Origin of the sequence: Kineococcus gurbantunggutensis (assembly GCF_050871925.1) — a bacterium.
Taxonomy (GTDB): domain Bacteria; phylum Actinomycetota; class Actinomycetes; order Actinomycetales; family Kineococcaceae; genus Kineococcus.
The window spans coordinates 1-46,487 of record NZ_JBJLSG010000029.1; the positions used below are offsets into that span (position 1 = coordinate 1).

At 76.6% G+C, this 46,487-nt stretch carries 46 protein-coding genes and 1 tRNA gene; 23 read left to right on the top strand and 24 right to left on the bottom strand.

The window, feature by feature from the left end; all coding sequences use genetic code 11:
• Nucleotides 1–48 precede the first annotated feature (48 nt).
• Both ACRYR7_RS07865 and ACRYR7_RS07870 read left to right on the top strand, forming a co-directional pair.
• The gene (locus ACRYR7_RS07865; RefSeq protein WP_432571524.1) at nucleotides 49–276 is read left to right on the top strand and encodes a hypothetical protein; all 228 of its coding nucleotides are present in this window, start codon (nucleotides 49–51) and stop codon (nucleotides 274–276) included.
• 81 nt (nucleotides 277–357) lie between these two features.
• On the top strand, nucleotides 358–1,263 hold the full coding sequence (locus ACRYR7_RS07870) for an NADP-dependent oxidoreductase (RefSeq protein WP_432571525.1): 906 nt from the start codon (nucleotides 358–360) through the stop codon (nucleotides 1,261–1,263).
• A 57-nt stretch (nucleotides 1,264–1,320) separates the two neighbouring features.
• Here the strand turns inward: ACRYR7_RS07870 and ACRYR7_RS07875 are convergent, their stop codons facing one another.
• From ACRYR7_RS07875 to ACRYR7_RS07900, 6 genes are all read right to left on the bottom strand, one after another.
• Nucleotides 1,321–2,172: a DivIVA domain-containing protein gene (locus ACRYR7_RS07875; RefSeq protein ID WP_432571526.1), complete on the bottom strand. Its 852-nt coding sequence runs from the start codon at nucleotides 2,170–2,172 to the stop codon at nucleotides 1,321–1,323.
• A complete protein-coding gene (locus ACRYR7_RS07880) occupies nucleotides 2,169–3,314 on the bottom strand; it encodes a globin domain-containing protein (protein ID WP_432571527.1) in 1,146 nt (381 codons plus the stop codon). Before ACRYR7_RS07880 ends, ACRYR7_RS07875 begins: the two co-directional genes overlap by 4 nt.
• 14 nt (nucleotides 3,315–3,328) lie before the next feature.
• Nucleotides 3,329–3,691 (bottom strand): hypothetical protein, encoded by a 363-nt coding sequence (locus ACRYR7_RS07885; RefSeq protein WP_432571528.1) that lies wholly within the window; start codon nucleotides 3,689–3,691, stop codon nucleotides 3,329–3,331.
• A gap of 217 nt (nucleotides 3,692–3,908) precedes the next feature.
• Entirely contained in the window at nucleotides 3,909–6,200 is a 2,292-nt protein-coding gene (locus ACRYR7_RS07890; protein WP_432571529.1) for an endo-1,4-beta-xylanase, read from the bottom strand.
• A 184-nt stretch (nucleotides 6,201–6,384) separates the two neighbouring features.
• Nucleotides 6,385–7,608 (bottom strand): hypothetical protein, encoded by a 1,224-nt coding sequence (locus tag ACRYR7_RS07895; RefSeq protein ID WP_432571530.1) that lies wholly within the window; start codon nucleotides 7,606–7,608, stop codon nucleotides 6,385–6,387.
• Between the two features lie 60 nt (nucleotides 7,609–7,668).
• Complete coding sequence (locus tag ACRYR7_RS07900) at nucleotides 7,669–7,965, bottom strand: hypothetical protein (RefSeq protein WP_432571531.1); 297 nt, start codon at nucleotides 7,963–7,965, stop codon at nucleotides 7,669–7,671.
• A gap of 202 nt (nucleotides 7,966–8,167) precedes the next feature.
• Between ACRYR7_RS07900 and ACRYR7_RS07905 the strand changes: the two genes are divergently transcribed.
• The gene (locus tag ACRYR7_RS07905) at nucleotides 8,168–8,674 is read left to right on the top strand and encodes a MarR family winged helix-turn-helix transcriptional regulator (protein WP_432571532.1); all 507 of its coding nucleotides are present in this window, start codon (nucleotides 8,168–8,170) and stop codon (nucleotides 8,672–8,674) included.
• Nucleotides 8,675–8,715: 41 nt separating this feature from the next.
• On the opposite strand, the gene ACRYR7_RS07910 is transcribed toward ACRYR7_RS07905, so the two are convergent.
• Together ACRYR7_RS07910 and ACRYR7_RS07915 are read right to left on the bottom strand one after the other, a co-directional pair.
• A tRNA-Thr gene (locus ACRYR7_RS07910) sits at nucleotides 8,716–8,788 on the bottom strand.
• Nucleotides 8,789–8,894: 106 nt separating this feature from the next.
• On the bottom strand, nucleotides 8,895–9,701 hold the full coding sequence (locus ACRYR7_RS07915) for a formate/nitrite transporter family protein (protein ID WP_432571533.1): 807 nt from the start codon (nucleotides 9,699–9,701) through the stop codon (nucleotides 8,895–8,897).
• 227 nt (nucleotides 9,702–9,928) lie between these two features.
• Between ACRYR7_RS07915 and ACRYR7_RS07920 the strand changes: the two genes are divergently transcribed.
• Together ACRYR7_RS07920 and ACRYR7_RS07925 are read left to right on the top strand one after the other, a co-directional pair.
• Complete coding sequence (locus ACRYR7_RS07920; protein ID WP_432571534.1) at nucleotides 9,929–11,455, top strand: mannitol dehydrogenase family protein; 1,527 nt, start codon at nucleotides 9,929–9,931, stop codon at nucleotides 11,453–11,455.
• A complete protein-coding gene (locus ACRYR7_RS07925) occupies nucleotides 11,452–12,195 on the top strand; it encodes an HAD family hydrolase (RefSeq protein ID WP_432571535.1) in 744 nt (247 codons plus the stop codon). The genes ACRYR7_RS07920 and ACRYR7_RS07925 overlap by 4 nt, the downstream gene beginning before the upstream one ends.
• Nucleotides 12,196–12,234: 39 nt before the next feature.
• Here ACRYR7_RS07925 and ACRYR7_RS07930 read toward each other — a convergent pair whose 3' ends face one another.
• Entirely contained in the window at nucleotides 12,235–13,779 is a 1,545-nt protein-coding gene (locus ACRYR7_RS07930) for an alpha-N-arabinofuranosidase (RefSeq protein ID WP_432571536.1), read from the bottom strand.
• Between the two features lie 89 nt (nucleotides 13,780–13,868).
• Here ACRYR7_RS07930 and ACRYR7_RS07935 point away from each other — a divergent pair, with 89 nt between their 5' ends.
• The 4 genes from ACRYR7_RS07935 to ACRYR7_RS07950 all read left to right on the top strand — a co-directional run bounded on the left by ACRYR7_RS07935 (nucleotide 13,869) and on the right by ACRYR7_RS07950 (nucleotide 17,655).
• Nucleotides 13,869–14,198, top strand: coding sequence for a GNAT family N-acetyltransferase (locus ACRYR7_RS07935; RefSeq protein ID WP_432571537.1), 330 nt, complete (start codon nucleotides 13,869–13,871; stop codon nucleotides 14,196–14,198).
• A 107-nt stretch (nucleotides 14,199–14,305) separates the two neighbouring features.
• Entirely contained in the window at nucleotides 14,306–15,394 is a 1,089-nt protein-coding gene (locus ACRYR7_RS07940) for a LacI family DNA-binding transcriptional regulator (RefSeq protein WP_432571538.1), read from the top strand.
• 102 nt (nucleotides 15,395–15,496) lie between these two features.
• Nucleotides 15,497–16,666: a Gfo/Idh/MocA family protein gene (locus ACRYR7_RS07945; RefSeq protein ID WP_432571539.1), complete on the top strand. Its 1,170-nt coding sequence runs from the start codon at nucleotides 15,497–15,499 to the stop codon at nucleotides 16,664–16,666.
• A complete protein-coding gene (locus tag ACRYR7_RS07950; protein WP_432571540.1) occupies nucleotides 16,663–17,655 on the top strand; it encodes a DUF6807 domain-containing protein in 993 nt (330 codons plus the stop codon). The genes ACRYR7_RS07945 and ACRYR7_RS07950 overlap by 4 nt, the downstream gene beginning before the upstream one ends.
• Here ACRYR7_RS07950 and ACRYR7_RS07955 read toward each other — a convergent pair.
• On the bottom strand, nucleotides 17,652–19,706 hold the full coding sequence (locus ACRYR7_RS07955; protein ID WP_432571541.1) for a protein kinase domain-containing protein: 2,055 nt from the start codon (nucleotides 19,704–19,706) through the stop codon (nucleotides 17,652–17,654). The genes ACRYR7_RS07950 and ACRYR7_RS07955 overlap by 4 nt on opposite strands.
• Nucleotides 19,707–19,945: 239 nt before the next feature.
• Here ACRYR7_RS07955 and ACRYR7_RS07960 point away from each other — a divergent pair, with 239 nt between their 5' ends.
• Together ACRYR7_RS07960 and otsB are read left to right on the top strand one after the other, a co-directional pair.
• The gene (locus tag ACRYR7_RS07960; protein ID WP_432571542.1) at nucleotides 19,946–21,403 is read left to right on the top strand and encodes an alpha,alpha-trehalose-phosphate synthase (UDP-forming); all 1,458 of its coding nucleotides are present in this window, start codon (nucleotides 19,946–19,948) and stop codon (nucleotides 21,401–21,403) included.
• A complete protein-coding gene (otsB, locus tag ACRYR7_RS07965) occupies nucleotides 21,400–22,260 on the top strand; it encodes a trehalose-phosphatase (RefSeq protein ID WP_432571543.1) in 861 nt (286 codons plus the stop codon). Before ACRYR7_RS07960 ends, otsB begins: the two co-directional genes overlap by 4 nt.
• 6 nt (nucleotides 22,261–22,266) lie before the next feature.
• Here the strand turns inward: otsB and ACRYR7_RS07970 are convergent, their stop codons facing one another.
• Complete coding sequence (locus ACRYR7_RS07970) at nucleotides 22,267–23,454, bottom strand: cation:proton antiporter (protein WP_432571544.1); 1,188 nt, start codon at nucleotides 23,452–23,454, stop codon at nucleotides 22,267–22,269.
• A gap of 83 nt (nucleotides 23,455–23,537) precedes the next feature.
• Nucleotides 23,538–24,020 (bottom strand): cation:proton antiporter regulatory subunit, encoded by a 483-nt coding sequence (locus tag ACRYR7_RS07975; RefSeq protein WP_432571545.1) that lies wholly within the window; start codon nucleotides 24,018–24,020, stop codon nucleotides 23,538–23,540.
• Between the two features lie 395 nt (nucleotides 24,021–24,415).
• On the opposite strand from ACRYR7_RS07975, the gene ACRYR7_RS07980 reads away from it, so the two are divergent.
• From ACRYR7_RS07980 to ACRYR7_RS07990, 3 genes are all read left to right on the top strand, one after another.
• Nucleotides 24,416–25,492, top strand: coding sequence for an ABC transporter ATP-binding protein (locus tag ACRYR7_RS07980; protein WP_432571546.1), 1,077 nt, complete (start codon nucleotides 24,416–24,418; stop codon nucleotides 25,490–25,492).
• A 103-nt stretch (nucleotides 25,493–25,595) separates the two neighbouring features.
• Nucleotides 25,596–26,858 carry a DUF4032 domain-containing protein gene (locus ACRYR7_RS07985; protein WP_432571547.1) on the top strand — a complete coding sequence of 421 codons (1,263 nt, stop codon included), beginning with the start codon at nucleotides 25,596–25,598 and terminating at the stop codon, nucleotides 26,856–26,858.
• Nucleotides 26,859–26,876: 18 nt separating this feature from the next.
• On the top strand, nucleotides 26,877–27,764 hold the full coding sequence (locus ACRYR7_RS07990; protein ID WP_432571548.1) for an NAD-dependent epimerase/dehydratase family protein: 888 nt from the start codon (nucleotides 26,877–26,879) through the stop codon (nucleotides 27,762–27,764).
• A gap of 51 nt (nucleotides 27,765–27,815) precedes the next feature.
• Here ACRYR7_RS07990 and ACRYR7_RS07995 read toward each other — a convergent pair whose 3' ends face one another.
• The 3 genes from ACRYR7_RS07995 to cysS form a co-directional block, all read right to left on the bottom strand.
• A complete protein-coding gene (locus tag ACRYR7_RS07995; protein ID WP_432571549.1) occupies nucleotides 27,816–28,712 on the bottom strand; it encodes a phosphatidylinositol-specific phospholipase C/glycerophosphodiester phosphodiesterase family protein in 897 nt (298 codons plus the stop codon).
• A 142-nt stretch (nucleotides 28,713–28,854) separates the two neighbouring features.
• Nucleotides 28,855–29,826 (bottom strand): 23S rRNA (guanosine(2251)-2'-O)-methyltransferase RlmB, encoded by a 972-nt coding sequence (gene rlmB / locus ACRYR7_RS08000; RefSeq protein ID WP_432571550.1) that lies wholly within the window; start codon nucleotides 29,824–29,826, stop codon nucleotides 28,855–28,857.
• The gene (gene cysS, locus ACRYR7_RS08005; RefSeq protein WP_432571551.1) at nucleotides 29,826–31,244 is read right to left on the bottom strand and encodes a cysteine--tRNA ligase; all 1,419 of its coding nucleotides are present in this window, start codon (nucleotides 31,242–31,244) and stop codon (nucleotides 29,826–29,828) included. Before cysS ends, rlmB begins: the two co-directional genes overlap by 1 nt.
• Before the next feature lie 81 nt (nucleotides 31,245–31,325).
• Here cysS and ACRYR7_RS08010 point away from each other — a divergent pair, with 81 nt between their 5' ends.
• The 3 genes from ACRYR7_RS08010 to ACRYR7_RS08020 all read left to right on the top strand — a co-directional run bounded on the left by ACRYR7_RS08010 (nucleotide 31,326) and on the right by ACRYR7_RS08020 (nucleotide 34,462).
• Complete coding sequence (locus ACRYR7_RS08010) at nucleotides 31,326–32,450, top strand: S-(hydroxymethyl)mycothiol dehydrogenase (protein ID WP_432571552.1); 1,125 nt, start codon at nucleotides 31,326–31,328, stop codon at nucleotides 32,448–32,450.
• Nucleotides 32,447–33,088 carry an MBL fold metallo-hydrolase gene (locus ACRYR7_RS08015; protein ID WP_432571553.1) on the top strand — a complete coding sequence of 214 codons (642 nt, stop codon included), beginning with the start codon at nucleotides 32,447–32,449 and terminating at the stop codon, nucleotides 33,086–33,088. The genes ACRYR7_RS08010 and ACRYR7_RS08015 overlap by 4 nt, the downstream gene beginning before the upstream one ends.
• A gap of 117 nt (nucleotides 33,089–33,205) precedes the next feature.
• A complete protein-coding gene (locus tag ACRYR7_RS08020) occupies nucleotides 33,206–34,462 on the top strand; it encodes an AI-2E family transporter (RefSeq protein WP_432571554.1) in 1,257 nt (418 codons plus the stop codon).
• Nucleotides 34,463–34,544: 82 nt separating this feature from the next.
• Here the strand turns inward: ACRYR7_RS08020 and ispF are convergent, their stop codons facing one another.
• The 3 genes from ispF to ACRYR7_RS08035 are packed head-to-tail and all read right to left on the bottom strand — an operon-like array spanning nucleotide 34,545 to nucleotide 36,216.
• Nucleotides 34,545–35,054 carry a 2-C-methyl-D-erythritol 2,4-cyclodiphosphate synthase gene (ispF, locus tag ACRYR7_RS08025; RefSeq protein WP_432571555.1) on the bottom strand — a complete coding sequence of 170 codons (510 nt, stop codon included), beginning with the start codon at nucleotides 35,052–35,054 and terminating at the stop codon, nucleotides 34,545–34,547.
• On the bottom strand, nucleotides 35,051–35,737 hold the full coding sequence (gene ispD / locus ACRYR7_RS08030; protein ID WP_432571569.1) for a 2-C-methyl-D-erythritol 4-phosphate cytidylyltransferase: 687 nt from the start codon (nucleotides 35,735–35,737) through the stop codon (nucleotides 35,051–35,053). Before ispD ends, ispF begins: the two co-directional genes overlap by 4 nt.
• Nucleotides 35,734–36,216, bottom strand: coding sequence for a CarD family transcriptional regulator (locus ACRYR7_RS08035; protein WP_432571556.1), 483 nt, complete (start codon nucleotides 36,214–36,216; stop codon nucleotides 35,734–35,736). The genes ispD and ACRYR7_RS08035 overlap by 4 nt, the downstream gene beginning before the upstream one ends.
• 294 nt (nucleotides 36,217–36,510) lie before the next feature.
• On the opposite strand from ACRYR7_RS08035, the gene ACRYR7_RS08040 reads away from it, so the two are divergent.
• Nucleotides 36,511–37,266, top strand: a complete 756-nt coding sequence (locus ACRYR7_RS08040; RefSeq protein ID WP_432571557.1) for a hypothetical protein — start codon at nucleotides 36,511–36,513, stop codon at nucleotides 37,264–37,266.
• Between the two features lie 49 nt (nucleotides 37,267–37,315).
• Here the strand turns inward: ACRYR7_RS08040 and ACRYR7_RS08045 are convergent, their stop codons facing one another.
• On the bottom strand, nucleotides 37,316–37,996 hold the full coding sequence (locus tag ACRYR7_RS08045) for a winged helix-turn-helix domain-containing protein (protein ID WP_432571558.1): 681 nt from the start codon (nucleotides 37,994–37,996) through the stop codon (nucleotides 37,316–37,318).
• Nucleotides 37,993–39,288: a sensor histidine kinase gene (locus ACRYR7_RS08050; protein ID WP_432571559.1), complete on the bottom strand. Its 1,296-nt coding sequence runs from the start codon at nucleotides 39,286–39,288 to the stop codon at nucleotides 37,993–37,995. The genes ACRYR7_RS08045 and ACRYR7_RS08050 overlap by 4 nt, the downstream gene beginning before the upstream one ends.
• Before the next feature lie 184 nt (nucleotides 39,289–39,472).
• Between ACRYR7_RS08050 and phoU the strand changes: the two genes are divergently transcribed.
• Nucleotides 39,473–40,147 (top strand): phosphate signaling complex protein PhoU, encoded by a 675-nt coding sequence (phoU, locus tag ACRYR7_RS08055; protein ID WP_432571560.1) that lies wholly within the window; start codon nucleotides 39,473–39,475, stop codon nucleotides 40,145–40,147.
• Between the two features lie 43 nt (nucleotides 40,148–40,190).
• Entirely contained in the window at nucleotides 40,191–40,907 is a 717-nt protein-coding gene (locus tag ACRYR7_RS08060; RefSeq protein WP_432571561.1) for a hypothetical protein, read from the top strand.
• A gap of 12 nt (nucleotides 40,908–40,919) precedes the next feature.
• On the opposite strand, the gene ACRYR7_RS08065 is transcribed toward ACRYR7_RS08060, so the two are convergent.
• Complete coding sequence (locus ACRYR7_RS08065; protein WP_432571562.1) at nucleotides 40,920–41,672, bottom strand: phosphoglyceromutase; 753 nt, start codon at nucleotides 41,670–41,672, stop codon at nucleotides 40,920–40,922.
• Nucleotides 41,673–41,714: 42 nt separating this feature from the next.
• On the bottom strand, nucleotides 41,715–42,992 hold the full coding sequence (gene mshA / locus ACRYR7_RS08070) for a D-inositol-3-phosphate glycosyltransferase (RefSeq protein ID WP_432571563.1): 1,278 nt from the start codon (nucleotides 42,990–42,992) through the stop codon (nucleotides 41,715–41,717).
• 155 nt (nucleotides 42,993–43,147) lie between these two features.
• Between mshA and ACRYR7_RS08075 the strand changes: the two genes are divergently transcribed.
• Together ACRYR7_RS08075 and ACRYR7_RS08080 are read left to right on the top strand one after the other, a co-directional pair.
• Nucleotides 43,148–43,975 carry a class I SAM-dependent methyltransferase gene (locus ACRYR7_RS08075; protein ID WP_432571564.1) on the top strand — a complete coding sequence of 276 codons (828 nt, stop codon included), beginning with the start codon at nucleotides 43,148–43,150 and terminating at the stop codon, nucleotides 43,973–43,975.
• A 32-nt stretch (nucleotides 43,976–44,007) separates the two neighbouring features.
• Nucleotides 44,008–45,093, top strand: a complete 1,086-nt coding sequence (locus ACRYR7_RS08080) for a LacI family DNA-binding transcriptional regulator (protein WP_432571565.1) — start codon at nucleotides 44,008–44,010, stop codon at nucleotides 45,091–45,093.
• Here ACRYR7_RS08080 and dtd read toward each other — a convergent pair.
• The gene (gene dtd / locus ACRYR7_RS08085) at nucleotides 45,056–45,481 is read right to left on the bottom strand and encodes a D-aminoacyl-tRNA deacylase (RefSeq protein ID WP_432571566.1); all 426 of its coding nucleotides are present in this window, start codon (nucleotides 45,479–45,481) and stop codon (nucleotides 45,056–45,058) included. The genes ACRYR7_RS08080 and dtd overlap by 38 nt on opposite strands.
• A gap of 116 nt (nucleotides 45,482–45,597) precedes the next feature.
• On the opposite strand from dtd, the gene ACRYR7_RS08090 reads away from it, so the two are divergent.
• On the top strand, nucleotides 45,598–45,930 hold the full coding sequence (locus ACRYR7_RS08090) for a hypothetical protein (protein ID WP_432571567.1): 333 nt from the start codon (nucleotides 45,598–45,600) through the stop codon (nucleotides 45,928–45,930).
• Here ACRYR7_RS08090 and ACRYR7_RS08095 read toward each other — a convergent pair.
• Nucleotides 45,915–46,271, bottom strand: coding sequence for a DUF2516 family protein (locus ACRYR7_RS08095; protein ID WP_432571568.1), 357 nt, complete (start codon nucleotides 46,269–46,271; stop codon nucleotides 45,915–45,917). The two genes, ACRYR7_RS08090 and ACRYR7_RS08095, sit on opposite strands and share 16 nt — an antisense overlap.
• Between the last annotated feature and the right edge of the window lie 216 nt (nucleotides 46,272–46,487).

Sequence of the window (46,487 nt, forward strand, 5' to 3'; positions counted from 1 at the left end):
GCCCGCCGCGCACCTGCGCGGCGGGCGCCGGCGGTCCACACTGGCCGGGTGGACGACTTCCGCGCCTGGCAGCGCCTCGCACCGACCGGTCTGCTCCTCGTCGGCGCCGGGGTGTGCGTCGTGACCGACGCCGCCGCCCGCCGGGCCCGCGGCAGCGCGACGGGCGCGTGGGTGGCGGAGGGCACCGCGGGCCTGCTGGGCTTGAACGCGGGGCTGTCCCTGTTCGGCGAGGCCGTCAAGCGCCGGGCCCTGCACGACGTGGCCGCGCGCGGCTGAACCGCTCCCCCGCCGCCCCGCCGCCCCGCTCCCCGGGTGCGCCCGGCCGCCGGAGCGCGTAGGAACGGGGACGTGCGCGTCGTGGAGGTCAGTGAGCCCGGTGGTCCCGAGGTCCTGCGGGTGGTGGAGCGCCCCGAGCCCGACGTCGGCCCGGAGGAGGTGCTCGTCGAGGTCGAGGCCGCCGGGGTGAACCCCACCGACCTGGCCGCCCGCGAGGGCCACACCGTCGGCGACTCCGCCCGCCCGCCGTACGTGCCGGGCTGGGACTTCGCCGGCACGGTGCGCGCCGCGGGCGGGGACGTGCAGGACCTGCCCGTCGGCTCGGCGGTCGTCGGGATGGTGCCCTGGTACGCCGAGCACGGCCGCGTCGGCGCCTACGCCGAGCGCATCGCCGTCCCGCGGGCGTGGGTGCTGCCCCGCCCGCAGGGCCTGAGCGCCGTGGACGCGGCCACGATCCCCCTCAACGCCCTCACCGCCGCGCAGCTGCTGGAGCTGCTGGAGCTGCGGCCGGGCTCCGAGGTGCTGGTCACCGGCGCCGGCGGCGCCGTGGGCGGGTACGCCGTGCAGCTCGCCGCGCGGGCCGGGCACCGCGTCACCGCGGTCGCCGGCACCGGCGACGAGGAGTGGGTGCGCGCCCTGGGGGCCGCGGTCGTGCTGCCCCGGGACACCTCCTACGACGCGGTGGGCACCTTCCCCGCCGTCGTCGACGCCGTCCCCGTGGGCGAGGCGCTGTTCCCCGCGGTCGCGCGCGGGGGGAGGGTCGTCAGCACCCGGCCGGTGCCGGACGCGCCCGCGGGCGCGGGCATCGAGCAGCAGGTGATGCTCGTGGAGCTGGACCCGCCGCTGCTGGAGCGCCTGGTCGCCGACGTCGCCGCCGGCCGGCTGCGCACCCGGGTGTCCGCGACGTTCCCGCTGGAGCGGGCCGCCGACGCCCACCGCGCGGCCGAGGAGCGCGGCCGGCGCGGCAAGGTCGTCCTGACGCCCTGACCCCCGGCGCCCGCCGTTCGGGGTCCCGCCCCCCGGGTCCCGGGGGACCCGGCGCCCTCAGCGGTGCGCCGGGACCGTCCCGTCGCTGCCGGTGAGGTCGACCACGGCGCGGTGCCCGTCGACGGCGCCCGGCGCCGGCAGCGGGGAGTCCAGCGGGGTGCCACCCGGCGCGGGCCGCTGCCCGGCCGCGGTCGCGGCGGGCAGCGCCGACGGGTCCGCGCGGCCCCACTGCGCCTCCACGTCGGCGAGCAGCCCCTCGAGGTAGGTGCGCAGCTGGGTGCGGCAGGCCCGCCCGAACGCCTGCAGGTAGGCGACCTGCTCGCGCACCTCCTCGGCGGTGGGGCCCTGCGCCGGCCCGGCCTGAGCCGGGACCGCCGCCGGGGCCGGTGCCGGTGCCGGGGTGGCCGCGGCGTCCGCGGCCGCGCCGGCGGAGGCCCGCGCGGCCCGCAGCACCTCGTCGGCCTCCTCGCGGGCGCGCTGCAGCAGGTTCTCGTACTGCTCGCGCGCCTGGCCCGCGAGCATGCGGCTGAAGCCCTCCGCGTCGGCGACGTACTGGTCGGCCGTCTGCTGCGCCGCCGAGAGGATCCCCACCGCCTGCTCGGTGGGGTCCACGGGCTGCGCGGCAGGCGCCTGCTCGCGCAGGGCGCTGACCTCCTCGCGCAGCTGGGCGGTCTCGGCCTCCAGGCGCTCGCGCTCGGCCTGCGCCCGCACCAGCTCGGCGCGCACCCGGTCCAGGAAGTCGTCGACCTGGCTCACGTCGTAGCCGCGCTGCAGCACGCCCGAGGTGCTGAAGCGGACGGCCTCGACGTCCGCGGGGCCCACCCGGTCCTCCGGGCGCTCGCCCACCCCCGTGGCCACCGCCCCGTCCACCTGCGCGCTCGCCGCTCGCGCACCGCCGTCGTCGCTCACCGCGCCACCTCCCCTCCCACGTCGGGCCCCGGCCTGCTCGGGGCCTGGACCTCCGCGCGCACCCGCTCCGGCGGGACGCCGTGCGCGGTGAGCGCCTCCACCGTGCGCTCCACCGTGCGCTGGTCGCCGGCGACGTGGACGTCGCGGGCGGTCCAGGGCCCGTGGCGCAGGACGACCTCGGGCAGGTCGCCGCGCTCGTGCGGGGAGCGGGCGGTGCGGCCCTCGCCGGTCAGGACGGGCGTCACGGTCAGCCAGGGGTGCTCGGCCTCCAGGCGGCGCAGGTCGGGCAGGTCGTAGAGCCCCGCCTCGTCGCGGGCCCCGGCGAACAGGTGCACCCGGCGCCCCGGCGAGGTGGCGGCGACCTCCCCGACCATGGCCTTCAGGGGCGCCAGGCCGGTGCCGGAGGCGACCATGAGCAGGTCCCGCCCGGACTCCAGCAGCGTGGCGGTGCCCTGCGCCGGGCCCAGCCGCAGCACGTCGCCCACGCCGAGGTGGCGCACGAGCGCGGAGCTGACCGGTCCCCCGTCGTGGGCCTGCACGTGCAGCTCCAGCAGCCCGTCCGGGCGCTGCGGGCCGGCCGGCCAGTAGTACCGCCACAGCCGCGGCCGCAGCTCGGTCTCCACGGAGACGGCCTGGCCGGCGCGGTAGCCCAGCGGCACCTGCGTCTGCAGGCGCAGCACGGCCACGTCCATCGAGCGCACCTCGTGGGTGACGACCTTCGCGTCCCACCAGGCGGGTTCCTGCGCGGCGGCCTCGGCGGCCTCCACCATGACCTTCGCCACGAGCTCGTAGGCGGCGCCCCAGTCGCGCGCCAGGTCCTCGTCCCACGCGTCGTCGAAGTGCTGCAGCGTGGCCAGCAGGCTGGCGCCGACGGCCGGGTAGTGCGCGGCCAGGGTGCCGAACTTGCGGTGGTCGCGGCCCAGCTGCTGCAGGACCGGCACGAGCGAGTCCAGGTCGTCGACGAGGTCGACCACCTGGCCCAGCGCCCGGAAGAGCCGGTCCCGCTGGTGCACCATCGACACCGGGAACATCGGCCGCACCTCGGGGTGGCGCAGGAACAGGTGCGAGTAGAAGTACAGCGGGGCGTCGTCGCCGGCGGCGGCCGCCTTGGCGAAGCTGGCCCGCATCGCGGGGATGTCCACGGGGTGCCCGCCCGTCAGCCGGCCCGGGTGCTGCCCGGCGCACCGGGCTCGCACCGCTCGGCCAGCGCCAGCAGGTCCCCGGCCAGCGCGCGGGCCTGCGCCTGCGCGGCCCGCTGGGCCTCCTGCAGGGCGACGAGCGCCTCCTGCGCCTGCGCCTGCTGCTCCTGGCTGCGCACGTGGGCGGCCAGCACCGCCTCGCGGGCGGCCTCCTCGCGGGCGACGGCGCGCTCCTCGGCGTCGGCGACGATGCGCTCGGCGCGCTGCCGGGCCTCGTCCACCAGCGCGTCCGCGCTGCGCTGCGCCAGTTCCAGCAGCCGCGCGGCGCGCACGGCCACGTCCGGGCTGCCGCTGCCGGCGTTGTCGACGGTGGTGGCCATGGTCCCTCCGGTGGGCGCTGGGCGGCCTGGGTCGCGCCGCGACCCGGTGGAGCGGTCCCGACGGGTGAGTTCTAGCAGTGCGCCACCGGCGGTGTCCCCGCTGCCGGAGCTGGCTGTCGCAGCCCTGTCAGGTCCGCGCGAAACCTCGCGCCGCACGCGGTCGGTGCGGTAAAGGGCCGTCCCCGCAGCGCGCGCGGCGCTGCGGGGACGGCGGACGTCACTTCCGGACGTCGATCGTGACGCGGGTCGTGGCGCTGACGGGAGCGCCGAACGCGTCGGTCATCGACACGGTGCAGTCGAACGTCGCCGTGCCGGTCGCGGTGGGCCGCGCCCGCAGGGTGAGGTTCGCGTTCTGCCCCGCGCCGTAGTCGCGGTTGCCGACCTGCTGCGCCGAGCCGGGAGCGAGCTCCAGGGCGAACGGCGCGGTGCCGACCGGGGTGCAGCGGTAGGAGAAGGAGCTGCCCAGCAGCTTGCCGGTGCCCCTGTTGCCGAGCTGCACGACCACCTGGACGGTCTGGTGCGCGTTGGCGCGCACCACCGGGCCGTTGTTGACCTGCTGGTACAGCTTCGTCGTGGTGGGCGGCGGGGTGACGACCACGTCGAAGGAGACCGGGGTGGCCGCGTTGCCCGCGCGGTCGGACACCGAGCAGGTCACCGTCGTGGTGCCGATGGCGAACTGCGCGCCCGGGGCCGGGGCGCAGTTCGGCGTCAGCACGCCGTCGCGGGTGTCGCCGGCGACCGGCGGGACGTAGTGCACCTTCGCGCCGGCGGGGCTGGTGGAGAGCACCCGCACCGGGTCCTTGGCGGCGATGCGCGGGGCGAGGAAGTCCGCCGGGCGCGGCGGCAGCTTCGAGGGGTCGACGATGCCCCAGTAGGCCGGGGTGACCTGCAGGTCGTCGTCGAAGGGCAGCGGCTGCTCCCACGGGCGGGCGATCGGCCAGGTCCGCAGCCAGGTGCGGGCGTTGCTGATGCCCCAGAACGTCACCGACTCGATGGAGCGCGAGTGCTTCTCCAGGACGTCGAACAGGTCGCGGTAGTAGTACCCGTTCTCCGCCGCGGCGGCCGCGTCGTCCTCGGTGGCGCGCGCGGGGCGCCCGCCGCCGCCGACGTCGGCGGACACGACCTCCTTGGAGGTGCTGACGTCCAGCTCGGTGATGACCTGCAGCAGCGGCTTGCCCTTCTGGGCGCTGAGCTTCTCGACCGCCGTGAGGGAGTCGTCCAGCCACTGCACCGGGCGGCCGAAGTCGACGTGCACCTGGTGGCCCACGCCGTCGATCGGCACGCCGCGGTCCAGCAGGGCGCCGACGAGCTCGACGTAGTCGGCGCGCTTCTCCGGCATCTCGGAGTTGTAGTCGTTGATGAACAGCTTCTGCTGCGGGAAGTACTCGTCCGCGAAGCGGAAGGCGTCGTCGACGAAGTGCTCGCCGAGCACCTGGAACCAGCGGCTGTCGCGCATGTCGTGCGGGTTGGCGTTGTCGCCGTCGTTGACGACCTCGTTGACGACGTCCCAGGCCCAGATCGGGTAGTTCCCGTCCGGGTAGCGCGCCTTGAGGTGGTCGGCGATGCCCTTGATGTGGGCCTCCATGCGACCGCGCAGGAGCGCCTGGTCCGCCGGGGAGTTCGTCAGCGGGGTGCCGTCGGCGCGCTGGAAGAACCAGGCCGGGGTCTGCGAGTGCCAGACGAACACGTGCCCGTACACCCTCGTGCCGGTGCGGTCAGCGTAGTCGAGCAGCGCGTCCAGGCGGGAGAAGTTGAAGCGGCCCTCGGTGGGCTGGACGACCTCGGGCTTGCCGTCGTTCTCGGGGGTGAACGCGTTGAAGTGCTTCTGCACGAGCTGCGAGGCGCGCCCGACGGTCTCGCGCGAGTCGATGGCCACGCCCACGTGCTCGAAGCCCTGCGCGCCCAGCACGTCCTTCAGGCCCGGCACGTCCTGGATCGGCGTCTCGGCGAAGGGGGCCACGCGCACGTCGTCGAGCAGGAAGCTGACGCCCGCGGCGCCCTCGACGTACAGCTGCGCGCGGGTGGCGGCGGTGCCGAGGGTGTAGGTGCCGCGCAGCTGCGTCCAGGTGTCGGCGTTGACGGTGGCGCTGGCGCCGGCGACGCCCTGGTAGGCGTCCGACCCGTTCGCGGTGAGCTGCACGGTCGCGTTCAGCGAGGTCGGGGCCTGACCGGGGGTCAGCTTCGCCCAGAACGAGACGGCGACCGTCTGGCCGACGGCCAGGTTCGACGTGACGTCGATCGTGGCCCCGTGCCAGTTCTGCAGGCGGTTCGTGACGCGCAGCGCGCCGCTGCCGTTCCGGCCGGCGCCGGCGACCTGCTCGACCTTCGCGTCGCCGCGCCCGGCCCAGCCGTCCAGGCCGGTGTCGAACGTGGAGGTCAGGGTGGAGGCGGCCGCGGCCGCCTGGGTGGTGCCGGCCGTGGCCGCGGAGGCGGGCGGGACGGCCAGGACGCCGATGCCGGCCAGCAGGCCGGACGCGACGGCGGCGGTGCGCAGGGTGCGCTGCTTCATCGTGCGGTTCCCCTCGGGGTGGATCGTGCGGGCGACGGTGCTCTTGATCCCTTCCGGAAGAGTTCCGGAATGGTGGAAGTGCACCACCGCGCCCGCCGTCCGGTCAAGCGGGGGCGCGCGCGACGACGGCCCGGTCCCCCGCGGGGGACCGGGCCGTCGTGGTGCCGGCGTGGTGGGAGCGGGGTCAGCGGCCGCCGAGGATGTCGCGGATCTGCTGCTTCTGGGCGTCGCCCAGGCCCAGGGTGTCGGCGACCGAGTCGAACCACAGCGGTTCCCCGTCGCCGCCGAGCAGCCCGCCGGGGCCCTCCTCGGCCTGCTCGGAGATGCCCGCGGAGACCGCCGGCCAGAACCCGCGCTGCACGGTCCACGGCGCGGCGGGGCTGACCAGGCCGACCGCGGCCAGCTCGTCGATGCGCTCGCGGACCTCGTCGACGGCGGCGGACGCGGCCGGGCCGAGGTCACCGGCCTCCTCCACGAGGTCGGCCAGGTCCGTCTCGTCGATCGGCTCGCCCAGCACCGCGGAGGCCAGGACCGTCGGCAGCAGCGCCTCGGCGACGGAGAACCCGCCGTCCAGCGTGGCGGGGTCGTCCAGCAGGAACCGCCCCACCAGGTCGCGGCGCAGCTCGCGGGCGTCCTCGTCGTCGTCGAGCCAGGTGGCGGCCTCCACGCCGGGGGCGAGCCGCTCGTCGTCCTCGCCGTCCAGCAGCTCCAGGTCGATCATCGCCAGCACCACCTGGCGCAGCCACGGCACGTCCTCCAGCCGCGGCGGCGCGCCCTCCTCGACCGGCGCGAGGGGCGGGGCGTGATCGCCCAGGGCGGCCAGGACCGCGGCGACGTCGTCGGCGGCCAGCTCCTCGTCGTCGGGCACGGCGGTGCCCGCGCCGACGTGCGCCAGCACGGCGCTCGCCACCCGCACCGGGAACGAGGTCAGGACGGCGGCGTCCTCCTCGCGCGCGCCCACCTGCTCCGCGGCGGCGGCCAGCAGCTCCGCGGGGTCCACCTCACCGGGCCCGAGCAGCGCCAGGCAGGTCTCCAGGTGCCCGGCGGTGCCGCTCCAGCGCCCGGTCTCGCCCAGGAAGGCGAGGAACTGGTACCAGACGGCGCGCAGGTCCTCCTGGACCTCCTCGGCGTCGTCGGAGTCCTCGACCAGGGCGGGCAGCACGCGGGCGGTGAGCACCTCCACCTCCTCGGGGGTGGTGCGCGTGGCGGGGGCGGAGGAGGGCCGCAGCGCGCGCAGCCCGCCCAGCGAGACGGCGAGCGCGTCGGCGACGCCCTCCACGCCCACCTCCTCGTCGACGACGGCGCTGCGGCGCAGCCAGTCCACGAACGGCCCGCGCAGCTCCCGCAGGGCGCGGTCGCCGGTCTCGCGCAGGTCCTCGACGGCGGGCAGGTCATCAGAACGGGGCACGCGAGCACCTTGCCACCCCGCGCGGGCGCGGGACCAGCGAGGGCGGCGGGCGACGGGGTCTCAGTCGGACGGTTCGGACACCGGAGCGCCGTCGCCGCCCTCGCGCAGCGTGGGGTCCGCCGGTTCGGCGCCGTCCCCGCCGGTGGCGCTGGGCACGACGTCGCCGGTGGGCGTGGCGGGCACGTCCTCACCGTCCTGCGCGGCGCCCTCGTCCTCGCCGGGTGCGCGCCCGGCGGCGCGGCGCTCCTCGGCGGCCACCCGCTCCTCGATCCCGTCGACGACGGCGGACAGGTCCTCAGCGCCGGGCGGCGGCGGGGCGTCGCGGGGCACGGGGGCGTCCTCGGGCTCGCTGCTCATCGGGCGACCTCTCCGTCGGGGCGGGTGCCCGTCCACCGTAGCCAGTGCGCCACCCGGCGGCCGCCCGGGACGGCCGCCGGCCGCGTCGGCGCCGGCGGAGGGGGCTGTGGCGGCGGAGGGGGGCGGTGGCGGCGGTCGGGGAGATGGAGGAGGTCCGCGCAGGGGGCGGACCGCGGGCCCCGCGATCTGTACGCTCCGGGCGATGAGCATCGATGCGGTCGCCCGGCTCGAGCGAGAGCTCGGAGTGCTCCTGCGCCGCTCCCGCGCCCTGTCCCGCGCGACCGCGCACGCGGTCCACCCCGACCTGAACTTCGAGGCCTACAGCATCCTCGTGCGCCTGGACGACACCGGGCGGGCGCGGCCGAGCGAGCTGGCGCGCTACTTCCGCATCGGCAAGCCCACCCTCAGCCGCCAGGTGCAGCTCCTGGAGCAGCTCCAGCTCGTCGAGCGCACCCCGGACCCCGTCGACGCGCGCGCGGTGCTGCTGACGCTGTCCGAGACCGGCCGCGCGAAGGTCCACGCCGCCCGGCAGGCCCGCCGCGACGAGCTCATCGAGCGGGTGGGCCCGTGGGGCGAGGACACCCTGCGGCGCTTCGCGGCCCTGACCGAGCGGCTGAACGCCTCCCTGGACGCCGACGGCGGCACGGACGCCGTCAGCGGCCCGGAGCGCGACGAGGCCGCCGTCGCCGAGCGCTTCTTCAAGGGCTGAGGGGGCGGGCGGCGCTCGCGCGCCGCCCGGTGACCACCGCGAGCCGACACTCGGACTCGAACCGAGAACCGCCCGATTACAAGTCGGGTGCGCTACCAGTTGCGCCATGCCGGCGTGCCGGGCCACGAGCACCCCGGCACGCCGATGGTAGCCGCCGACCGCCGCGCCGGTCGGCGCACCGCCGCGGCCGCCCGCGCCCCAGCCGTCCCCGCGGCGCGCCTCAGCCGTCCTCGCGGCGCGCCTCCGCCACCCGGTGCGGCACCCGCAGCAGCCGCACCGCGGTCACCAGGACCAGCCCGCCGGTCAGGTTGCCCAGCGCGGACCAGCCCAGGCGCGGCAGCCAGTCGCCGTAGCCGACGTCGGCGCCGGAGTGGATCGCGGCGAAGACCAGCAGCGAGTCCAGCACCGAGTGGAAGAGCTGCCCGCCGGCCAGCAGGGCGCCGAAGAGCACCGCGGGCACGATGCGCACCCCGGTGCTCTCCGTGCCGTGCTGCATGCGCGTCATCAGGGTGATCACCACGCCGGCGAGCACCGCCAGGCAGAAGGACTCCAGGCCGATCGGGAGCGTGGCGTAGTGCGTGCCGGACTCGACGGCCGTCGCGCGCAGCCCGGGCAGGCCCTGCACCACCAGCCACATCAGCACCCACCCGCTGGCGAGGTTGGCGACCAGCGTGACCACCCACAGCCGCAGCAGGGCGGCGACGGTGCCGTCCCGGGCCACGACGGCCATGACGGGCACGAGGAAGTTCTCGGTGAACAGCTCGCTGCGGGCCAGCAGCAGCGCCACGAACCCGATCGAGAACGCCAGGCCCGCGACCAGGTGGCTGCCGGTGGCGCCGAGCACCAGCAGCTGCGCCAGGACGCCGGTGCTGACGTCGATGCCGCCGAGGAGCCCGACGCTCAGCAGCGGCAGGAAGGGGCGGGCGAGGCGGTCGCGGCCCTCGCTGACGAGGCGGTCGAAGGCGTCCTCGGACTCCTTCTCGGGCCGGGCCGGTGGTGCGGCGGGGGACGGGGCGCTCTGGCTCACGGTGCTCCTCGGGGGTGCGGCGGGCGGCCGGCGGCGCCCCTGCCCCCGTCCTACCCGCCCGCGGGTGCGGCCAAGCCCCCGGCAGGGCGGCGCGTCCCGGCGGGCCGGGCACCCCGGTCCGGCCGCGCGGGTTTGAGCGGGGCGCGGGCGGGTACGAGCCGAGTGCTCCAACCGGTGGGCAGCACAGCCACCGCTCCCGCACCGCGGGACCGCAGGGAGGAGCGACGTTGACCGACGCGCCCGCAGCAGGACACCACCGGCCCGTGCCCCTCGGCGAGAAGACGCTGCACGAGCTGCCCGGGGACGTCTCGGTCCCCGACTACGACCGCGGGGCGCTGGTGCCCTCCGTCGTCCACATCGGCGTCGGCGGCTTCCACCGCGCCCACCAGGCCGTGTACTTCGACGAGCTCGCCCGGCGCGGCCACCGCGACTGGGGCCTGGTCGGGGTGGGGGTGCACAGCCCGCAGATCGGGGAGGTCCTCGAGGCGCAGGACCGCCTGTACGCGGTCGTCGAGCGCGGCGCCGAGGACGAGCGCGTGCGCGTGGTGGGGGTGCTGACCCGCTACCTGCTGGCCGCGGAGGGCCCCGGCGCGGTGCTGGACGTGCTCACCGACGAGCGCACCCGCCTGGTGACGATGACGATCACGGGCACGAGCTACCGGATCGACCCGCACACCGGCGAGTTCGACGCCGACGACGACGGCGTGCGCGCGGACCTGGAGCACCCCGAGCGCCCCCGCACGGTGTTCGGCCTGCTCACCGAGGCCCTGGCGCGCCGGCGCGAGGCGGGCACCGCGCCGTTCACGGTGCTCTCCTGCGACAACATGCAGCACAACGGGCGGGCGGCCCGCACCGCCGTGGTCTCCTTCGCCCGGCTGCGCGACGAGCGCCTGGGCCAGGACCTCGCCGGCTGGGTCGAGCAGCGCGTGGCGTTCCCCAGCTCGATGGTCGACCGCATCACGCCCACCACCACCCCGCAGGAGCGCGACGCGATCGCGGCCTCCACCGGCGTGGACGACCGCTGGCCGGTGATCACCGAGCCGTTCTCCCAGTGGGTCGTGGAGGACTCCTTCGGCGACGGGCGCCCCCCGCTGGACGAGGTCGGGGTGCAGTTCGTCGACGACGTCACCCCCTACGAGACGATGAAGACCCGCCTGCTCAACGCCAGCCACTGCGCGCTGGGCTACCTCGGCCACCTCGCCGGGTACCGCACGATCGACGAGCTCATGGCCGACGAGGTCTTCCGCGACTACCTCGTCCACCTCATGCGCGAGGAGATCGTCCCGCTGCTGCCGCCGGTGCCGGGGATCGACCTGGAGGAGTACCAGCGCGGCCTCGTGGAGCGCCTGTCGAACCCGCGCATGGGCGACCAGCTCCTGCGGCTGTGCCGGCGCGGCTCGACGAAGATGCCGAACTACGTCCTGCCCTCCGTGCGCGCCGCGCTGGAGCAGCAGCGGCCCCACCAGCTCCTCGTCCTGGCGGTGGCGGGCTGGATGCGCTTCCTGCGCGGGTACGACTACGCCGGCGAGGAGATCGTCGTGGAGGGCCCGCTGTCGGACGAGCTGGTCGAGCTGGCCCAGGAGGGGCACGTGGACCCCGAGGCGCTGCTCAGCCAGGAGAAGGTCTTCGACAGCCTCTCCGACGACGAGCACTTCGCCGCCTCCCTCGAGGTGGCGCTGCGGGCCCTGGAGGAGCAGGGTCCGCGGGAAGTGATCCGGCTGTACCTGACGCTCGACCAGGAGGGCGCCGCGTGACGAACCGCTCCGAGGACCTCGACCCCGCCGGGGTCACGACGCTGCTGTGCGACGCGGACGGGACGCTGTTCCCGTCCGAGGAACCGGCCTACGCCGCCTCCGCGGACGTGACGAACCGGTTCCTGGCCGAGCTGGGCGCCGAGCGCCCCTACTCCCCCGCCGAGCTGCAGTCGATGACCAACGGCAAGAACTTCCGCGCCGCCGCGCAGGAGCTGGCCCGCGGGTACGGGCGGGACCTGGCGGCCGGCGACCTGGAGCAGTGGGTCGCGCAGGAGAAGGACGTCGTCACCGCCCACCTGCGCACGGTGCTGCGCGAGGACCCGGCGGTGCACGGGCCGCTGGTGCGCCTGGCGGAGCGGTTCGCGCTGGCCGCGGTGACCTCCAGCGCCGCCTCGCGCCTGGACGCCTGCCTGGAGGTCACCGGCCTGGCCGGGTTCTTCGGGCTCGGGCGCCGCTACAGCGCCGAGGACTCCCTGCCCGAGCCCACCAGCAAGCCCGACCCGGCGGTGTACGTGCACGCCCTGAAGGACCTGGGCCTCTCGCCGGACGAGGCGGTCGCGGTCGAGGACTCGATCAACGGCGCCCTGTCCGCGGTCGCCGCGGGGGTGCGCACGGTCGGCACGGTGCAGTTCGTGCCCGAGCACGAGCGCGCCGCGCGCGCCGCCGCGCTGCGCGAGGCCGGCGCCGTCGCGGTGGTCTCCTCCTGGGACGAGGTCGCCGCGCTGCTGGGCGTGCGCTGAGCGCGGGGCCGGGGGCCGAGCGGCCCCCGGCCCGCGCGCTCAGCCGAGCAGCGGCAGCCGCACCGTGGCGAAGGAGTGCGGCGGCAGCTCGACGGTGAGGGTGGAACCCTCCAGGCGGGCGCCGTCGAAGGCGCGCGGCGCGACGGCGCCCGCGCCGCCGGGCACGTTGTGCGCGGACAGCTCCGCCGCGGTGAGCAGCTCGCCGGCGGGCTCGCCGACGGCGCGGCCGCGCAGGTCCACCACGAGGGTGACGGGCTGCTCGGCGTCCAGGTTCGTCAGCGACAGCAGGGCCGCGTCGTCGCGCACCGAGGCGGAGGCGGAGAACGTGCGCAGCTCCTGCCCGTCGACCTCGCGGGCGGGGGTGTCGCTGAGCACGTGCACCGCCAGCGACGCCGCGCCCTGGTGGTGGCGGTTCATCCGGAACACGTGGTAGGTCGGGGTGAGCACCATCTCGGGGCCGTCGGTGAGGACCATCGCCTGCAGCACGTTGACGGTCTGGGCGATGTTCGCCATCACCAGGCGGTCGGCGAAGCGGTGGAACACGTCGAAGTGCAGGCTCGCCACGAGCGCGTCGCGCAGGGTGTTCTGCTGGTACAGGAAACCGGGGTTCGTGCCCGGCTCGACGTCGAACCAGGTGCCCCACTCGTCGCAGACCAGGCCGATGCGCTTGTCCGGGTCGTAGGCGTCCATGACGCGCGCGTGCCCGCCCAGCACGCGCTCCATGCCCTGCGCCTTGAGCATCGTGCGGTAGTAGTCCTCGGCGGTGAAGTCCGTCGCCGAGCCCTTCTGCTCCCACGTGGGCCCGGTGACCGTGTAGTAGTGGAAGGAGACGGCCTGGATGGGCGCGTGCCCGTGGCGGTCGTCGGCGCCCCTGCCCCCCAGGCCGCTGACGGTCCTCATCAGCGCCTCGGTCCAGGGGTAGTCGTCGTCGGAGGCGCCGGCGGCGATGCGGTACAGGCGGTTGTCGCCCTGGTCGCGGCAGTAGGTGGCGAACGTGCGCGCCTGGGCGGCGAACTCCTCGGCGGTCATGTTGCCGCCGCAGCCCCACGCCTCGTTGCCGATGCCCCAGAAGCGCACCTTCCACGGCTCCTCGCGGCCGTTCTCGCGGCGCAGGCGCGCCATCGGGGAGTCGCCGCGGCGGGTGAGGTACTCCACCCACTCGCTCATCTCGCGCACGGTGCCCGAGCCGACGTTGCCCGACACGTACGGCTCGGTGCCCAGCAGCTCGCACAGCGCCATGAACTCGTGGGTGCCGAAGTGGTTGTTCTCCTCCACGTCGCCCCAGTGGGTGTTCACCATGCGCGGCCGGTCCTCCTTGGGGCCGATGCCGTTCATCCAGTGGTACTCGTCGGCGAAGCAGCCGCCGGGCCAGCGCAGGTTGGGGATGTCCAGCGCGCGCAGGGCCTCCACGACGTCCAGGCGCACGCCGCCCTCGTGGGGGACCTCGGAGTCCTCCCCGACGTAGAAGCCGTCGTAGATGCAGCGGCCGAGGTGCTCGGCGAAGTGCCCGTACACGTGGGGCGAGATGGTGGGGCCCGTGACGTCCAGGTCGACGACGGCGTTCACGGGGGCGGGTGCGGGCACTGATTCCTCCAACGTTGTAAGGATCCGTCCGTCCTCGACGCTACCCCCGCCCGGGGAAGCGCGTCAGCCCCCGGGGCGTTCCCGACGGCGTGAGCACCCCCGAGCACGCCCCCACCCCTCCCCCCGCCGAGCGGCTCGTCGTCGCGCACGACGAGGACGCCCACCGCTACGAGGGCCGCCTGGACGGCGAGCTCGTGGCGATCGCCGACTACGTGCCCCGGGACACCGGGGAGGGGACGGTGCTGGCGTTCGTGCACACCGAGGTCGTGCCCGAGCACCAGGACGAGGGCCTGGCCGGCGCCCTGGTGGACGCCGCGCTGGAGGACGTGCGCGCCCGCGGCGCCAGGGTGCTGCCGGCGTGCTCCTTCGTGCGCCTGCACGTGCGGCGGCACCCGGAGCGCTACGCCGACCTGCTCTGAGGCCCGCCGGCCTGCTCTCAGGCCCGCCGGCCTCCCCCGGGGGCCCGCCGGGACCCGGCAGGGCGCACCGGCCCTGCGGGCCCCTCCGGCACGGCAGGATGAGGCGCGTGTCGGAGGAGCCGCGGGCAGAGCAGGGCGTCAGGCGACGGGCGCGGCGGGCGCCGGCCTCGGGGCCGGTGACCCTGCACGACGTCGCCCGCGAGGCGGGCGTGTCGCTGGCGACCGCCTCGCGCGTGCTCAACGGCAGCACCCGGGTGGTCGGCGAGGCGCTGCGCGAGAAGGTGCTGGCCGCCGCGGCCCACCTGGACTACTCCCCCAACGCCCAGGCGCAGGCCATGGCGCGCGGGCGCTCGAACGTCGTGGGCCTGGTGGTCCACGACATCGCCGACCCGTACTTCTCCACCATCGCCTCCGGCGTCATGGAGCGCGCCGCCGCGGCCGGCGTCATCGTCACGCTGGCCGTCACCGGGGCGGACCCGGTCACCGAGGTCGCGCACGTGGCGGCGCTGCGCCGGCAGCGGGTGCGCGCCGTGGTGCTGGCCGGCAGCCGCTGGCAGGACGGCTCCTCCACGGCGACGCTGCGCGCGGAGCTGGAGGCGTTCCGCGCCTCCGGCGGGCAGGTGGCCGCGGTGACGCAGGACGTGCTCGGCGTGGACACGGTCCTCATCGACAACCGCGAGGACGCCGCCGCGCTGGCCGACGCGCTGGTGGGCGCCGGCTACCGCGAGTTCGTGCTGCTGCCCGGCCCGCCGGAGGTGTCCACCGCCGTGGACCGCAGCGCCGGGGTGCGCGAGGCGCTGGCCGCGCGCGGGTGCCCGCCGGTGCTGGACCTGCCGGGCCCGTTCACCCGCGACGGCGCGCACGCCGCGCTGAGCGCGGTGCTGCCGGACGGTCTGCCGCGCCGGGGCGGGCGCCCGCCGTGCGTGGTGGCCGCCAACGACGTCATGGCGGTCGGGGCGATGGCCGCGCTGCGCGAGGCGGGCCTGCGGGTGCCGCGCGACGCGGCCGTGGCGGGCTTCGACGACATCCCCACGCTGCGCGACGTCACCCCGGCGCTGACGACCGTGCGGCTGCCGCTGGCGGAGATCGGCGCGCGCGCCTTCGACCTGGTGGACTCCCCCGGCGGCGAGCGGCGCGTGGAGCACGTGCGCGGGACGGTGCTGCTGCGCGACAGCACCCCGCCGCTGGGCCGGTAGCGGGCACCGCCGCGGCGCGGGGGGTTCCGGGGCCGGGGCCGCCTTGCTACGGTTACCCCCGGTAAACGCTATCCAGTCGGTCGACGAGGACCAGGAGGAACCGTGGAGCACGTACGGGCCACGCTGACCGCCCCCGCGGGCGCACCCGCCCCGGAGAGCGCGCGCCCCGCCCGCACCGCGGTCGTGGTCGGCACCGGCGGCATCGCGCACGCCCACGCCGCCGCGCTGCGCGCCGCCGGCGACCGGGTGCGCCTGGTGGCCGCCGTCGACGTCGACGAGGCCAAGGCGCGCGGGTTCGCCGAGCGCTGGGACGTGCCCGGCACCGCCGGGCGCCTGGAGGACGCCCTGGCCGCGCACCCGGTGGACCTGGTCTGCCTGTGCACGCCGCCGGCCACCCACGTGCCGCTGGCCGAGACGGCCCTGGCCGCCGGGGCGAACGTCGTGGTGGAGAAGCCCGTGGCGCTCTCCCTGGCCGAGGCCGACCGCCTGCTGGCCGCCGAGGCGGCCTCGACGGGCTCGGTGGCCGTCGTCTCCCAGCACCGCTTCGGCTCCGGCGTGCGGCGCCTGGCCTCCATCGTGGCCGAGGGCTCGCTGGGCCGGCCCCTCGTGGCGAACTGCCTGACGCAGTGGTACCGGCCCGACGCCTACTTCCAGGTGCCCTGGCGCGGCACCTTCGAGGCCGAGGGCGGCGGGCCCACGATGGGCCACGGCATCCACCAGGTCGACGTCATGCTCGCCGTGCTCGGCGAGTGGACCGAGGTCAGCGCGATGGCCGCGCGCGGCGCGCGCCCCACCCGCACCGAGGAGGTCTCCGTCGCCACCGTCCGCTTCGCCTCCGGGGCGCTGGCGGCCGTGGTGAACTCCGTGGTCTCCCCGCGCGAGACGTCCGTGCTGCGCTTCGACCTCGAGCGCGCCACCGTGGAGCTGACCCACCTGTACGGCTACGACGACGAGGACTTCACCGTCACCGCCGCCCCCGGCCACGAGGAGGAGGTCGCCCGCACCTGGGCGGCCGGCCCCGCCGGGGTGCCCAGCAGCCACGAGGCGCAGTTCGCCGCCGTCCTGGACGCCCTCGACGCGGGCACCACCCCGCCGGTGGCGCTGCGCACCGCCCGCGACACCCTGGAGCTGGTCGCGGCGGTGTACCGCTCGGCGTTCACCGGCACGCTCGTGCGCCGCGGCGACATCGGCCCCGAGGACCCCTTCGCGCTGCGCATGGACGGCACCGGCGCCCCCTGGGAGCGCGACGGCGCCGCGGGGACGGCCCGGTGAGCGCACCGGGTGCGGCGGGCGCGCTGCGCGCCGAGCACGACGCGCCCGGCGGCGCCTTCGCCGTCCACCTGGCCGGCGCCGGCGGGGAGGTCGCGGTCGCCCGCTACCTCTACCGCAGCGACGCGGCGCAGCTGGAGTCCCCGCGCCCCCACCTGCACCCGCTGCGCACCCCCGCCGGGCACGAGGTGACCCTGTACCGCCCGCACGACCACGTGTGGCACCGGGGGATCGCCTGGTCGCTGCCCCACGTGGGCCCGCACAACTTCTGGGGCGGGCCCACGCACGTGCGCGGGCGCGGCTACGTGCAGCTCGACAACGACGGCTCCATGGACACCGTCGAGGTGCTCGCCGCCGGGGAGGACGGCGGCGGGGGCGCGCGGTTCGCGCACCAGCTGGCCTGGCACGCGCAGTCCGGCGAGGAGGTCGTGCGCGAGCGGCGCGAGCTGGTGTTCACCGCCCCCGCCGCCGACGCCTGGGTCCTCACCGCGGACCTGGCGATGCGCAACGTCTCCGGCGGCGACCTGCCCCTGGGCAGCCCCACCACCAACGGCCGCGAGAACGCCGGCTACGGCGGGCTGTTCTGGCGCGGGCCGCGCAGCTTCACCGGCGGGCGCCTGGTCACCGAGCGGACCGCCGGCGGCGACGAGCTGCGCGGGCAGCGGGCCGAGTGGATGGCCTTCAGCGGCCGGCACGACGGGGTGGACGCCGCCTCGACCGTGCTGCTGCTCGACGACCGGGACAACCCGCAGCACCCGCCGCAGTGGTTCGCGCGCAGCGAGCAGTTCGCCGCGCTGTGCCCGGCGCCGTTCTTCTCGCAGGAGGTGCCCTTCGGCGACGGCGAGGAGCTGCGCTTCCGCTGCGCGGTCGTCGTCGCCGACGGCGCCAGCGGGCCGGAGCGGGGGCGGGAGCTGGCCGCGCTGGGCCGCGCGGCGCTCGCGGCCGGGCGCACCGGCGCGGCGCGCGGCACCGCGGGGGCCTGGAGCAGCTAGAGCAGGCGGTCGAACGGCGACTGCGCCAGCGGCCGCCAGTCCGGGGTGTCGCCCTGCAGCACCATGACGGCGGCCGCGAACGCCACGAGCAGCAGGACGCCGATCGCGGTGCCGGTGGCCCGCTCCCCGGCCAGGGCGGTGCGCACCGCGGTGCGCGTGCCGCGCTGCAGCGAGCGGCTGCCGGGGCCGAACCAGGCCACCAGCACCCCGGCCAGGCCCCCCAGCGCCAGCAGCTCCGGCGAGCCGGGGGACGCGCCCGCGACGGTGCCGCCGATGAAGGCGACGCTGATCCCCACCAGCAGCGGCACGACCGAGGCGAGCAGCGTGGACAGGGCCGCGCGCAGCACGTGCCAGGGGGCCGCGGCCGTCAGCGCCAGCGCGTCCGTCGAGCGCGGGCCGGCCTCCCAGCGGCGGCGGAACAGGGCCGCCGAGCAGCGGTCCACGGTGCGGGCCAGCACCCCGCCGGCGAGCGCGAGGACCACGCCCGCGGTGGGGGCCACGGCCAGCACGCCGACCAGGGCGAGCAGGCCCGCCAGCAGGGTCCAGCTGCGCTGCGGGCGCGCCGGCTGCCCGTTGGTGCCCAGCCGCGGCGCCGGCCCGTCCTGCCCGGCGGGCCGGCCGGGCTGGGGCTGACCCGGGTGGGGCTGACCCGGGTGGAGCTGACCGGGGTGGGGCTGGCCGGGCCACGGCTGCTCCGCCCGCGGGGGCGCGAAGGGCTGCGCCGGCCCGGGGCGCTGCGCCGGGCCGGGGCGCTGCGCCGGGCCGGGGCCGGGGCCGGGCGCGCGCGGGATCCAGCCCGGCGGGGCCTGGCGGGCACCGGCCGGCGGGGCCGGCTGCGGCACCGGCGCGGTCGGCGGCGCCACCGGCGGCAGCACCGTGGTGCGCTCGGCGGCGCTCTCCGGCACGGGCCCGGGGGCGCCGGCGGCCGGGTCCACGGCGGGCAGCACGGAGGTCTCCGGCCCGATGAGCGAGGCGAAGCGCGAGGCGGACCCGCCCCCCGGCGCGGCGGGCGCGGGCGGCGCCGCGGTGGGCACCGCCGCGGTCCCGGTCGCGTCGGCGGCCCGCTGCGGGCCGGTCGTGGCGCCGTCCAGGGCGCGCAGCAGCTGCTCGGGGTGCGGGCGGTGCGCGGGGTTGACCGCGAGCGCGGCCAGCAGCGGCGCGCGCAGGTCCGCCGGCACCCCGGTGAGGTCGACGTCGGCGCGGCGCACCCGGTCCAGGACGACCTCCATGGGACCGCCGCCGAAGGGCGGGCGGCCGCTGGCGGCGTAGGCCACGGTGGCGGCCCAGCCCCACCAGTCGGTCGCGGTGGACACCCGCCCGCCGGCGACGACCTCCGGGGACAGGTAGCCGGGGGTGCCCATCACCAGGCCGGTGGAGGTCAGGCGCACGTCGTCGGCGACGTGCGCGATGCCGAAGTCGATGACGACGGGGTCGCCGTCCAGCAGCAGCACGTTGCTGGGCTTGAGGTCGCGGTGCACCACGCCGGCGGCGTGGATGGCCTGCAGGGCCTGGGCCAGGCCGTGGCCCAGGGCGCGCAGGCGCCCGCCGCTCAGCGGCCCGCGGGAGGAGACCACGGACTCCAGGGAGGGCCCGGGCACGTAGCGGGTCACCAGGTGCGGCCACGGGGAGTCCACGTCGGCGCTGAGGACCTCGGCCACGCGCGGGGAGCGCACCCGCTCCAGGGTGGCGACCTCGCGGGCCAGGCGGGCGCGCGCGTGCGGGTCGGCGGCGATGTGGGGCTTGAGGACCTTCAGCGCCACGGCGCGGTGCTCCTCGTCCAGCGCCAGCCACACCACGCCCATGCCGCCCTCGCCGACGACGCGGTCCAGGCGGTAGCCGCCCACCCGGTCGCCCGGGGACGGGGTGTGCGGGGCCGGGCGCCACCCGGTGGAGGGGGTGCGCGGGTCCGCCGCGGGGGCGCCGCCGGCGGGGGCCCAGGGGTCGTCGCGGTGGTCGCGGCCCGCGCGGTGGTCCCGGTCGTGGCGGTCGTCGCGGGCGCCGCCCGGACGCGGCGGCGCCTCGCCGGGGGTGCGCGGGAAGGGGGTGACCACGACCCCACGGTACGGCAGGAGGGGCCGCGCGCCGAGGGTGCGACGGGCCCGCCGCCGGGGCGGTGGCGGGGTGTGCACACCGCGTCCACGCCCCGCGCACGAGGCGCGCACGAGCCGCGGGCGCGGGCGGCGCGCGGGGGGCGCGCGGGCGGGGTGCGCCGGGGCCGCTCGCTGGACGGGTCGGTCCGTGACCTTGCCGGTAGGGTCGGCCGCACCGACTCCCGAGGAGGACCATCTCGATGCCCGGCGACTACGACCTGGTGGTGGTGGCCAACCGGCTCCCCGTGGACCGGGTGGAGGAAGCGGACGGGTCGTCGTCCTGGCGGCGCAGCCCCGGCGGCCTGGTGACGGCCCTGGAACCCGTGATGAAGCGCGAGGACGGCGCGTGGGTCGGCTGGGCCGGCAGCGCCGGCGAGGCCCCCGAGCCCTTCGACGCCGAGGGGGTGCGCTGCGTGCCGATCCCCCTGTCCGAGCAGGAGGTCGAGGAGTACTACGAGGGCTTCTCCAACGGCACGCTGTGGCCGCTGTACCACGACGTCATCGTCGCGCCCGGCTACCACCGCAGCTGGTGGGACGCCTACGTGCGCGTCAACGAGCGGTTCGCGGAGGCGGCCGCCGAGCAGGCCGCGCAGGGCGCCACGGTGTGGGTGCAGGACTACCAGCTGCAGCTCGTGCCGCGGATGCTGCGCCGGCGCCGGCCGGACCTGCAGATCGGGTTCTTCAACCACATCCCCTTCCCGCCGTTCGAGATCTTCGCGCAGCTGCCCTGGCGCAAGGCGATCATCGACGGGCTGCTGGGCGCGGACCTGGTGGGCTTCCAGCGCCCGGCGGACGCCAGCAACTTCGCCCGCGCCTGCCGCCGGGCCAGCAACCTGCCGGCGCGCTCGGGGCGCATCCGCCTGGACGCCGAGGGCGGCCGGGAGGTGCGCGCGGCGTCGTTCCCGATCTCCATCGACTTCCGCGCGCTGGACGAGCTGGCCCAGCGCGAGGACGTCAAGGCGCGCGCGGCGGAGATCCGCCGCGACCTCGGCGACCCCGAGCACCTGCTGCTGGGCATCGACCGCCTCGACTACACCAAGGGGATCCTGCACCGCCTGAAGGCGTTCGAGGAGCTCCTGGACGACGGGCGCATCAGCGCCGGCGAGGCGGCGCTGGTGCAGGTGGCCACGCCCAGCCGCGAGCGCGTGGAGCAGTACGTGCAGCTGCGCCAGGACGTGGAGGTGACCGTCGGGCGGGTCAACGGCACCCACTCGACGATCGCGCACACCGCGGTGCACTACCTGCACCACTCCTACGGGCGCGAGGAGATGGCGGCGCTGTACCTGGCCGCCGACGTCATGCTCGTCACCGCCCTGCGCGACGGCATGAACCTCGTCGCCAAGGAGTACGTGGCCTCCCGGCACGACGAGCGCGGGGTGCTGGTGCTCAGCGAGTTCACCGGCGCCGCCGACGAGCTGGGCGGGCAGGCGCTGATGGTCAACCCGCACGACATCGACGGGCTGAAGGAGGCGGTGCTGCGCGCGCTGCGGATGCCGCCGCGCGAGGCCGGCCGGCGGATGCGGGCGCTGCGCCGCCGCGTGGGCGACCACGACGTGCAGCGCTGGGCGGCCTCGTTCCTGGAGGCGCTGGCCGAGCACGCCCCGGACCCGCGGGGCACCGCGGCCGAGGTGGCGGCGAGCGCGGAGCGCTCGGCGTGAGCGGGCCCACCGGCGCGGGGCCGGGCGCGGGGCCGGGGTCGGACGCGGAGCCGGGCGCGGGGCCGCCGGCGGAGCTGGTCGCCGAGCTGGAGCGGTTCGCCGCGCGCGGGCGGGTGCTCGTGGCGCTGGACTTCGACGGCGTGCTGGCCCCCATCGTCGACGAGCCCTCCGCGGCGCGCGCCCTGCCGGCCTCCGCGGCGGCGCTGGAGCGCCTGGTGGCCACCACGGACGTGGCGCTGGTGTCCGGCCGCGCGCTGGACGACCTGCGCGCGTGCGCTCAGCCGCCCGCGGGCGTGGTCCTCGTCGGCGGGCACGGCACCCAGTCCTCCCTGGACGAGGGCGTCGACGGCGCGGACGGCGCCGGTGGCGCGGCGCTGAGCGCGGAGCAGGCGGCGCTGCTGGAGCGCCTGGGCGCGGAGCTGGACGCGGTGGCCACCGGGCGCGAGGGGGTGCACGTGGAGCGCAAGCCGATGTCGGCGGTGCTGCACACGCGCCGCGCCGCGCGCGAGGTGGCCGCGGAGGCGACCGCGCTGGCGCTGGCGGGGCCGGGCGCGCTGCCGGGCGTGCACGCCCTGCGGGGCAAGGAGGTCGTGGAGCTGGGCGCGGTGCAGCTCGGCAAGGGCGGCGGGGTGCGCCGGCTGCGCGAGGCGCTGTCGGCGGCGGGCGGGCCGGTGGGGGCGGTGCTCTTCGCCGGCGACGACGTCACCGACGAGGACGCCTTCGCGGCGCTGTCCCCCGACGCCGGCGACGTGACCGTCAAGGTCGGCGGGGGCCCCACCGCCGCGCGGCACCGGGTGGGCTCGCCGCGGGACGTGGCGGCGCTGCTGGCGCTGCTGGCCGACCTGCGCGGGCGCTGAGCGCGCTCAGCGGACGGTGACGGCCGCGGCGCGCTCGCGCCGGCGGCGCACCCACCAGCGCCCGAAGGGGTCGGCGTAGCGGGCCAGCACCGGGCCGAGCACCGCCATCGAGAGCACGTACGCCGCCGCCAGCGCCGCCAGCTGCGGGTCCAGCCCGGCGGCGGTCGCCAGGCCGGCGATGACGATGGAGAACTCCCCGCGGGGCACGAGCGCGGCGCCGGCGCGGATGCGGCCGGGCACGGCGATGCCCGCGCGGCGCGCGGCGACCCAGCCGGTGACGAGCTTGGTGGCGATGCCCAGCACGACCAGGGCCAGCGCGGGCAGCAGCACCGGCGGCAGCGTCGAGGGGTCGGTGGACAGGCCGAAGGAGACGAAGAAGACCGCGGCGAACAGGTCGCGCAGCGGTTCCAGGGAGCGGTGCGCCTCCTCCTCCAGGTCGCTGGAGAGGCTGATGCCCAGCAGGAACGCGCCGACGGCGGCGGACACGTGCAGGGCCTCGGCGACGCCGGCGACCAGCAGGGCCAGGCCCAGCACGCGCAGCAGGGTCACCTCGGCGCTGCCGCCGGAGACGAACCGGGAGATGTGCGAGCCCCAGCGCAGCGCCACGAACAGCGCCACGCCCAGGCAGGCCAGGGCGATGAGGACCGAGCCGGTGGCCTGCCACACGCCCGAGGCGGCGAGCACGGCGGTGAGGACCGGCAGGTACACGGCCATGCCGAGGTCCTCCAGCACGAGGATCCCCAGCACGCTGGGGGTCTCGCGGTTGCCCAGGCGGCCGGTGTCGGCCAGGACCTTGGCGACGATGCCGGAGGAGCTGACGGCGGTGATGCCGAACATCGCCAGCGCCCCGACGGGCCCGTAGCCGAGCAGCAGGCCGATCGCGGCGCCGGGCAGGCCGTTGAGGACCAGGTCGAGCAGGCCCACCGGCGCCTGGCGGCGCAGGTTGCCCAGCAGGTCGCCGGCGGAGTACTCCAGCCCCAGCAGGAGCAGCAGCATCACCACGCCGATCTGCGAGGCGGCCTCGAGGAACTCCTCGGGGGCGTTCAGCGGCAGGACCCCGCCGGCGCCGAAGGCGAGGCCGGCCAGCAGGTACAGGGGCACCGGGGAGATGCCCAGCCGCCCGGCCAGGCGGCCGACGAGGCCCAGGCCGACGATGATCGCACCGAGCTCGATGAGCAGAGCCGCGGTGTGCACTCCCCGACCAGCCGCCTTCCCGTGTCCCCGCGGGCGCGGGCCGCGCGGCCCGTGCCCCCTCTCCCCCGCCGAACCGCCGGGGCTCAGCCCTGCTGCAGCACCTCGGCGGTGGCGCGCACGCCCTCCTGGGTGCCCACCACCACGATCTTGTCACCCGCCCGGAAGCGCTGGGACGGCGCCGGGGAGGGGATGACCTCGCCGGCGCGCACCAGGGCGACGACGGAGGCGCCGGTGCGGGTGCGGATGGCGGCGTCGGCCAGCGTCCTGCCCTCGTAGGGCGAGCCGGGCTCGACGTAGACGCCCTCGGTGGCCAGGCCCTCGATCTGCTCGCGCAGGCGCGCCAGGCGCTCGATGACGCGGGGCTGGCCCAGCAGCTCGGCCAGCACCTCGGCCTCGTCGGGGTCGAGGTCGACGACGGAGTGGCAGGCGTCGGGGTCGTCCTGCGAGTAGACGAGCAGCTCGCGCTCGCCGCCGCGCGTCGAGATGACGCCGATGCGGCGGCCGCGAGCGGTGGTGAAGTCGTGCCGCAGCCCCACGCCGGGCAGCTTGGTCTCTTCCAGGTCCACGGTCTCCAGTGTCCTCCTGGGACGGGGGAGCCGACGACGGGGGCGACGGCTGTCCCCCGGACGCCGCAGCGTCCACCCCCCTCAACGCCGGCGCCGCGCCGCGCCATCCCGGGCCCGCGGCCGGCGCGGGACCCGCCGGTGTGGCTCTGGTCACACTGCTTGCCCGGCGCCGGGGCGTGGTGCAGTATCCGTCGCACCGCGACGCTGCGACCACACGGGCGAGGGCGCCGCGGGGGTCGGGGTCGCGGGCGATCCCCTCCGGACCCGCCGCTGGCGCGGCGCCGGGGGCGCTCCCGCAGCACCGGTCGCACCTGAAGACCGCCCGGGAGCACCAGCGACCGGGTCCGTTCCACTCGGATCGTCCGGCACGTACCTGCCGGTGGAAGGACACGACGATGGCCACGGTCACGTTCGACAAGGCGACCCGCATCTACCCCGGTGGCGACAAGCCCGCCGTGGATGCCCTGGACCTGCACATCGAGGACGGCGAGTTCCTCGTCCTCGTGGGCCCGTCCGGCTGCGGCAAGTCGACCTCGCTGCGCATGCTCGCCGGTCTGGAGGACGTCAACGGCGGTCGCATCCTCATCGGCGACCGCGACGTCACCACGGTCCCCCCGAAGGACCGCGACATCGCGATGGTGTTCCAGAACTACGCGCTCTACCCGCACATGACGGTCGCCGACAACATGGGCTTCGCCCTGAAGATCGCCGGCACCCCCAAGGACGAGATCAAGCGCCGCGTGCAGGAGGCGGCGAAGATCCTGGACCTGGAGCAGTACCTCACCCGCAAGCCCAAGGCCCTCTCCGGCGGCCAGCGCCAGCGCGTGGCCATGGGCCGCGCGATCGTGCGCCAGCCGCAGGTGTTCCTCATGGACGAGCCGCTGTCGAACCTGGACGCCAAGCTGCGCGTGCAGACGCGCACGCAGATCGCCTCCCTGCAGCGCCGCCTGGGCGTCACCACCGTCTACGTCACCCACGACCAGGTCGAGGCCATGACGATGGGCGACCGCGTGGCCGTCCTCAAGGACGGGCTGCTGCAGCAGGTCGACACCCCCCGCCGCATGTACGACCACCCCAACAACGTCTTCGTGGCCGGCTTCATCGGCTCCCCGGCGATGAACCTGCTCACCCTGGACGTCACCGACGGCGGGGTGCGCCTGGGCGACACCGTGCACCCGGTGGAGCGCACGGCGCTGGCCGCCACCGGCGACAAGCTCACCCTGGGTGTGCGCCCGGAGGACCTGGAGCTGTCCGAGCGCGGCCTGCCGGTGCAGGTGGAGGTCGTCGAGGAGCTCGGCGCGGACGCCTACATCTACGGCTCGCTGGCCCAGCCGGGCAAGGAGGCGCTGCAGGTCATCGCGCGCGTCGACGGCCGCCGTCCCCCGGAGAAGGGCTCCACGGTGCACTTCACCCCCAAGATGGGCCACGTGCACCTGTTCGACCAGCACTCCGGTCAGCGCATCGAGTCCTGAGCGACCCCAGCACGACGTCGCGGGCCGCCACCCCCAGCAGGGGTGGCGGCCCTCGCCGCGTCCGGGCCCGGCGCCCGCGCGCCCGCCCTGAGAGGATGACCGCGTGAGCGCGCCCACCACGACCTCGCTGCAGATCACCGCGGCCAGGCCCTACCCCGAGCTGCTGGACCTGCCCTGGGACGTCCCGCTGGAGGAGTGGCCCGAGGAGCACCTCGCCGCCCTGCCCCGCGGCATCTCCCGGCACGTCGTGCGGTTCGTGAAGCTGGGCAACCGGGTGCTGGCGGTGAAGGAGACCAACGCGGAGATCGCCCACCGCGAGTACCGGATGCTGCGCCTGCTCAACCGGCTCGAGGTGCCCTGCGTCTCCCCCGTGGCCGTCATCACCGGCCGCGCCGACCGCGACGGCGAGCCCCTGAACTCGGTGCTCATCACGCGGCACCTGCAGTACTCCCTGCCCTACCGCGCCCTCTACAGCCAGACGCTGCGCCCGGACACCGCCAAGCGCGCCGTCGACGCCCTGGCCGTCCTGCTGGTCCGGCTGCACCTGACCGGCTTCTACTGGGGCGACGTGTCGCTGTCGAACACGCTGTTCCGCCGCGACGCCGGCGCCTTCGCCGCCTACCTCGTGGACGCCGAGACCGGCGAGCTCTACGACGAGCTGTCCACCGGCCAGCGCGAGTACGACCTGGACGTGGCGCGCACCAACATCGCCGGCGAGCTCATGGACGTCGTCGCCAGCGGCGCGCTGGAGGTGGACATGGACGACGTCCTGGCCATCTCCGACCGCATCATCTCCCGCTACCGCGCCCTGTGGTCGGAGCTGACCGAGCCGGAGTCCTTCGAGCGCGGCGAGCGCTGGCGCGTGGAGGCGCGCATCCGGCGCCTGAACGACCTCGGCTTCGACGTCGGCGAGCTGGCCATCACCACCGACATCGACGGCACCACCGTGCGCATCGAGCCCAAGGTCGTCGACGCCGGCCACCACTCCCGCCGCCTGCTGCGCCTGACCGGCCTGGACGCCGAGGAGAACCAGGCGCGCCGCCTGCTCAACGACCTCGACTCGTACATGGCCGCCACCGACCGGCAGAACGAGGACGAGGAGATCGTCGCCCACGACTGGATGGGCGAGGTCTTCGAGCCCGTGCAGCGCGCCGTGCCGCGCGAGATGCGCGGCAAGCTGGAGGGCCCGGAGCTGTTCCACGAGGTGCTGGAGCACCGCTGGTACCTCTCCGAGCGCGCCGGCCGCGACGTCGGCCTCGACGAGGCCGTGCACTCCTACGTCGAGAGCGTGCTGCCCTCGAAGCCCGACGAGCGCGCCGTGCTCGGCGTGGACACCCAGGCGATCCGCGTCATCGCGGAGCGCTGAGAACCCTGGAGGACGAACGTGCCCGCTGACCGCAAGCCCCGCGTCGCGCTCACCGGCGCCGCCGGCAAGCTGGGACGGGTCGTGCTGCGCGACCTGCTGGAGCACGGCTGGTCGGTCCTGGCGCTGGACCAGGTGCGCCCCTCCACGCTGCGCGAGGGCGACGACGCGCAGTTCCTGCGCATCGACCTGACCGACCACGGGCAGGTGCTCGAGGCGCTGGCCGGGCGCACCGACGAGCGGCCCGGCCCCTTCGACGCCGTCGTGCACCTGGCCGCGGTGCCCGCCCCGGGCCTGCTGAGCAACTCCGCGACGTTCCGCAACAACTCCGCCGCGACCTGGAACGTCTTCGACGCCGCGCGCGCCGCGGGGGTGCGCAACGTGGTGTGGGCCTCCAGCGAGACCCTGCTCGGCCTGCCCTTCGACGACGCCGACCCGCCCTACGCGCCGCTGGACGAGGAGTACCGGGTCCGCCCGGAGTCCACGTACTCGCTGGTGAAGGCGCTGGAGGAGGAGATGGCGCACCACTTCTGCCGCTGGCAGCCCGAGCTGACGATGACGGGCCTGCGCTTCTCCAACGTCATGCACGTGGAGGACTACGCGGCCTTCCCCTCCTTCGACGCCGACCCGCGGCTGCGCAAGTGGAACCTGTGGGGCTACGTCGACGCCCGCGACGGCGCCCAGGCGGTGCGGCTGTCCCTGCAGCGCACCGGCCCGGGCGTGGAGGTGTTCGTCATCGCCAACGCCGACACCGTGATGAGCCGCTCCTCGGCCGAGCTCATGGCCGAGGTGTACCCGGACGTGGAGGTGCGCGGCGAGCTGGGCGAGCACGAGACGCTGCTGAGCATCGCCAAGGCCCGCCGGCTGCTGGGCTTCGAGCCGCAGCACAGCTGGCGCGACCACGTCTGAGGCGCGCCGTCGCGCGGTGCTCCCCGGCCGGGGGGCACCGCGCGGCGCGGCTCAGGCCGCGGGCTGCTGCGGCAGCGCGAGCAGGAAGCCGCGCAGGCCGGCGAGGTCGTCGGTGTTGACGTGGTCCACGTGCGCGGCGACCAGCTCGCGCCAGACGGCCTCGCGCTCGGGGCCGGGCTCGTCCGGGGTGGCCCAGAACCGCACCTGGCGCCCGGCCAGGTGCGCGGCCCGCACGAACTCGTGCAGGCGGGTGCGCTCGGCCTCGGGCATCTCCCCGACGCCCTTCCAGGTGAACAGGTTGTTCCAGTTGTCGCTGACCAGCGGCATGAAGTCCGGGTCGGCGCCGCTGGCCAGGTCCCCCGAGCGGCCGTCGTAGGCGGCGTTGCGCACCGGCTGGCGGGCGATGAGGTCCAGCGGCCGGTTGCCGGAGACGACGGCGCTGACCGCGCCCGGCGCGGCGTCGTAGCCCTCGTCGGTCATCGTGTAGGTGGTGAGCATCCACGGGTCGCGCGCGTCGTACCAGGCCAGCGCCTCGTCGATCGCGGCGTAGGTGCTCACCGCCTCGGTCTTGATGTCGATGAGCAGCTGCACCGGCCGCCCGTCGCCGAAGACGCTGCCGCGGTGGTGCTCGGTGAACCAGGCCAGCGGGTCCAGGTACAGCGACTGCAGGGTGCGGGCGGGGTCCAGGTCCCACGGGTCGTGGGCGACGAGGAGCTGGCCGTCGACGAGGTACACGTCGGCCTCGACGCTGGTGAAGCCGTGGTCCAGGGCGTCCAGCAGCGGGCGCTCGTGCTCGTAGTCGTTGTGGGCGTGGGCCTGCGGCAGCGGCTGCACGGCGGGCGCCGGGGCGGGGGCCGCACCGGGGTCCGCGGCGGCGGCGGTGGCGCCCAACGGGATCAGGGCGGCGCCGCCGAGGGCGGCGAGCAGGGCGGTGGCGGATCGGCGCACGGGGTCCTCCGTCGTCGGGTGCGGGACGGGGGTGGACGCTACGTGGTGATCACGTCACGCGGGCGAACGCGGGACGACCGCCCGCCGAACAGCCCCCGCCGGGGCCGCGGCCCCGGCGGGCGGCGACCCGGCGGGCGGCGCCTCAGCGGTGCCGGGCGACCTCGTACAGCGCGATGCCCGCGGCGACCCCGGCGTTCAGCGACTCCACCGCCCCGGCCATCGGGATGCTCACCACCTGGTCGCACGTCTCGCGGACCAGCCGCGACAGCCCGGCGCCCTCGGCGCCGACCACCACGACCAGCGGCCCGGCGGCCAGGTCCAGCTCCGGCAGCAGCACGTCGCCGTCGGCGTCCAGGCCCACGACGAACAGCCCGGCGTCCTTGTACTCCTGCAGCGCGCGCGTCAGGTTCGTCGCGCGCGCCACCGGCACCCGCGCCGCGGCACCGGCCGAGGTCTTCCACGCCGAGGCGGTCATGCCCGCCGCGCGGCGCTCGGGCACCACGACGCCGTGCCCGCCGAAGGCGGCCACCGAGCGCACCACTGCGCCGAGGTTGCGCGGGTCCGTCACCCCGTCCAGCGCCACCACCAGCGGCGGGCGGCCCGCGTCGGCGGCGGCGTCCAGCAGGTCCTGCGGGTGCGCGTAGTCGTAGGGCGGCACGGAGGCGGCCACGCCCTGGTGCACCGCGCCGTCGGTCAGGCGGTCCAGGTCGGCGCGCGAGGCCTCCAGCAGCGGGATGCCGCGGTCGCCGGCGGCGGAGAGGACCTCCTTGACGCGGTCGTCGGAGTCGATGCGCGCGGCGACGTAGATCCCCGTGATCGGCAGCTCCGCGCGCAGCGCCTCCACGACGGAGTTGCGCCCGGCGATCCACTCGGTCTCGCCGGTCTTCTTCGCCGTGCGCCGCGCCGGCGGCCGCCCGCCGGGGCGGGGGTTGGTCGTGGCGGCGCGGTGCGCCGCCTTCGCCGCGCGCGCCGCGGCCGGGTGGCCGGTGCGCTCGGTCGCCTTCGGCGTGGGGCCCTTGCCCTCCAGGGACCGGCGGTTCTTGCCGCCGGTGCCGATGGAGGGGCCCTTCTTGCCCTTGCTGACAGCGCCTCGGCGCTGGGAGTTGCCGGCCACTACTGCTCGCCCTCCAACGTCCACCGGGCACCGGTGGGCGTGTCCTCGATCACGATGCCCGCGTCCTTGAGCGAGTCGCGCACCGCGTCCGCGGTGGCGAAGTCGCGCGCGGCGCGGGCGGCCGCGCGCTCCTCCAGGCGGGCGCGCACCAGGACGTCCAGCGCGTCGCGCGCCGCGTCCGAGGTGCCCGCCCGCGAGACCCACGGTTCGCCGAGGGGGTCCAGGCCCAGCACGTCCAGGCCGGCGCGCACGTGGCCCAGGGCCAGCGCCAGCGCCTGCTCGTCCCCGTCGGCCAGCGCCTGGTTGCCGCGCCGGGCCGCCTCGTGCAGCGACGCCAGCGCCGCCGGGGTGGCCAGGTCGTCGTCCATGGCGGCGGCGAACTCCGCCGAGACCGCGCCGGCGGGCGCGTGCGCCCCCAGCCGCTCGGCGGCCCGGCGCACGAAGCCCTCCAGCCGCGAGTACGCGGCCTCGGCCTCCACCAGCGAGGTGGCCGAGTGCTCCAGGGCGGTGCGGTAGTGCGCGGAGACCAGGTAGTAGCGCAGCACCACGGCGCGGTGCTCGCGCAGCAGGTTCGGGATCCCCAGCACGTTGCCCAGCGACTTGCTCATCTTCTCGCCGGCCATCGTCACGAAGTGGTTGTGCAGCCAGAAGTTCGCGAACCCGTCCCCGGCCGCGCGCGACTGCGCCTGCTCGTTCTCGTGGTGCGGGAAGCGCAGGTCCAGCCCGCCGCCGTGCACGTCGAAGCGCGGGCCCAGGTAGCGCCCGGCCATCGCCGAGCACTCCAGGTGCCAGCCGGGCCGGCCGCGCCCCCACGGGGTGTCCCACGAGGCGCTGGCCGGCTCGCCGGGCTTGGCGCCCTTCCACAGCGCGAAGTCGCGCGGGTCGCGCTTGCCGCGCGGGTCCGCGTCCGCGGCGGGCTCCATGTCCTCCAGCCGCTGGTGGGTCAGGCTGCCGTACTCCGGCCAGGAGCGGACGTCGAAGTAGACGTCGCCGGAGCCGTCGGCGGCGGGGTAGGCGTGGCCGCGCTCGACGAGCCGGCCGATCAGCTCCACCATCTCCGGCACGTGGCCGGTGGCGCGCGGCTCCACCGTGGGCGGCAGCACCCCCAGGGCGTCGTAGGCGGCGGAGAACTCCCGCTCGAAGCGGGCCGCGTGCGCCCACCACTCCACGCCCGCCTCGGCGGCCCTGGCGAGGATCTTGTCGTCGATGTCGGTGACGTTGCGCACCAGCGTCACCTCCAGGCCGCCGGCCGTCAGCCAGCGGCGCAGCACGTCGAAGGCGACCTGCGCGCGCACGTGCCCCAGGTGCGGGGAGGCCTGCGGCGTGGCGCCGCAGACGTACACGCCGACCCGCCCGGGCCGCAGCGGGACGAAGTCGCGCACCGCGCCGGCGGCGCTGTCGTGGAGGCGCAGGGTCACACGGCAAGGCTACCGGCCGGGGGCGGCACGGCCCGCCGCTCGCCGGGCCCGCCCGGCACCCGCTCGTCTAGGGTCGGGACCATGGCCTGGACCGTTCCCGCGATCATCTCCCGCAGCAAGGGCGCCCCCGTCGAGACCGCGGACGTGCTCGTCCCCGAGCCGGTCGCCGGCGAGGTGGTCGTCGACGTGGCCGCCTGCGGGGTGTGCCACACCGACCTGCACTACCGCGAGGGCGGCATCAACGACGACTACCCCTTCATGCTCGGCCACGAGGCCGCCGGCACCGTGGCCGCGATCGGCGAGGGCGTCACGAACGTGGCCGTGGGCGACACCGTCGTGCTCAACTGGCGCGCGGTGTGCGGTCAGTGCCGCGCCTGCAAGCGCGGCCGGCCGCAGTACTGCTTCGCCACCCACAACGCGACGCAGAGGATGACCCTGACCGACGGCACGCCCCTGGCGCCGGCGCTGGGCATCGGCGCCTTCGCGCCCAAGACGCTGGTGGCCGCCGGGCAGGCCACGAGGATCGACACCTCGATCTACGACGGCTCCAGCGCCTCCTTCGACCCGGCCGTGGCCGGGCTGCTGGGCTGCGGGGTGATGGCCGGCATCGGCGCGGCGGTGAACACCGCGCCCGTGCAGCGCGGGGACACCGTGGCCGTCATCGGCTGCGGCGGGGTGGGGTGCGCCGCGGTCGCCGGGGCGGTCCTGGCCGGGGCGCGCCGGGTCGTCGCGATCGACGTGGACGACAGGAAGCTCGCGTGGGCGCAGCAGCTCGGCGCCACCCACGCGGTGAACTCCCGCGGTCTGGACGAGGACGGCGTGGTGGCCGCGGTGCAGGCGCTCACCGACGGCTTCGGCGCCGACGTCGTCATCGACGCGGTGGGCCGGCCCGAGACGTGGCGGCAGGCGTTCTACGCGCGCGACCTGGCCGGCGTCGTGGTGCTGGTGGGCGTGCCCACCCCCGAGATGCAGCTGCAGGTGCCGCTGCTGGACGTCTTCGGCCGCGGCGGGGCGCTGAAGTCGAGCTGGTACGGCGACTGCCTGCCCGAGCGCGACTTCCCCGCGCTGCTGGAGCTGCACGCGCGCGGGCGCCTGCCGCTGGACGCCTTCGTCACCGAGCGCATCGGCCTAGGCGACGTGGAGGAGGCCTTCGCCACCATGAAGCGCGGCGAGGTGCTGCGCAGCGTCGTGGTGATGGACAAGTGAGCGCGCGCGTCGAGCACCTGGTCACCTCCGGCACCTTCAGCCTGGACGGGCAGACCTTCGACGTCGACAACAACGTGTGGATCGTCGGGGACGATTCCGAGGTCGTCGTCCTGGACGCCCCGCACGACGTCGACGCCATCGCCACCGCGGTCGGCGACCGGACGCTGCTGGCGGTGCTGGCCACCCACGCCCACGACGACCACGTGCGCCGCGCCCCCGAGCTGGCGCAGCGGTTCAGCGACGGGGGGCACCGGGTCCCGGTGCTGCTGCACCCGGCCGACCGCGAGGTGTGGGAGCTGACCCACCCCGGGGTGCCCACCACCGACCTCGTGCACGGCGAGGTCGTCGCCGTGGCCGGCGCCGAGCTGCACGTGCTGCACACCCCCGGGCACACCCCCGGCTCGGTGTCGGTCTACGCCCCGTCCCTGGGCACCGTCTTCACCGGCGACACCCTCTTCGCCGGCGGCCCCGGCGCCACCGGGCGCTCCTTCTCCAGCTTCCCCGCGATCGTCGCCTCGATCCGCGACGTGCTGCTGGGGCTGCCGCCGGAGACGCGCGTGCTCACCGGCCACGGGCAGAGCACCACGATCGGCGACGAGGCCCCGCACCTGCAGGAGTGGGTGGACCGCGGGCACTGACCTGCCCGCCCCGCCCGCCCCGCCGCCGCCCGCCGAGCCCCCGCCCGCCCGCTCCGGGGGGCCGGCGGCGGGGCGCGACGAGTGGCGGTGCGCCCCAGGCCTGGGAGCATCGTCGCCGTGAGTGATCCCGCGGGTTCGACCCGCACCGTGAACACCGTCGAGCGCGGCATCGCCGAGGCGTCCCGCTGGGCGCTGCGCCTGCTCGTGCTGGGCGTCGGCGTGGCGGGGCTGCTGTGGCTGCTCGGCAAGGGCTGGTCCCTGCTGCTGCCGCTGCTGCTGGCCGTGCTGCTCAGCGCGATCCTGTGGCCGCTGGCGCAGGTCCTGCGGGCGGTGCTGCCCCGCTCCATCGCCGCGCTGGTGGCCATCCTCATCCTGGTCGCGGTGGTCGTCGGCATCTTCGCCGCCCTCATCCCCAACGTCGCCAGCCAGGCCGGCGACGTCGCCGACTCGGCGGTCGCCGGGCTGGAGCAGGTGCAGGGCTGGGTCAACGGCCCGCCGCTGAACCTCGGCGGGGAGGAGATCGGCAACCTCGTCGACCAGGGCGTCAACGAGCTGCAGAGCAACGCCCAGAACATCGCCCTGGGCGTCGTGGGCGGGGTGGGCACCGTCGGCGCGAGCATCGGCTCGGGCCTGGTGACGTTCCTGCTCGTGCTGGTGCTGACGTTCTTCTGCCTGTCCGACGGCGACCGGCTGCTGCCGTGGTCGCGCCGCTGGATGGACGCCACCACCCACCACCACGCCACCCAGCTGGGCACGCGGGTCTGGGCGACGGTGCGCGGCTACATCATGTCCCAGGCCGCCGTGGCCCTGGTCGACGCGCTCTTCATCGGCGTGGGCCTGTGGATCATCGGCGTGCCGTTCGCGCTGCCGCTGGCCGTGGCCATCTTCTTCGCGGCGTTCATCCCCATCGTCGGCGCCGTCGTCACCGGCGTGCTGGCCACGCTGGTGGCCCTGGTCACCCTCGGCTGGGTGCAGGCGCTGATCGTGCTGGGCATCGTGCTGCTCGTGCAGCAGCTGGAGGGCAACGTCCTGCAGCCCCTGCTCGTGGGCAAGACCCTGGCGCTGCACCCGGCGGTCGTCATCGGCTCCGTCACCATCGGCGGCACCCTGTTCGGCATCACCGGCGCGTTCCTCGCCGTGCCCGTCGCCGCGATCATCACCGTGGTGCTGCGCTACGTGCACCACGTGCTGCTGCCCGACGAGCCGGAGAACCCCGCGGTGGAGGAGAAGAAGCACCCGCGCCGCCGCCGCGTGCCCTCCCCCGACGAGCAGCCGGCGGGCGGCGCGACCGGTGTGGACGCCACGACCGGTTCGACCGGTTCGACCGGTGCGTCCGTGGCCGAGGACGCCCCCCGGGGCGGCCGGCGCCCCTGACCCCCGCCCCCTCCCCCGGCCCGTCGCGGTGCTCCGCGGCGGGCCGGCGCGCGTCCGGGACCGGCCGGGCGGGACGGAGCGCTCAGGCGGGCGGGACGGGCACCACGAGGGCGGTGGCGACGGCGGCGACGCCCTCGCCGCGGCCGGTGAGCCCCAGGCCGTCCGTGGTGGTGCCGGCCACGCTCACCGGCGCCCCGCAGGCGGCGGAGAGCGCCGCCTCGGCCTCGGCGCGCCGGGTGCCGACCTTCGGGCGGTTGCCGACGACCTGCACGGAGACGTTGCCGATCTCGTAGCCCGCCGCGCGCACCAGGCGCGCCGCCTCGCCGAGCAGGCGCGCGCCGGGGGCGCCGGCCCACTCCGGGCGCGAGGTGCCGAAGTGCGCGCCGAGGTCGCCCAGCCCGGCGGCGGCGAAGAGGGCGTCGGCGCAGGCGTGCGCGGCCACGTCGCCGTCGGAGTGCCCGGCCGGGCCCACGGGCTCCTCCGGCCACAGCAGGCCGGCGACGCGGCACTCGCGCCCGGCCACCAGGGGGTGCACGTCGACGCCGGTGCCGACGCGCGGCCAGCCGGTGCGGTCGGGGGTCGGTGCGCTCACGCGCGTCCTCCGCTCAGCAGGGCCTCGGCCAGCACGAGGTCGACCGGGCGGGTGACCTTGAAGGCGGAGTCGTGCCCCGCCACGGTGAGGACCTCGTGGCCGAGGGCCTCGAGCATGCCCGCGTCGTCCGTCGCGGGGGCGGCCCCGGCGGCGGCCTCGTGGGCGGCGCGCAGCGGGGCGCAGGCGAAGCCCTGCGGCGTCTGCACCGCGACGAGCTCGCTGCGGTCCACGGTCTCCACCACGCGGGCGCGCGCGTCCACGCGCTTGACGGTGTCGGAGACGGGCAGCGCGGGCACGACCGCGACAGCGCCGCCGCGCACGGCGTCGACCACCTGGCGGAACACCGCGGGCGGGGTGAGGCAGCGGGCCGCGTCGTGCACGAGGACGACGTCGACGTCCGCGGGCAGCGCGGCGAGCCCGCGCCGCACGGAGTCCTGGCGCTCGGCGCCCCCGGGGACCACGACGAGCCGGTGCGCCCCCAGGGGGCTCAGCAGGTCGCGGACGTGCTGCTGCTCGCCCTCCGGGGCGACCACCACGACGACGTCGACGACGCCGGACGCGAGGGCGCGCCGGAGGGCGTGCACCAGCAGGGGTTCACCGGCCACGGGGACCAGGGCCTTGGGCAGGCCCGCCCCGAGCCGCTCGCCCCGGCCGGCGGCCGGGACGACGAGCGCGCAGGTCAGGAGGCCAGGACCTCGTCCAGGAGGGACTCGGCCTTGTCCTCGTTGGTGTTCTCCGCGAGGGCGAGCTCGGAGACGAGGATCTGCCGGGCCTTGGCGAGCATGCGCTTCTCGCCGGCGGACAGCCCGCGGTCCTGGTCGCGGCGCCAGAGGTCGCGCACGACCTCGGCGACCTTGATGACGTCGCCCGACGCGAGCTTCTCGAGGTTCGCCTTGTAGCGGCGCGACCAGTTGGTCGGCTCCTCGGCGTACGGGGTGCGCAGGACCGAGAAGACGCGGTCCAGGCCCTCGCGGCCGACGACGTCGCGGACGCCGACGAGGTCGACGTTCTCGGCGGGCACTTCGATGGTCAGGTCGCCCTGGGCGACCTTGAGGACGAGGTAGAGCTTGTCCTCGCCCTTGATGGTGCGGGTCTTGATCTCCTCGATCAGTGCGGCCCCGTGGTGGGGGTAGACGACCGTTTCGCCGACCGTGAAAGCCATAGAAAGTGACCCCTTTCCCTGCGTCTACCTTACCACGCCCCGGGAGGGCCGAACACCCCTCGCGGACGCGTTTGCGCAGGTCAGAGGCTCGCCGGGCCTCCGGCGCCCCCTTGACACAACCCCGGGGACGTGCTTCGCGCGCGCCCCGGGAGCGCGGCGGCAAGCGCTTGCCCCCGCCCCTCGCGGGCCCCGCGGGGGCCGCGGGAGGGCCCCGCCGCACCCCGCCGGCGCCCCCGTCGGCGCCCGGACACCCGCACCCGGGTGATCGGCTACGACTGCCGGTAGTCTGAACGCGTGAAGCTCCGCCAGCGCGCCGCCGTCGCCCTCGTCACCGCCGCGAGCACCGTGGCGCTCGCAGGCTGCACGGTCTTCTCCCCCGCAGTCACCCTGCGCCCCTACGACCCCAGCGACGGCAAGGGCACGCGCGTTGGCGAGGTCGACGTCCGCAACGCCCTCGTGGTCTCCAGCGGCGTCGACCAGCCGGGCGTGCTGTCCGTCGTCCTGGTCAACTCCTCCGACGCCGACGCCACCGTGACGATCTCCGCCGACGTCGACGCCGGCACCGCCCCGTCGCAGACGTTCCCCGTCGCCGCCGGCGAGTCCCTGCACATCGGCAACCCCACCGGCGCCGAGGGCGCCACCACGGGCGGCGCCTCCGTGGACGGGCCCGCGCAGGCCAACGCGTGGATGCAGATCCCGCAGGTGCCCGCGGTGCCGGGCGAGACCGTCCCGGTGACCTTCAGCGCCGGCGGCGACGAGGTCGAGGTCGCGGCCCCCGTGCTGCTGCCCTGCTTCGAGTACGCCCCGCTGACGCCCACCGCCGCCCCGACCGCCGCCGCCGCCGCGCCCAGCCCCACCGCGAGCGTGGCCTGCGGCCCGGAGACCGGCGACAACCTGCAGCAGGCCGACGACCCCGAGGAGAACGAGACCGGCGGGGAGCCCGAGGCCACGCCGACCGAGGTCGCCGAGGGCGACACCAGCACCGGCATCGGCGGCGACACCCAGGCCGACGCCGAGGGCACCGGCGAGGAGGGCAGCGGGGGCCAGTGAGCCCCGCCGGGGGCGGGCCGCGCGGCGTCGCGCGGCCCGCCCCCGCCGCTCAGCCCTCGAACTTGTAGCCCAGCCCCCGCACCGTCACCAGGTGCCGCGGGTTGGAGGGGTCCGGCTCGATCTTGGCGCGCAGGCGCTTGACGTGGACGTCGAGCGTCTTGGTGTCGCCGACGTAGTCCGAGCCCCACACCCGGTCGATGAGCTGCACCCGGGTCAGCACCCTGCCGGCGTTGCGCAGCAGCATCTCCAGCAGCTCGAACTCCTTCAGCGGCAGCGGCACCTGCTCGCCGCGCACCGTCACCACGTGCCGGTCCACGTCCATGCGCACGCCGCCGGCCTCCACGGTCGTCTGCACCAGCTCCTCCGGCTCCGCGCCGCGGCGCAGCACCGCGCGCACCCGGGCCAGCAGCTCGCGCGAGGAGTACGGCTTGGTGACGTAGTCGTCCGCGCCGATCTCCAGGCCCACGACCTTGTCGATCTCGGAGTCCTTGGCGGTGAGCATGATCACCGGGACGCTGGAGCGGGTGCGCAGCTGCCGGCACACCTCGGTGCCGGGGATCCCCGGCAGCATCAGGTCGAGCAGCACCAGGTCGGCGCCGGCCCGGTCGAACTCCTCCAGCGCCGCCGGCCCCGTGTCGCTCACGGCGACGTCGTAGCCCTCCCGCCGCAGCAGGTAGGACAGCGGGTCGGAGAACGACTCCTCGTCCTCCACCAGCAGGATGCGCGTCACGGTCGGACCTCCAGGGGTGAGTCCTCCGGGTCCGTGCCCGGAGAGCGTCGGGAAGGACCCGCGGCGCCGCGCTGGGCGCGCCGCGGGGGGTCGGGGGTCGCGGTGGCCGGCACCGGCGGGGCGTCCGCGGCCGGCGTGGGCGCCGGCGCCTCCGGCAGGCGCAGCGTGAAGGTCGAGCCCTCCCCCTCGACGCTCCACACCCGCACCTCGCCGCCGTGCCTGCCCGCGACGTGCTTGACGATGGACAGGCCCAGGCCCGTCCCGCCCGTCAGGCGCGAGCGGGCCGGGTCCACGCGGTAGAAGCGCTCGAAGATGCGCTCGAGGTCGGTGGGGCTGATGCCCACGCCCCGGTCCGAGACGGCGATGTCCACCGCCGCCGGGCCGGTGCCCTCCTCGCCGGCGGACGGGCGCACCCGGCGCACCTCCACCACGACGCGGCTGCGCTCCGGGGAGTAGGCCAGCGCGTTGTGCACGAGGTTGCGCAGCGCCGTCACCAGCAGCTCGCGGTCGCCGTTGACCGTCACGCCGCGCTCGCCGGCGACCACGATCTCGGACTCGCGCTGGTGGGCCACCGAGCTGCTGCGGTCGACGGCCTCGGCGACCAGCGCGTCCACCTCCAGCAGCGTCGGCTCGACGGCGTTCTCCTCGGCCTGCAGTCGCGAGAGGTCGATGATCTCCTGCACGAGCTGCGTCAGCCGCTTGGACTCCCGGCGCATCCGGCGGGCGAAGTGGCGCACCGCCTCGGGGTCGTCGGCGGCGTCCTCCACGGCCTCCGACAGCAGCGAGAGCGCGCCCACGGGCGTCTTCAGCTCGTGGCTGACGTTGGCGACGAAGTCGCGGCGCACCGCCTCCACCCGCCGGGACTCCGTGCGGTCCTCCAGCAGCAGCAGCACGTGGCGCGGGCCCAGGGGCGACACGCGCGCCAGCACCACCGCCGGCGGGCGGCCCAGCCCGGCGGCGAGGTCCACCTCCATCTCGCGCAGCCGCCCGTCGCGCCGGCACGCGCGCACCATCTCGCGCAGCTGGGTGTCGGTCAGCTCCCGGCCGGCGACCACGCCGGCGGCGTAGGAGGCGGCGCTGGCCTTGACGACCTCGTCGGTGGCGTCGAGCACCACCGCGGACGAGCGCAGCGCCATGAGCACGTCGCTGACGCCCGGCGGCACGCCCTGGTGCTCGCGCGGAGGCGCCTCGTGGCGCTGCAGGCGGTCGGACACGCGGAAGGCCAGCACGCCGGCGGCACCCGCGAGCACGCCGGCGGCCGCCGCGATGCTGCTCGAGATGTCGCCGACCACGTCTCCAGCCTAAGGTTCTCCTCGACCAGCGCCCGCGCCGCGCGGTCCCCGGTGGGCAGCGCGGCGCCTGATGTTCACGCCCGGGGTGGTGAGCGTTCACCCCGGCCTGGGAACGTGCCGGTCACGGGCGGCCGGCGCGGCACCGGGAACCGCGCCCCCGCCGCCGGCCCGAGGAGAGGCAACCGTGCGCAACGTCTACCACGACGAACTGGTCCACCTGGTCGACACCCTGGTGGAGATGACGAACCTGGCCCGCTCCGCCATGGCGCGCGCCACGACCGCGCTGCTGGACGCGGACCGCGAGATCGCCGAGAGCGTCATCACCGCCGACGAGCGCATCGACTCCCTGCAGCGCGACCTGGAGGAGCGCTCCCTGCAGCTGCTGGCGCGCCAGCAGCCCGTGGCCACCGACCTGCGCGTCGTGGTCACCGCCCTGCGGATGAGCACCAGCCTGGAGCGCATGGGCGACCTGGCCCGCCACGTCGCCAAGCTGGCGCGGCTGCGCCACCCCCAGGAGGTCGTGCCGGCGGAGTACCGCGCCACGATCCTGCAGATGGCCCAGGTCGCCGAGCGCATCGTCACCAAGGCCGGCAGCGTCATCGCCTCGCGCGACGTGGCGATGGCCGCCCAGCTGGAGACGGACGACGACGAGATGGACGTGCTGCACCGCAGCGTGTTCGAGCAGCTCATGCAGCACAGCGGCGAGCACTCCACCGAGGTGGCCGTCGACCTGACCCTGTGCAGCCGCTACTACGAGCGCTTCGCCGACCACGCCGTCTCCGTCGCCAAGAACGTCGTGTTCCTCGTCACCGGCTCGCACGACCCCGAGGAGACCCACGGGCACTCGCTGGTCGGCTGAGCGCACCGGCCCGGCGGGGCCGCACCGGTGTAGCGTCGGCGCCGTGGACTCGCGGTGGCGCCGGCGCCGGCCCCGCCCGCCGGCGGCGGCGGCGCTCTGGGTGCTGTGCGCGGGCGCGCTGGCGGCCGGCTGCTCCGGCGGGGACGAGGCGTCCCCCGCCCCGGCGACCACCACCACCCTGGAGCCCACCTCCTCGCCCGCGGCGAGCACCGGCACCCCCACCGCCCCCGCCCCGGCCTTCGACTGCCCGGTGGTGCAGGAGGCGCAGGAGGAGCTGGACGGCGCCATCGGCGCCGAGCTGGAGCGCCTCGACGTGGACCGCGGCGACCCGCGCGCGCAGTCCGTCTACGCGCTGGTGACCACCCGGGAGGGCCCGGCGTACTACGCGGCCGTGCTGGCCGCCGCGCCGCCGGAGCTGGACGGGGACGCCCGCCTGGTCCTGGACTACTACCGGCGCCTGGCGCAGGCCGCCGGGCCGCTGGACCCCGGCACCGGCTCCACCGCGGACCTCACCGCGGCGGTGGACGCCCTGGACCGCGCCGCCGGCGCCGTGGACGACCCGGCGGCCGGCACCGCCGTCGTCGACGCGCAGGAGCGCCTGCAGGCCGCGCTGGGGCGCGCGTGCAGCGGCGGGAGCGCCACCACGAGCCCGGCCACCACGAGCCCCGGCACCACGGGGCCGGCGACCACGGACCCGGCCACCCCCGCCGGGACGACGACGGCGCCGGCCGCGACGACGGGCGTCACGACCGGCGCCTGAGCACCGCGGGCCTCAGCGGCCCTGGTTGGCCACCGCCTGCACCGCGGCGGCCGCGGCCTGCGGGTCCAGGTACTCCCCGCCGCGCACGAGCGGCTGCAGGTCCGCGTCCAGGCGGTACACCAGCGGGATGCCGGTGGGGATGTTCAGGCCGGCGATGTCGGTGTCGGAGACGCCGTCGAGGTGCTTGACCAGGGCGCGCAGGGAGTTGCCGTGCGCGGCCAGCAGCACGACCTTGCCGGCGCGCAGGTCCGGCACGACCGCGTCCTCCCAGTACGGCAGCATCCGCGCGACGACGTCGGCCAGGCACTCCGTGCGGGGCGCGTCCGCGCCCAGGGAGGCGTAGCGCGGGTCGGCGTCCTGGGAGAACTCCGAGCCCGGCTCGATCTCCGGCGGCGGCACGTCGTAGGAGCGGCGCCACAGCATGAACTGCTCCTCGCCGAACTCCGCGAGGGTCTGCTTCTTGTCCTTGCCCTGCAGCGCGCCGTAGTGGCGCTCGTTCAGCCGCCAGGAGCGGCGCACGTCGATCCAGTGCCGGTCCGCGGCGTCCAGGGCCAGGTGGGCGGTGGTGATGGCGCGGCGCAGCAGCGAGGTGTGCACCACGTCCGGCAGCACGCCGGAGGAGGCCAGCAGCTTCCCGCCGCGCGCGGCCTCCGCGCGGCCCTTCTCCGACAGCGCCACGTCCACCCAGCCGGTGAACAGGTTCCTGGCGTTCCACTCGCTCTCGCCGTGCCGCAACAGGACGAGGGTGTGCGCCGCTTCGCTCATGGCCGCACCCTACCGAGCGGGCCGGGCCCGGGCGGGGCGCCCTCAGCGACCGCCCGCCGCCCGCGCCGCGCGCGCGGCGCGGTAGACCTCCAGGGTCGCCTCGGCGGTGCGCGCCCACCCGAAGTCGCGGGCGCGCTGCGCCGCGCGCGCGCCCAGCACCTCGCGCCGGGCCGGGTCGTCCAGCAGCGCGCGCAGCGCCGCGGCCCACGCGCGCGGCTCGTGCGAGGCCACCAGCACCCCCGACTCCCCGTCCGCCACCGCCGTGCGCAGGCCGCCCACCGCGGCCGCGGCCACCGGCGTGGCGCACGCCTGCGCCTCCAGCGCCACCAGCCCGAAGGACTCGTTGTGCGAGGGCACCACGACGACGTCGGCGGCGCGGTAGTGCTCGGCCAGCTCCGCCCGCGGCACCGGCGGGCGCACCCGCACCACGTCCTGCAGGCCCCGGGCGCGCACCAGCTCCTCCAGGGCGTGCGGGTGCGCGGTGCCCGAGCCGCTCGGGCCGCCCAGGACGAGCACGCGCAGGCGCGAGCGGCGCCCGGGCTGCTCGCGCAGCAGCAGGGCCACGGCCTCCACCAGGACGTCGGGGGCCTTCAGCGGCTGCAGGCGCCCGACGAAGAGCAGCAGCTCGGCGTCGGCGGGCACGCCCAGGCGGGCGCGCGCCGCGGCCCGCCCGCCGTCCGGGGAGAACGTCGCCAGGTCCACGCCCGGCGGCACGACGGCCACCCGGGCGGGGTCCGCGCCGTAGAGCTGCACGAGCTCGTCGCGCTCGGCGGTGGTGTTGGCCACCAGCCGGTCGGCGGCCTCGACGACCTGCTCCTCGCCGATGACGCGCCCGGGCGGCTCGGGGGCGTCCCCGGCGGCCAGGTGCGCGTTCTTCACCTTGGCCATGGTGTGCATGGAGTGCACCAGCGGCACGTCCCAGCGGTCCGCGGCCAGCCAGCCCACCTGACCGGACAGCCAGTAGTGCGAGTGCACCACGTCGTAGTGGTCCTCGGTGTGCCGGGCGCCGGTGCGCAGCATCCCGGCGGTGAACGCGCACAGCTGCCCGGGCAGGTCCTCCTTGCCCAGCCCCTCGTAGGGGCCGGCCGCCACGTGCCGCACCGTCACGCCGTCGCCGGCGGCGACCACCGGCGGCTGCTCGGAGGAGGTGCGCCGGGTGAACACCTCCACCTCCACGCCGCGCGCGGCGAGCTGCCGGGACAGCTCCAGCACGTACACGTTCATGCCGCCGGCGTCGCCGGTGCCCGGCTGCTCCAGCGGCGAGGTGTGCACCGACACCACCGCCACCCGCTCGACGCCCGCGCCCTCGGAGCTGCCCACCGACGCACCCACCGCCCGTCCCGACCGTCCCCGACGGTCCTCGCCGCACCACGACCGCCGCGGGTGGCTACCGTCGGACGGTGCCACCCTCGAGCGGGGACCGCGCCGCGGCGCGGTCCGGCGAGCAGTCTGCCCGCAGGGCTCCCGGACGTCCCGTGGGGACCGTCACGCGCGGCACCACCGGCCCGGACCGGCTGCGGCGCGTGGAGCGGTGGCTGGCCGGCACGCAGGCGCGCCGGCTGCGCGCGGCGGCCGACCCGCTGGTCGTCGACCTCGGCTACGGCGCCCGGCCGGTGACGGTCACGGACCTGCAGCGCTGGCTGCGGCGGGTGCGCCCCGACGTGCGCGTGGTGGGCCTGGAGGTCTCCCCCGAGCGGGTGGCCGCGGCGCGCGCGGCGCTGGCGGGGGTGCCCGGCGCGCCGGTCTTCGCCGTGGGCGGCTTCGAGCTGGCGGTGCCCGGCGGCGGTGACCCGGTGCTGGTGCGGGCCTTCAACGTGCTGCGCCAGTACGGCGAGGGCGAGGTGGCCGCCGCGTGGGAGCTGCTGCGCTCGCGGCTGGCGCCGGGCGGGCTGGTGGTGGAGGGCACCTGCGACGAGCTGGGCCGGCGCAGCACGTGGGTGGCGCTGGAGGCCGGCGGGCCGGTGTCGCTGACGCTCTCGGTGCGCCTGGGCGGGCTGGCGCAGCCCTCGGCCGTCGCCGAGCGGCTGCCCAAGGCCCTCATCCACCGCAACGTGCCCGGCGAGGGCGTGCACGACCTGCTGCGCGCCGCGGACGACGCCTGGGCGCGGGCGGCCCCGGAGGGCACCTTCGGGGCGCGGCAGCGCTGGCTGGCCACCTGCCGGGCGCTGCGCCGGGACTGGCCGGTGCTCGACGGGCCGGCGCGCTGGCGCCTCGGGGAGCTGACCGTGGCGTGGGCGGCGGTCGCGCCGCGCGCCCGCCCGCGCGCGGTGGGGCATGATCCTGCGCACGGGGCCGGCAGCTGAGCGGGCACCCGCGGAGGCAGCCGGAGGTGACCGTGAGCCGACCGTCGCCGGGCGGGCCGCGCCCCACGATCCGCGACATCGCCCGGGTGGCGGGGGTGTCCAAGGCGTCGGTGTCCTACGCCCTGAACGACCTGCCGGGCGTGTCCGCGGCCACGCGCGAGCGCGTCCTGGCCGTCGCCCGGGAGCTGGGCTGGCGGCCCAGCGCCGCCGCGCGCTCCCTCTCGCACGCCCGCGCGCACGCCGTGGGGCTGGCCGTGGCGCGCGACGTGGAGCTGCTGGGCGAGGAGCCGTACTACATGCGCCTGGTGGCCGGCATGGAGGGCGTGCTGGCCACGGAGTCCGTCTCGCTGCTGATGACGGTGGTGCCCGACGCGGGCACCGCGGTGGACGTGCTGCGCCGCTGGTGGGCCGAGCGCCGCGTGGACGGCGTGGTGCTCACCGACCTGCTCGTGGACGACCCGCGCCTGGCGCTGGTGGCCGAGCTGGGCGTGCCGAGCGTGGTGCGCGGGGGCGCGGACGAGGTGCTGCCGGACGCCGGCGGCGGGGCGCTGGCGGTGTCGGTGGAGGACGAGCGCGAACCGCTCGCGCAGGTCGTCGCGCACCTGCTCGAGCGCGGCCACCGGCGCCTGGCGCGCGTCAGCGGCCCCTCGCAGTTCCGCCACACGCGCCGGCGCGACATGGCCTGGCGGGAGGTGACGACCGCGGCGCTGGGGGCGGCGCAGGAGGTCGTCGAGGCCGACTACACCGCCCGCGGCGGCCTGGACGCCACCCGGGCGCTGCTGGCGCGCCCGGCGCCGCCCACCGCGGTCGTCTACGACAACGACGTCATGGCCGCCACGGTGGTCGCCGAGCGCGGCGCGCTGGGGGTGTCGGTGCCCGGCGAGCTGGCCGTCGTGGCCGGGGAGGACTCGATCCTGTGCCGCCTGGCGCACCCGGCGATCACGGCGCTGCGCCGGGACGTGGTGGCCGACGGGGCGGACACGGCGCGGCTGCTGCTGGACCTGCTGGCGGGCCGGGCGCCGGCGCCGCTGCGGCTGGCGGCGCGCGAGCTGGTGGTGCGGGCCAGCTCGCGGGGGGTGCTCACGCCTCCAGCAGCAGCGTCACCGGCCCGTCGTTGACGAGCTCGACGGCCATGTCGGCGCCGAAGCGGCCGGTGGCCACGCGCACCCCGCGCTCGCGCAGGGCGGTGGCCACGGCGTCGACGAGGGGCTCGGCGACCGGGCCGGGCGCGGCGGCGGCCCAGGTGGGCCGCCGGCCCCTGCGGGTGTCGCCGTAGAGGGTGAACTGGCTGACGAGCAGCACGCCGGCGCCGGCCTCCAGGACCGAGCGCTCCCCGCGCAGCACCCGCAGCTCGGCGACCTTGCGGGCGGTGCGCTCGACCTGCTCCGGGCCGTCGCCGTGGGTGACGCCGAGCAGGACGAGCAGGCCGGGGCCGTCGAGCGCGCCGACCTCCTCGCCCTCGACGGTGACCCGGGCCCGGCTGACGCGCTGCACGACGGCTCTCACGGGGCCAGCCTCCCGCACCGCCGCACCGGCCCGGCGGATGGGCGGTCCGGGTGAACGGCCGGGGCGGGTCCGGTGGACCTGACGTGGCGTCACGGTTGCGCGTCTACGATCGGGCGGTGCTCGACGTCCCGGTGGTGATCCCCCTGACGCTGCTGGCGCTGGGCGTCGGCGCGCTGGGCTGCCTGCTGCGCCCGCGCTGGGACGTGGCCGTGGTCACCGGCCTGCTGTGCGCGGTGTGGACGCGGGTGAACTCCCCCGTGGAGGGGCGGGTCCTGCACGCGTGGGCGCCCGGGCGCGGCTTCACCGAGGCGGACCTGGTGGCCGTGGCGGGGCTGCTGGTGGTGGGCTCGGCGCTGCTGCGCTGCGCGGTGGGCGGCGCGCGCGCCCTGCTCGCGGCGCGCCCGTCCTCACCGGGGGCGGGTCCCGGCGGGCGTCACCAGGGGCCGTAGGGGCCCTGGCCGCGGTCGTCGCGGCGCGGGCCGCGGCGCCCGCCGTACTGGCGCACCGCCGGGCGCACGTCCGCCATGTACACGGCGGCCGCGACCACGGAGACGATGCCCAGCAGCCCGGGCATCCCGGCGGCCGAGATGGGCGGCAGGGAGACGAAGCCGATCGCCGTGGCCACGGCCAGGATCGCCACCCAGAAGGTCTTGGTGCGCTTGCCCGCCGCCGTGAACGCCGCGCCCGGGCGGCGCAGCGCGTCGACCAGCGCGAAGGCGGCGAAGGCGAACGCCGCGACGGCGATCACGAGGAGCACGCCGTACTGGACGGTGCCGACGAGGGAGGTCACGTCAGGATCCTACGAGCGACGGGCCCGGCGCGTTCCCCGCGAGCGCGTCCTCAGCGCGCCGCGCCGACCAGTTCACCCAGGCGGCGGTAGCCCTCGCGCTCGGCCCGCGCCACGCGGGCGGAGGGGGGGGGGGGGGGGGGGGGGGGGGGGGCGGCGGCGGCGGGGGCGTGGGGGTGGGTGGGGGGGCGGCGGCCGGCGCGCGCGCGGGGGGGGGCG

Excerpts from the sequence above, each read along its gene's own strand:
- ACRYR7_RS07885 (WP_432571528.1), bottom strand. The coding sequence starts at position 3,691 with ATGGCCACCACCGTCGACAACGCCGGCAGCGGCAGCCCGGACGTGGCC.
- ACRYR7_RS07890 (WP_432571529.1), bottom strand. The coding sequence starts at position 6,200 with ATGAAGCAGCGCACCCTGCGCACCGCCGCCGTCGCGTCCGGCCTGCTG.
- ACRYR7_RS07900 (WP_432571531.1), bottom strand. The coding sequence starts at position 7,965 with ATGAGCAGCGAGCCCGAGGACGCCCCCGTGCCCCGCGACGCCCCGCCG.
- ACRYR7_RS07905 (WP_432571532.1), top strand. The coding sequence starts at position 8,168 with ATGAGCATCGATGCGGTCGCCCGGCTCGAGCGAGAGCTCGGAGTGCTC.
- ACRYR7_RS07960 (WP_432571542.1), top strand. The coding sequence starts at position 19,946 with ATGCCCGGCGACTACGACCTGGTGGTGGTGGCCAACCGGCTCCCCGTG.
- ACRYR7_RS07980 (WP_432571546.1), top strand. The coding sequence starts at position 24,416 with ATGGCCACGGTCACGTTCGACAAGGCGACCCGCATCTACCCCGGTGGC.
- ACRYR7_RS08010 (WP_432571552.1), top strand. The coding sequence starts at position 31,326 with ATGGCCTGGACCGTTCCCGCGATCATCTCCCGCAGCAAGGGCGCCCCC.
- ACRYR7_RS08035 (WP_432571556.1), bottom strand. The coding sequence starts at position 36,216 with ATGGCTTTCACGGTCGGCGAAACGGTCGTCTACCCCCACCACGGGGCC.
- ACRYR7_RS08065 (WP_432571562.1), bottom strand. The coding sequence starts at position 41,672 with ATGAGCGAAGCGGCGCACACCCTCGTCCTGTTGCGGCACGGCGAGAGC.